Source organism: Luteolibacter sp. Y139, from assembly GCF_038066715.1.
In the GTDB taxonomy this organism is placed as follows: domain Bacteria; phylum Verrucomicrobiota; class Verrucomicrobiia; order Verrucomicrobiales; family Akkermansiaceae; genus Haloferula; species Haloferula soli.
The window spans coordinates 1-57,256 of record NZ_JBBUKT010000005.1 but is presented as its reverse complement, the minus strand read 5'-3'; the positions used below and the strand labels follow the sequence as shown (position 1 = coordinate 57,256).

The following is a 57,256-nucleotide window of genomic DNA, read 5'->3' as shown; positions in this document are numbered from 1 at the left end:
CGTCGACCAGGCCTCGATCACATCCTCCTTCTCATGCGCTAAAAAGTGCAGCTCCACCCCCATCCCACTCACCCCATCCTTCAGCCGGATATCCGTCCGCGTCACTCCCTCCGCCACCTTCACCACCTCCTTCGACTCATACCTCAGCGCCACATTCCGCAACCCATCCGCCCCCAGAACATCCAGCGTCGGCTCTAACAACGCCACATCCGCATTCCGATCGATGTAGTCCGGATACGCATACACCCCCGGCGCCCGCGTCGTGTCCGGCGAGCTCTTCAGACCAAACCTCCGCTGCTCCAGCTTCCCCGCCGCCACCGAGAACGTCCACTCCAGCGCCCCCGTCTCCACCGTGATCGCATTCGCATACCCCGCCAGCGCCTTCCCCGAATGCACCAGCTTCAGATCCACCCAATCCGCATGATCGTCCGAGCTCCCATCACCCCCATCATTCACCAGCAGCTTTAAAACCTTCACCCCATCCAGCCTCACCTTGAAAGGAACCGCCGCCTCACCCTTCCGCATCACCCCACTCTTCCACAGCTCCTTCCCATCCCCCTCGATCACGAACTGCAACGAAGCCTTCTCACTCACCTCATCATCCACCCCACACGCCCCGCTCACCTCACTCGCCTCCCCACCGATCGGCAAGCTCCACTCCGACTTCGCATGCGTCCCGATCCCCGACTCATAAACCTTCCCACCAACCTTCAAAGCATTCCCATTCACCGACCTCCCACTCTTCGCATCCGACCACCCCTGCGTGATACTGAACTCCGGCGAAGGCAATGACGCCAGATCCGTCACCTCCGCCCTAGCCACCATCGGCACAAGCAAAGCAGCACAGCAACCAACGCAAACACGGGAACGGGAACGCGAAATCAAAATCATGGGCTTGGGTACAACAAAGAACCATCGCCGCCCCCAAAGCAACCCCGCCAGTCGCCCAAACATGCGACCCTCTCCCAACGCCAAGCACCAGAATTCCCCAAAGACCCGAATCCCCCAAACGGCCCGAATTCTTTGTCCCAACGGGACTACACCCTGAAGCCCGGGGTTGCCGACGCAGGAGGCTACCCCGGGTCAACGCACACGAGTCACCTACGCCAACGGCGTTGCGGAAAGGCGTAACCTCCCCTCAACATCTCACACCGCATATCACACCGTTTCACCGAAACTTCACAGAAACACCTCAAGATCAGCGCGCAAATCCCCCATCCCCACCACGGACGCGAATGGCCGCCACACCCAACAGCCGCCAAATCCCCTCTTCAAAAAATCCCTGAATAGAATATCTCCCCAGATAGTCGCATCTTCCCTCCGACCCCTCAAAACCCAAAAGCCCATCCCACCCCGCGCACCATGGCCCTCCACTCCACCCTCCGCGGCTGCTCCCTCCCACTCGCCATCGCCCTCCTCGGCGTTCTGCCATCCACCGCACGCGCCCAGAACTTCCCCTCTCCCGGCAATCCCATCATCACCCGCGTCCAGTTCGTCTTCTCCCTCGTCACCCACTACAACAGCGTCTTCGACCGCATCGACTTCTACAACGACCACGGCTCCCCCTTGGGCAATGCCAACTATGCCGTCCCCTTCCTCGTCTACGAACCCACCGTCACCCTCTACAATCCCTACAATGTCCCGATGTCCCTGATCGATCCCATCGTCAAGATCTCGGACCCACCCATCGGCTTCACCTTCAAGAAAAACGGCGTCTTCCTCCGCGACGACTTCGCCGCCGGCAACTTCCTCGGCCTCGCCCGCTTCCAAGCCACCAACGAATCCAACCCCGCCGCCCGCAAGACCTTCACCCTCCGCCTCAGCGACCCGCCCACCAACCCGCAACCCGGCATCCGCGTCACCCTCCAACCCGGCGAGAGCAAGACCTTCGGCACCTGGATGGAGAACAATTGGACCTGGGGTCTGGAATTCGCCGGTGGCTACTCGCGCTCGTTCTTCGACTCGAATTTCTATTCGAACTTCACCAATGTCGACAACCGCACCCAGAACCAATTCGGCATCGAAGCCATCAGCTCCTCCGCCCCCTACAATCGTGCCGGCTTCCAGACCGATGGCCTCAGCCTCACCTCCGGCCGCCCACCTGCCACCCTCTACTCTTTCGAAACCGGCACCCTCTTCACCAGTCCCAACTGGGTCTCCATCAAGATGACCGATACCGTCAGCGTCCAGGCCAAGACCATGCGGACGAACCCCAATCCCCCCGAGACCGGCGCGGACTTCCAGGTCGACTTCATGAGGAAGCAGACCTCATCCCCACCCGCCACGCTCATCAAGTCATTCCCCATGAGCCTCACCGGCCTCATCCAGCACCCCGCACAGCCCGTCATCTCGCGCACCTATCAGGTGAGGGACCTCCTGCAGAAACCCACGGATCAAACCCTCGGCGGCAAGTCCCCCTTCGCCTCCCTCACCATGATCGCCAAGTCCAGGGCCCTGCGTGAGAAACGCTTCTACACCACCCCCGCCGTCCCCGCGAGCGACCTCTACGAGATGCACTTCTCCGAAGTCCAGGACTTCACCCTCGGCACCGGCATCCTCGCCAGCGACGCCCCTACCGGCGCCCCCCAGATCATCGCCTACACCCGCAGCGGCGATACCCTCTACATCGACTTCTCCGGCCGCGCCGACCTCTACGGCATCAACAACTGGAAAGTCCGCGGCAGCAACAATCTCCACGACGGCTTCCCCGACAACCTCGACAGCGTCACCACCGTCACCACCGGCCAATCCGCCAGCGGCATCTACAAGGCCGCCATCAACATCGCCGGCCACGGCGACCAATACTTCATCCGCATCGAAGAATAGCCCCATAAGGAGCAGCCAGCCATAAGGAGCAGCGACACCCGCCATAAGGAGCAGCGACATTCCTGTCGCTGGCACAGGATCTCAACGCCCCATCACCCTTCCCGACTCTTCGAGTCCCCAACGGCCGAAGACAACGCCGCCACTATCGCGATCCACATCACCACCCGTAGCCGCGTTCACCATCGCTCCTTACCCTTCGCCAAAGAAAGGTGAGAACGCGACGAACCCACTCTAACAGCCCGCTACCCCCGCAAACCCATGGCCCTCCACTCCTCCACCCTCCGCGCCGTCATTCTCCCCCTCGCCCTCCTCGGCGCCCTCCCATCCACCGCATCCGCCCAGGGCACCCCGCAGCCCGGCTACCCCGTGATTTCCAGGGTCGAGCTCCTCTTCTCCATGGTCTCTCACTACAATAGCATCAGCGACCGCATCAATTTCTACAACACTTACGGACAGCCCCAGGGCAGCACCAACTACGCCTCCCCTCATCTCGTCTACGAACCCATCGTCACCCTCTACAATCCCTACAATGAGACCCTGACGATGACCCGCGCCCGGGTCAAAATCTCCGACCCGCCCGTCGGCTTCTCCTTCAAGAAAAACGACGTCTACCTCCGCTCCGAATTTGCCAGCGGCAGCTTCCTCGGCCTCGCCCGCTTCCAGCTCGCGAACGAAAGCAATCCCGATGCCCGCAAGACCTTCACCCTCCTGCTTACCGAGCTGAAAGGCAACAGCACCCCCGGAGACCCCATCAAGCTTCTCCCCGGCGAGAGCAAAACCTTCTCCGCATGGGTGGAGCCCATCTGGACCTGGGGCTTGGAAACCGCCGCCGACTACATGCCCCGCTCCTTCTTCGACTGGAATGCGAGCAACGACTTCACCAATCGCGACAAACGCACCGCCAATCTCCTCGGCGTCGAAGCCGTTGCATCACGCTTCAATATCTTCGGTTCACCCAACGCCGGCTTCCAGACCGATGGCCTCTCCGCCCACATCGTCCGCCCGCCGGCCACCCTCTACAGCTTCGAGGCAGCCCACAACCATACCGATAGCTTCGTCCTCATCAAGCTGACCGACACCATCAACGTCCAGGCCAAGTCCATGCGCACCGCTCCGGTCATCACCGGCCCCACCGACTTCCAAGTGGACCTCCTCAAGGGCCAGACCCAGAACCCCACCACGGACCTTGTCAAAAGCTTCCCGATGTCCCTCGCCGGCATCATTCAGAATAACACGACACCCGTCATCTCCCGCACCTTCACCGCAGGCGATCTCCTGCAAAAGCCCGCCGACCAAACCTCCGGCGGCAAGATGCCCTTCGCCTCCCTCGTCATGATCGCCAAGTCCCGCGCCCTCCGCGAGAATCGCTTCTACACCACCCAGCCCCCAGGGCCCCCGCAGGACAACACCGGCAATGACTTCTACGAATTGCACTTCACCGAGGCCATCGACTTCACCGGCGCGCACGTCTTCGCCAGCGATGCCTCCTTGACCGCCGCCCCCCAGATCATCGGCTGCTCCCGCGTCGGCAATGTCCTCTACATCGACTTCTCCGGCCGCCCCGCCAACCCCGGCGAAATCACCTGGAAAGTCCGCGGCAGCAACAACCTCCACGACGGCTTCCCCGACAACCTCAACAGCGTCACCGGCATCTACACCGGCCAAGCCCCAAGCGGAATCTACAAGGCCGTCGTCAACATCACCGGCCACGGCGACCCCTACTTCGTCCGCATCGAGGAGTAGCACCCCCATCGTGGTCCGCACTCTCCGAGTGCGGTCGAAGCCGTTCTAAAAGCTCACCGCACCAAATGCCCCATAAGGAGCAGCGACACTCCTGTCGCTGGCACATGAGATCAGTGCTCTCATCACCCTTCCCGACTCCTCGAGCCCCCAACGGCCTAAGACACCGCCACCCATAACGCGGCCCGCCCACCCTCCGTAGGCGCATTCGTGAGAATGCGATCGAAGCCACCCCAGCGGCGTCCCACACCCTCCATCCACCTCTTCGTGCCAAAGGCACGGCTCATAAAAGCCCGGCACGCAGTGCCGGGTAGCATCATCCCCGGGCATCGTGTCCTGAAGGGACACCTCATGCGTCTTGCGGCCCGATGCTGGAAACTCCCGCCTCCCCCCACCTGTTAGCGCCCCTCCTTTACACCCACCCGGAAAAGTGTTCTCATGAACACATGATCCCGCCCGACCCCACCTGGCGAAAAGCCGAGCCCCGCCTGGGCCCGGCCCGGATCAATGACTACGTCGGCCGCCTCCGCCCCGGCATCGTCGTCAAGGTCTTGGAGCTCAAGGAAAACGACCTCGTCGCCCGCGTCGAATCCGACTGGGGCCTCGCCCGCCAGCTCTTCACGCACCACCTCGACTTCGGCTACGAATTCCGCACCAAGTCCGGCCACTGGATCCCCGAGCACGACCCCCGCGCCCTCCGCTGGCTCCGCCGCGTCCTCGATGAACTCCACGCCGGCAAACCCCAGCGCCACCTCAGCGACGACGGCCTCAAGCTCGACCTCCCCGTCATCGAAAAACTCCTCCGCCGCAACGGCCACCCCGCCCCCCCGCCCCCCAAACGCCGCAGATACTAGATACGCAGTAGTTCGCACCCCGCCTCTTCTTTCCTCGTAGCGGGACGACTGCGTCGTTCCGGCTGGGATAGGACCGCACCGCCAACCAAAGCCACGATCTCTGCCTGCCCTGACGAGCGGCGGCACTCCTGTCGCCCAGCCTCTTCCACGTTCGGCGCTCGCCTTCCACCAATCGCCCCTTCTCATTCCCTCCCTTCGCGCAGCGGCAGTCTGATTGCAGATTGGAAGATCCGTGATTGCTGATTCACTTCCCCCAATGCCCCGCCCCCTCCACCGCTGGAAGTCCCTCTGGTTCGGCCTCCTCATCCTCGCCTTCATCCTCTGGGCGTGGATCAGATCTACCACCCGCGACGACGAGCTCACACTCGCCCGCGGAACTACGGTGTTCATCGTAGAAAGCAAGCGCGGCTCGCTCACCTTCGACCGCTTCTCGCTCCCCGGCAACGCCATCACCCCCTGGGAGTTCCAGTCGGCACCTTCCGGCCCCGCCACCTTCAGCGACTATTTCCCCACGTCATTCTACCACATCTACGCTGGCGACGAGGGCAGCACCTCGCTCGCCTGGTGGCTCATCGCCCTCACCTTCCTCCTTCCCTGGACCACCTTCCTCACCTGGCGCCACCATCATCGCATCAAACGCCTCGCCACCATTCACCCCGTTTAAAACCACCACACCCAAACCCCCAATCCCACGCAACTCCCCACAACTCAATCCCCCACACCAAAAAGCACATCCACCCACACCACCCTCCTTCCTCAATTCTTCACATCTTATCTCTTCCCATTTCTCTTCCACTCATCTCCCCTCTGCGCGCGCCCGTTCACCCGTTCACCCACCGCGCATTCACGATGCCCATTCTCCGGCCCTTCCGCCTCACCCTCGCGCTCCTCACGCTGGCGTTCACGCTCCTCATCGCCCCATCGGCGACCGCGTTTGAGACCTTCCGCGCCGCGACACCCTTCACCGGCTCCGCCTCCACCCAGAAGCCCGTCGTCATCGGCCCCTACTGGGCCGCCTATGTCGAGAATACCGGTGACGCCGTCATCCCCGACCGGATCCGCGTCGTGAATACCGCCAATGGCGGCTCCCTCTTCACCTTCCCCCGCCCCGGCCCGCGCACCGTCCTCCCCGGCTCTCCCATTTGGCTCCGCACCATCAGCGGCACCTTCGCCGCGAAAATGGTCACCGATGGCACCTACATCGCCGTCCTCTCCCCCGTCCTCCTCGAGCGCTTCAATGGCAGCGCCTTCGTCGATCCGAAATCCATCTGGAGCATCCACGTCTGGAACGCCTCAAATGGCCAATTCATCGGCGCCGTGGACATCGATGTGTTCACCATCACCGAAGCCTTCTGCCTCGGCATCACCAATGGCCGCCTCCACTGCGCCATCTCCACTACCCGCTCCATTCGCCAGTGGGACATTGCCACCCTCGCCCCGCTGCCTGGCATCACCATCCCCGACGGCACCCCTCCCCTCTACGGCACCGTCGAATACGGCACCATTGCCATCGCGGGCAATGACCTCGTCTACAACGCGGAGAATACCGACCTCTACCACGTCAATCTCACCACCGGCTCCACCACTCACCTGATCAAGCCCCCCGGTTTCCCCAGCCGCAGCTTCCAGAGTCTCGCCGTCGGCGGCGGCCACCTCCTCGCCCCCTACGGGCACACTAACAACTCCCAGCCCTGCCTCATGCTCCACTACGACCTCGCCACCATGCAGGTCGTCGCACAAACGCCCATCCCTAACAACAAGGCCACCTACCCCTTCTTCGGGGCCGATGGCACCTCATGGCGCGCCGTCTCCGTCGGCTACTCGGGCGAGCCCTCCGAGCTCCGCTCTGGCTCCAGCATCACGGTCGCCGGTAGCGATGCCTTCGTGCTTCCCCCGGCACCCGCTCCCGTTCCCAGCCCCGTTTCCGGCGGCTTCAATCCCACCTGCCCCCGCCCCTTCGCCTTGGCGAATGGCTTCCTCTGGTTCGCCGGCGGTGGGGATTTCGATGGCACCATCGCCTACCGCATCGCCGCATCCACCCAGCCCGTCGCCACTCTAACAGGACGCTGCCTCCCCGCCCGCGAGTCGGATGGCAAGCTGCAGGCCCTCTTCACCCTCTCCCGCCCGCTCGATCACGATACCGTCTTCCACGTCACCAACCCCGAGGGCATCGGTTCCGCCAGTCGCTTCGACTCCAACCTCCTGAGCACCGACATCACCATCCCCGCGAATCAAACCCAGGCCACCGCGCAGATCACCCTCTATCAGGACAATGTCATCGAGGAGGATGAAACCGTCGTCTTCGAGATCACCAGTCAGCCCGCCGAGATTCTGGTCCCGGAAAAGCAGATCCACGGCATCATCACCGGCTCCTCCCTCCATCGCCTCCCACCCGTCGCCGCATGGCAGGATACCGTAGCTCCCGCCCGCGCCCGCCCCGCTCACATCACCATCGCCGGCGATCGCCTGATCCAGACCAATAGTCCGACCGACGCACCCGCCGGCAATGTCCCGCGCGTCCTCACCCGCCCGCTCGAGGGCGGCCAGTGGACTCCTTCCACCACCTTGGCCTCCATTCCCCTCGAGTGGATGTGGGTCTACTCGAATAACGCCGGCCGCACCCTCCTCACCAGCCGCTCGTCCGTCCGCGTCTACGATCCTGTCACGGACACCGTCCCCTTCCAGCGAGTGGAGGCTTCGGATTTCAATCCAGAGGTCTACCTCGGCGATACCCATTTCCTTTTCGACGATCGTCACTCCATTCTCGAGTATCCGTTCACCCCGCCCATCTCGGGCACTTCGCCTTTCGCGGACGGTCTCAGCGATCTCACCGGCCCCGCCGTCTACGCCCAGGGCGTGATCCTCGCCCACTTCCACGACGCTCCCTCCAAAGGCATCCGCAGGATCTCCGACACCGCCGGCACCGATGACGGCCCGCTCATCGCCGGCATGGACATCGTCCCGGGGCCCATCGCCGCGAATGGCAATCTCTACGCCTTCGCCCGCGACAACCGTGTCTGGTTCAGCCGCCTCGATCAATTCCCCACCCTCGGTCTCAAGCCCCTCCGCCCCGCGAATGGACCGCTGAAATACATCACCGATCTCCGCATCGTCGGCACTCGCATCTTCGTCAGCAACGGCGCCGCCAGCGAGCCAGCCCTCATCCACATCTTCGAGACTCCCTCCGGACTTGAAGTCGGAACCCTGTTCGCAGAGTCGGATGAGGCTCTCGCCGCCTACCTCCCCGAAGGCGCCACCGCACCCGCCCAGCCGGGCAATGGCTACCTCACGCTCTATGACCTCTCCACCGCCGACACCAATATCGCCGCCACGATCCGCTGGCAGGACCTCCGCCAGGACGACAGGGTCGCCGCCCGCTTCATCCAGGACACCAGCCTACCCGGCATCGTCGATCCAGCTCCAGTCCACGAGAACTTCGGTTCACTCGACTTCCATCTAACAGAAGCCGCCCCCTTCCCCATCACCGTCACCATCCGCCCCGTTCCCGCCCATCACAATGAGGCCGCCGACTGGACCGGCACCGAGGGCGGCCCCATCGTCATCCCCGCTGGCACCACCACCTTCCTGCACCCCGTGCGCCCGGTCGATGACCAGCTCCCCGAGGGCGACATCGCCGCCCCCTTCGAGATCACCCTCTCCGGCAATGGCATCACCCGCACCATCCGCACCGCGGTCCAGCTCATCGATGACGACCTGCTGCCACTCTCCGAAGTAACCCACACCCTCCAGGACTTCGGCCGCGACTTCGCCCCCGTCGCCAGCGGCTGGGCCCACCTCAGCCCACCCCTTGAGGAAAACCTCCTCGCATGGACCGGCAGCGCCGCCTTCACCCACGGCTCACTCTTCGGCTTCGAGGGCAGCAGCACCTTCGGCATCGCCATCGCCAGCACTGGCAATTGGCTCGCCGTCACCCAGGGCGCCTTCGGCCCCGCCAAGAAGCCGAAGCCCTCGCAGATCCAGATCTATCAGCCCGCTACGAACGGCAAGACTCCCGTCCGCATCCTCAAGGGAATGAAGGACGTCAACCACTTCGGCGACACCCTCTTCGCCCGCGACAATACCCTCTGGGTCGGCGCACCCGGATCTAACACCCTCTTGCCAAAGCCCAAGCTCACCGCCGGCCAAGTCCTCCAGTACGACCTCGCCACCGGCAAGAAGACCCGCACCTACAAGGCGCCCAAGACCCACGCCCTCGGCTTCGGCTCCGCCATTACCGCGAATAATACCTCCGTCTCGATCAGCTCCCCCGTCTCCGGCGGCGCCGTCTTCCAACACGACCGAGCCAAGGGCAAACTCGTCCGCACCCTCGTCAGCCCCACCGCGGACGAAGACGAAATCTTCGGCACCACCCTCGCCTCCACCGATACCGGCCTCCTCATCGCCAGCTCGCAGTATCCCGATCACCAGATCATCCACGCCTTCTCCGCAACCGGCAGCCTTCCCCTCTGGACCCTCAGCGCTCCCGCCGGCCACCGCTTCAATACCTTCACCCTCATCACCGCTGACATCCTCGCCACCGCCGGCGACTCCCTCACCTTCTACCGCCTCCCCTTCGATGACTCCGCCCCCGAGCTCATCGTCGAAATCCCCCTCCCCGCCGACGAGGCCTTCCACATCCGCAAGCTCCAGGCCGCAAACGGCCAGCTCGCCCTCCTCCGCGACTACGATGGCAATGCAGAGGACGATGTCATCCTCATCACCCTCTCTTCAATCGAGCAGCTGGACATCATCCTCCCCGCCACCGCCGCCCCTCTAGCAGAAGCACCTTCGCAAATCATCACCCCGCCAGCTTCACCGGTCTTAACCCTCACCCAATCCTCCACCGGCACCTGGCAACTCCACCTCCCCTCCGCCACCGAAGCCGCCGCCACCGCCACCACCCTCGAGTTCTCCACCGACCTCACCACCTGGCAAACCCTCGCCACCCCCGAGGCCAATGGCACCTGGCAACTCTCCGCCACACCCGAAAGCAGCAGCATCACCAGCGCCCTCCCCCTCAACGCCACCTCCCTGCAAGTCTCTCCAACCCTCCCCCGCCTCTTCTTCCGCCTCCGCACCCCGTGAGGCAATTCAACAGCATCATCCCGGCATAGTGGTCCGCACTCTCCGAGTGCGGACGAAGCCTCTCTAACAGCGCGCCCCACCACCGGCCCCGCTGGGTGCGCGTGCCTCCGGCTCGCCGAAGCACCTGACGATCCCGCTTCGTCTTCCGCCCCGCCCCAGCGGTCGCAGACCCGGACTGCGCGCAGCCCTGCTGCCACTCAATGCCAGCAGCCCTGCTGCGGCGAAGCTCCGGTAAAGCGTGAACAAAATCTCACGCCCCTAAGGAGGGACGACACGCCTGTCGTTCCGTCCCCCAAAACCCACGCAACAAAGACCCCATCCCCGCCCCCTTCGCAAAGCATCATCCTCCCAGCCACGCCCCCAGCAACATCCCCAACACCGCGCCGGGAAAGAACACCCCGAAGATCGTGACCAGGTTCCCGTACATCACCTTCCCCACCCTCTCCGACCATGCCCCCTCCGCCGAGACCGCCACCACCAGAAACGGCAAGATCATCTCCGGAGCGCAGAGCACCACAGCGCCCTCCACTCCGTTCACCTTCTGCAGGAACATCGCCGCCACTGTCCCCACGAATCCCACGAAGCACGCCACCCCATAAAGCCCCGGCTTCATCCCCACCCTCTCGCAGAATTTCCGATAGACGTTCATCGTCACACCCCATCCTGCCCCATCCCGCCGAGCCTCACCATTCGAATCCACCCTTCACAATGGAATCCCACGGCGCTCTCCCTCCCCCCAAAAAAATCTTCTTCATCCGCGGCCATCCGAGTCATCCGCGGTTCATTCCTCCCACAGCCCGGGGCTGCTTCTCCGCGCTCTCTCTGCGACCTCCGCGCCTCCGCGGTTCGTTCCTCCATCAGTCCGGGGCTGTTTCACCGATCACTGATCACCCGGCACTCCCTCCTTGCCATCATCCCCACCTTCCAACCTCACCCCAGCCTGATTGCAGATTGGAAGATCCGCCATTGCTGATTCACTTCCCCCAGTGCCCCGCCCCCTCATCCGCTGGAAGTCCCTCTGGTTCGGCATCCTCATCCTCGCCTTCATCGGCTGGGCATGGATCAGATCCACCACCCGTCAGGATGCGCTAACCTTCGACCACGGAAGTACGGTCCGCATCGTAGGAAGCATGGACGGCTCCCTCGCCTTCATCCGCTTCTCCTTCCCCGGCAAGGCCGTCGATAATTGGCATTTCGAGACCATCCTCTTCGACCCCGACGAACCCACCCATTACTTCCCCGCGCCGTTCATCCACAACCAGGACAGCACCAGCTCCAAGACCTACCTCGCCTGGTGGCTCATCGCCCTCACCTTCATCCTCCCCTGGACCGCCCTCCTCACCTGGCGCCACCACCGCATGAAACGCCTCGCCCTGAGGAGCGGCGACACTCCTGTCGCCCCAGCTTCGTAACGATCCAACTGCGTCCTTCCGGCAAGGCAAACTCCGCTTCACCCCTCCAACCGGAACTCTAACAGTCCGCGATCTCCCATTCCCCGGCTCCTCCTTGGCGTCTTGGCGGTTCATTTAATTCACCGGTCCGCGGCTGCTTCTCCGCGCTCTCTCTGCGACCTCCGCGCCTCCGCGGTTCGTTCCTCCATCAGTCCGGGGCTGTTTCACGGATCACTGATCACCCGGCACTCTGCCTTCCTCTCCCTCCACCATCGCCACCCCATCCACCCGCCCCACACCACCAGCCAACCGGCAAACACCACCCCATCCGGAATCCTCACAAATCGCACACCCGCTCCGCTCCCGGCATCTTTCCACAGCTTCTCCCAGGACAGCGCAGCGCGTGCCGTCATCACCATCGAACTCAAAGACCCGCGACGAATTTTCATCGCATCGCTTGGCCCCCTCGTCACCCCGGTCACCCCGTCCATCCTGAGGACGATCACCGCCTTCCCCCCGCGCTCCCACGCAAACCCCGGGCACCTCCGGTAGCTATCCCACCACCCCCACCCGAGGAAGCACGCCACGAACAGCCCCAGCCAAAACGAAACGCGTCGATACACCGGCCGCCGCGTCATCACATGATTCGCTCCTCCTCCTGCTTCCACCTCCATCTCAGCCAAGACAACCACAGCCCCAGGAAAGCGGGAATCAGAAACCAATGCGCAAACCGCGCATGAAAATGCGGCACCCGCGATGGGCCACTATCCATCATCATTGCCCTCACATCCCATGGACTAGGAAAGCAGCCCGCCTTGTCTTCCCGAAGCCTCTCGCCCCTCCAGACCCTCCAACGGTCGCGCCTCAGGTTCACCACAAATCCCGCCCTGCCCTCCACCTGGCCGATCCCGAGCGTCACCAACGGCGTATCAACCCCCAGCCATCGATCCCTCTCCACCGCCTGCACCCAAGCCCACCCCAAGAACCCCAGCACCAGCACCCCCAGCCAGAAACTCTTCCAGCGATAAACCGGCCGCCGCCTCACGCCCCCACCTCCCTCTCCACTTCTGTTAGACTCCTCTCCCTCCGCAACCGCCACGCCAGGAATGCCGCCCACCCCGCCAGCGCACCCGACGCCACGGTGATATCAGTCACACTCCCCACCCAATAGATATCCCTCCAATTTCTTACCAACTCGCCGATCGTTGCATTGTCGAGGGTGTTTTGGCCCCATCTCCCACGCCACGGGAAACCACCTTTCGCAATGACATAGGTATCCCCGCTCGCCCGCGCGAATGCCAGCGTCGGGCTCCCATCCCAGCCCATCACCACGCCCGTCACATGCGATTGCCAGTTCGCCCACCCCAGGAATCCCAGCACCAGGATCCCCAGCCAAAAGCTCTTCCACCGGTACATCGGCCGCCGCATCACGACCCCACCTCCCTCTCCAAATCTGTTAGACGCTTCATCCCTCTCCACCGCCACCCGAGAAACGCCGACCACCCCACCACCCCACCAGCACGCACGCACCCACCACCGCATCCGGCACGCGCCCCATCCACCATCGCGCTCCGTCGTCTCTCCATAAATTCCGGATCTGCCCGATCGTCTCCCCATTGAAGGATTCGTAAAATCCTCCGCTCCCCCCAGTACTGAGACCTTCTCCTGCTTGAACATAAGTGGCGCCCTCCCAGCGTGCGATTCCCACCAGGAATCTGCCGTGCCACCCCGCAGAGCGGCCCTGCACATGCGACCGCCAATTCGCCCACCCCAGGCAACCCAGCAGCAGGATCCCCAGCCAAAAACTCTTCCACCGGTAGATCGGTCGCAGGGTCATGCTCATCCCGCCTCTATCATGGCGAGTTGAACTTCATCAAGCATCCCTTCCTCCGCCGCCACCTCAGCACGGCGGATATCCTGGCACAGCGGACACCTCAGCCCTCTTTATCCCAAAGGGACCGCACACCAAAGCCCTGGGTTGCCGGCGCAAGGAGACTACCCCGGGAAATGCCAGTCTCTCGCTCCTACCTCGAAGAGGTTGCGGAAGCGCGCGTCCACACGCACCGGCGCCACTTCATCTCACGGCACCCTTCGTTCCTCTCGCCGCTCCCTCCCCCACCGCCACACCATCCACCCGCCCCACAAGATCATCCACGCCGCGAACACCATCGCATCCGGCACCACCATCATCCGCACAATCGGGTCCCCATCGCGCACATCCTCCGCAATGTTCCTCTCCCAATGGCTGGGAACAATTTCATACCGGTTGAACCAAACCTTATCCGTAGAGCGATCGAATCGCTCCGGGCCCCACATCACCAGCGATTCCCCCTTCATCTGCAGGATCCCCATCGCCCAATCCGCACCCTGCATTCCCGTCCCCGTCAGGTGCCATAGCGAATCCCACCACAGCCACTGCAGCGAGCACGCCACGAACAGCCCCAGCCAAAACGAAACACGACGATAAATCGGCCGCCGCTTCATATCATCACATCAGTTTCCTCTCCTCCTCACCCTTCCACTTCCACGCCAGCCACGCCGACCACAGCACCAGGAACACAAGCATCAGAAACCAGTGGGCAAAGCGGAAGTAGGCATGCGGAGTTTCCATCGCCCCGTTGGGCAAAGGTCTCCCCCTCGACACCTCGACATCCCACGGCCCGACAAACCACACCGCCGGCGAATCACGCGGATAGGACCCTGCACTCATCCCCCACCTCCGCAGGCCGACATGCACGAAGAAACTCGCCCGGCCCTCGTAGTTCATGATTCCGGCTTGATACCCAAGGCAAGTTACCTCCGCACCCCCATTACCCTTCATCGCCCGCCTCCATCCCCACCCCAGGCACACCAGCACGAAGATCCCGAGCCAAAAGCTCTTCCATCGGTAAAACGGCCGCGCCCTCATCATCACAGCGTTCGCCACTCCGTTCATCCCTACGGCTTCGCGCCCCCATCTCCCGCCGCCTCCGCCGACGGATCCTCCTTCCAATAAACCCGGACGCTGACTGGCACCCTCGAATTGTTGATCAGCACGAACTCCGACTCCCCACTCGCCTCCGGATCGACCTGCGCCGAAGCCGAATGGTAAGACCCGATCCCGAAGTCATCCGTTCGCCTCCCGAGGTAAATCGCCGACTTATGGGGAACGTCGACCTCTTCCGTCCTCGCATCCAGACGATCCTGCTCCTCCCGCGGCACCTCACCCTCGAACCCGATGATCATCCGCCGGCTGAACTTGTGAAAGAAGGTCTCCCTCGAATACGCCCCCATCTTGTACACCCTGATCTCATGCCCGGTCGCTGCCGCAGTTGGAGCCGCAGGTGAAGCTGGAGCCGCAGCCGCGTCTGTTCCCGCAGCCTCCTGCTTTTTAGAGCAGGCCATCAGCATCATCGCAGCCGTCGTCAGCAGCACCTTCTTCATCTTCATCATAGGGATCATCACCGGCGAATTTCCCTCTGCTTCCTAACACGCCAGAAAAGGAATCCAAGCCAAGCCGCCAGAAAGAGCAGGATGAGAAACCAATAGGCCGTCTCCGCCCAATAGTGACCGCCACCCATGTCAGTGATTTCCACCGCCTCTTGAAACCACGTCCCGCCATCACGCTCCCGGGATCTCGTCACGAAGGCAGGCCAGATCGCACCCGTCACTGGCAATTCCTCCCAGGATAACGTGCACGATCCCGCCCTGCTTCCCAGCGTCAACTCGCGCTGCACGCTCGTGAAAAACAAGCTCACCTCGTCGCGATGATGCACCGACCTCACCCACGCCGAACTGAAGAACACCAGCACGAAGACCCCGAGCCAAAAGCTCTTCCATCGATAAAACGGCCGCTCCTTCATCATCACAGCGTCCACCACTCCATTCATCCCTACGGCTTCGCGCCACCACCTTCCGCCGCCTGCACCGAAGCATCCTCCTTCCAATACACCCGGATTCTCACCTCCACGTTCGAATTGTTCCGCAGCTCGAACGTCGACTCCCCACTCGGCTCCGGATCGATCTGCATCGAAGACCCATGGTGCCCTCCGATCCCGAAGGCATCCGATGGCCTCTCCAGATAAAGCGCCAGCCTCTGGCGAACCTCCACATCCTTGGCCGCCGCAATCGCATCCAGCCGCTTCTGCTCCTCCCACGGCACATCCCCCTCCAGCCCGATGATCATCGGCCGGCTGAACTTGTGCACGAAGCTCGTCTTCGCCCCACCCGCCACCTTGAACACCCCGATCTCATGCTCCACTTCGGCCCCGGCTCCACCCGCTCCCGTCCCTCCGCCTCCCTTTTTTCCAGAGCAAGCCGCCAGCCCGATCACACCCATCATTATCAGCAAATACTTCATCATCTCGCACTCGTTTCCCTCCGCTTCCTAACACACCCGGAAAGCAATCCAAGCCACGCCTCCCACCGCCCTCCATCGAGCCTTCACACTATCGTCTTCAAGTCTTCTTTCTTCCTCTCAAATCGTCACCCACACCCTCCCGTTTTTGCTTTCCATCCACCCCGCACCCGATAGTCAGGCGCAAGATCTGTAATACACCCGAAAAACACACAACATCTCCCTCATCATGAAAATTAAACTCAAGTTAATCGCCCTCGCCACCCTCTTCACCGCCGCCCTCTCCGGCACCTCCAGCGCCGTCAACGTCACCATCACGGGCGTCGCCAATACCTTGCTCGGCCAGATCAAGTCGACGGATGGCACCGTCCTCTCCGGCCGCGCCATTTTCATTTCCTCCACCGGCACCGCCGTGGCCGATGGCGCTGCCGCTGCCTTGGCCCCCTTCCTCGGTGGCGCCTCCTGGACCTCCGCCCAATTCGACCAAGCGCTCGCCACCCTCGTCGGCACCCCCACCGCTGGCAGCCCCGGCATCGTGAGGACCGCGACTTTCGTCAATGGATCCCTGACCTCCTCCGGCGCCGCCGAACTCGGCGACGTCGGAAATAACACCTACCTCTTCCTCGTTGCCGAGTCCGCCGGCATGGTCACCGCCGTCGGCGCATTCACCGGCAACGCCGTGCCCTCCCTCGGCGCGGTTACCATCAATCCCAACACCGCCGGAGACTCCCCCGGCGTCGGCACCTCGCCCTTCATCTCTTCGAGCAACCCGGGCAATGGCTTCTACCTCGTCCCCGAGCCCTCCACCGCCCTCCTCGGACTCGCCGGCCTCACCCTCGCCTTCCGCCGCCGCCGCTGCTGACCCCCGCGAGCGCCATCCCTCACCTCCATCTGCCAAAGGCCACCCTGCCACCCGCACGGGTGGCCTTTCTTTTTCAGCACCGATCCCCCGTCACATCTCCACCTCATCCACCTTCCGTGTGTTCCGTGTATTCCGTGGTTCTCCCCTACCATCCCTCAAACTCCGTGCCTCTCTCCGCGACCTCTGCGCCTCAGCGGTTCGTTCCTCCACCAGTCCGAGTCCGTTCCTAAAAACTGAAAACTGAACACTAGCAAACTCACCTCCGGCACGCCCCTTGCTATTTCCCAAGCGTCCCATGAAAGAGACCCTCCAATTCCGCCTCATGGCCATGCTCCTCGCCACCGCCCTCGCCGAAGCCAACGAAGACGAAAGGCAAAGCGAAAGCCACGACCCCGAAGCCCCTCCCGCCCCCTGACCCACCCCCATTCCCGTCCTCCGCCTCATCCGGGTAACTACGAACGTCCACCACTCCACTAAACCAATCCCCCCATGCAGGTCGTTCTACCTGCATGAATGCGCCTGCCGCGACCACGTACTGCATCCGCTGCCTCCGGCGCACCTGCGATGACTGTCGTGTCGGCGATGCCGTCGAAGCCTCCCGCATTCCCGAGTGGGACTCCACCTCGGAAACCCGCTTCCACCACCCCACCGGCACAGTCACCGGCACCAGCGCCCCCTCCAAGCCCTGGAAATTCCGCCGCACCTCCATCGCCGGCCTCCACCACGGCACCACCGACTCCGTCTGGGTCCGCGTGCAGTGAATGTGAATAAGTGAAGCACCCGGCATCACCGCCGCGCAGCCCATCGTGGTCCGCACTCTCCGAGTGCGGTCGGAGCACCTGACGAGAGCCACCCACTTCCCGGCTGAAACAATTCCGCAGGCGCCTCCTCTGCCGCCTCGCAAAGCCTCGGGACCATCCCCATCATTCCGGTCATGCAACCGAAGTCCCGCGTCCTCTGCGGGAAGTGCCTCATGCCCCTCACCGATTGGCTGGATCCCGTCCCCGCCGGATTTGTCGTGAACTGGGGCGACTACGAAGAAAACATCATCCCTCCGTCCCACTACTGGATCGCGGACGATGATATGAACCGCGTGGCCGGCCATGTCGTGATCCATCTCGATGACCGTCGCGGCATGCACCCCCATCCTGATGGCCTGCGCTTCACCGGCTGCTGCGGCCCTTCTGGCGACGCCGTGAATCAGCTCTGCGAATGCGGCGCCGAAGTCGCCACCGAAGTCTCCGACTGCTGGACGGGCCACTACGCTCACTTCCAGCCGGACACCACCATACTCGAGTCCAAGGAAAGCTCGCCCCACACATAACCACCACCCCGCAAACACGGTCCCTCCCTCCTCTTGGATTTCAGATTTCGCGCATGTTCGCGTTATTTCGCGGTTCAATCAAAACGTCGAAACCGCCGGGAAAGCTGACGCCCCCTCAAACGTCACTCTTCCTTCCGCCTATTCCGTGGTTTCCCATTCAGAGTTCGACGTTCGTTGTTCGCAGTTCAGACTTCGCCTTGATGCTCCCGCGATCCCTCTACCGCTGGAAATCCTTCTGGTTCGGGCTCCTCATCATCCTCTTTCTCGCCTGGGCCTGGTCGGACTCCCATCGCCACTACACCGCCGTCACCTGCGTCGGAAAGGGCATCCTCTGGAGCGGCGGCGGCCGCATCGGCTTCAGCCACATCCTCCAGCCCGCACCCTTCGAGCTCCACGCCGCCCGCATGCCCCTCGCCAGCATCTACCTCGAAGGCCTCTTCACCAAATTCAAAACCCACACCCTCCCCCACTGGCTCCTCTTCGAATCCTCCCTCCTCCTCTGGTTCCTCTTCCTCGCCTGGCGCACCCGCCGCCACCGCCGCATCCAGCAGCGTCTCACGGACACCAATCAAGAGCACCCCGCCCCCTGATCCGCCCACGGATCATCCCTGCCCCCCAGTCGACGACGCAGTCGTAGGCGCGTTGGTGACAACGCGTGCACAGCCCCGACGCCTTTCCACCGATCACCGATCGCTGATCACCCTCACTTCTTCTCCGCGCTTCCTCCGCGACCTCTGCGTCTCAGCGGTTCGTTCCCTCCATCAGTCCGGGGCTGTTCCACTGATCACTGCTCACTCGGAACTCAGCCCTCTTCCTGAACACTGAAAACTGAACACTAGCAAACTCCCCTCTAATAAACCCTCCTCCAAATCGAATGCGCCCCCGCATCCGAAGCCCTCGGTGAAAGACACCGCCGGAACTCCCAGATCGGCCGCGAAAAATCGAACCGCGTCTCATCAAACGGGCTCCTTCCCCGCTCCCCGAAGCCCAGCGGCTGATACCGCTGCACCCCATCCCGCAGGCTCCATTCCCGCACGAAGCGGGCATCCTCCCAATCTCCCACACGGCATTCGTGGAGCTCCATGCATCGGGGTGGCAGCGCGATCATGAGTTCATTTGAACATCATTCCCGCCGCCTGTCAAACCTCCGGAAAAAAATTCCCCGAAAAACCTAAACCGCCCCCGCCCGCCCGACATCCTCTCCATGTCATGAGCCGCCCCGTCAGGGGCTTCCGCCAACTCAACGCAGCGGGTCTGCCCTCCCTCTCCTGCTGCGCTGCCGGGTGGATTCCGGCCGTTCCGGCAACCCTCTCCGCCGGAACGGCCGCCGACGGGCACCAAGGTAAAGTGTGCTCCGCAAGGTGGTCCGCACACGCCGTGTGCGCTTCCAAGAAGCACCGCCTCCGTCCAACTCCACCCCACGCGCGCTCAAATCGGTCCCCCATGTAGCGGCGCGTCTATGACCGCCGCACTTCCGCGGCATCAGCCGCATCCCTGTGGCTCCCATATTCACACGGCAGCCTCCCCGGGACTACCAAGATTGGCGAAGGCTTGTAGCCAATCTGGACCGACCACAGGTCGGGGCCGCAGGCCCGAGGGGGCTGGCGGAGCCCCCGAGTCAACCTCCAGGCCGGCCGAATGGTCCCTCACTGCCCGCCCTCAACATCGGCCCCACTGGGAGCGCGGAATTCATTCCGCCCGAACGGTCCTCCAACTGCCCGTCACCACCAAGTGCCTCCACAGACCCCACCTGTAACCCCCACCCCTTGCCCCACGTAGTTATTCAAGATAACAAACACCCCCATCATCCCATCAGGCCCCCGCCACCCTCGCATCACTCCCACATGATCCTCGACGCCATCGTCTCCCTCTTCGCCTCGATCTTCCTCGTCATCGTCGAGGGCCTCGCCGCCGCCTTCGTCCCCCTCGTCAATCTCCTCGCCGCCGGCCTCGAAATCATCATCAGCCTCTTCATCTCCGGCTTCCAACTCGGCCGCCTCCACCGCCGCGAAAAGGACCAGCAAGGGAACTCCCCAGGCTCCCGCGCATCCTCATCTCCCTCACCCCTCTCCGGCATCCTCGCCCTGCTCCTCCTCCTCGGCACCGTCAGCCTCCTCGTCATCCCCTGGATCACCCATCGCAAGATCACTCTCCTTGCTGAAGACGGCCACAGCCTCCCCTTCGCCGCCCTCGTCATCCACACCCACGATGGCGATCAACACCAGCGCACCGACTCCGCCGGAAACATCCGCATCCCCCGCTTCACCACCACCGCCGTCACCGTGAAGGACCCGCGCTACGTCCCCCAGACCTGGCAAAAATCCGCCATCGGCTCCCAGCTCACCGTCTCCCGCACCGTCCTCGGCTCCAGCCTCGACATCGTCGCCGATCGCCTCCTCAAGCCCGCCAAAGACAAACCCTCCAACGACTGACCAAGCCCGGCTCTCCCGTTCATCGTTCATCGCTCGACGTTCACCTCCCCACTTCCTCCCTCCGCCCCGCGGCACTCCAATAGATGATTGGAAGATCGCTGATTGGTGATTTCCTCCCAAATGCCCCGCCCCCTCCACCGCTGGAAATCCTTCTGGTTCGGCATCCTCACCCTCGCCTTCCTCAGCTGGGCGTGGATCGACTCCACCTTTCACTTCACCTTGCTCCAGGCGGTGATCTCCCGCACCGCCATTCAATCCGGCCAGCAAGCCGGCAGGATCAGCCTCGGCTGGACCTTCGACTTCCCCGTCTCCGCCTTCGATTTCTCCTGGCAAAGGACCGCCACCCCGCCACACGAGCAATCCCCATGGCCTCCCCAAGTGGCCACCTACGAGCACCACGGCTCCGGCGGCGCAGCCACCATCGCCCACTGGTACCTCCTCCTCAATTTCTCCATCCTCTGGGCCGTCTTCCTCGCTTGGCGCCGGCAACTCCATCGCATGCGCCAGGAGCCCCTCGAACCCACCGCCACGGATACCACCCTGCGCGTCTTCATCTCCTCCCAGGCAGTCGATCGGTCGCCCGCTTCCGCACTCATCAGCAGCCTGCGCCACCTCGGCCTGCAGGTGGAACACTCCCCGTCCAATCCTCTCCACGCCGATGATCCCCGCTGGGATACCTGGTATGAGCACGGTCTGCGGGACACCGTGGACCGCTGCCACATCTTCATCATCGTCCTCGATCACACCTGGGATTCCTCCACCTGGATGACCACCGAAGCGGAAACCGGCCTCGCCACCGGCCAGCCCTATTCGCGATACGCCTTTCTCTGGAATCCCCTCGACCTCGACGCCAGCGCCTGCGCCACCGGCACGCTTCCCTATCTCGAGCAATGCTCCGTGCTCCCCCGCGATCCCCGGCTAGCCGCCAGCCGCTTTCGCGGATTCTCGGTCGCATCATCACCCCGACCCCACGCGATCACGTAATATCTCCCCATCAGCATTCCTGCCATCATGCCATCGTCAGACCACCCGGTTTTCCCCGGGGATTTTTAACCAGGTCTGGCCTCACTCCATTGGTGCAAGCCCCTTCCGGACCTCTCACCGGAAGGGGCTTACTTTTTCCCTCCATGATCACCGGAGTCGAAAGCGTTCCCCTCCACCGGCTCACTCCACCCCCGGCAGCACCACCTTCCGAGCGAATCCCCCGGTCTGGTTCATGAATACATACAAGCGCGACTTCCGCATCATCTCGGCCCTCTCCATCCCTGCATTACCGCCGACTCCAGTGCTGATCGTGAAGCTCTCGCAGCGTCCCAGCATGACCCTCCTCGAGGACGGCGCGCTGAACTCTCCGATCAGATACGCGTGCTTTCCCGCCTCATCGATAGCCACGATCGCGATACTGACCTCCGATCGATTCAGCCCCTCATCCGCGCCAAACCACGGCCCGCGCGCCTGCCACAGCTCCTCGCGGTAGTGGCGGATCCTGAGATCCCCATTCCCATCCGCTTCCTGTTTAAGCGGGAGCACCTTCAGCATTCTCCCCGTTTCCAGCCGGAAGGATGTTCCCTCCGTGGCTGCGCAGGATCCCAGCAGTTTCCACGAGCAGGGATTCATGATCGCTACCGTCCACGGCATCGCGCGAAAGCTCGTCGGATTGACCCGCTTGTAAAAGTCCAGGGGAGCGAAGTAAGTCGTATCCGTCGGGAAGTCGGCCCGGGTGAGAGAGGGATCGGCGGGATTACGGACCACCGGCGGCGACGGCGGCACATTCTGCCATTCCTGCGAGTACTCGAAGCTCTCCACCGGCGGGAGCAGCTTCCGCAGGCTTTGATCCACCGCCCCTTTTCCCCACACGATCTTCCCGCCTTGCTTCGAGACAAACGCACCTACGCGGGTCGGATACCTGAAATGGGAGAATCGATTGTCCCGGAGCTCATAGACTCCGAAGTTCTCCTGCATTTGCCGATCGCGCGTCCTGCTGGATTGGGACCCGTAGGCCTGCGGCACTCCCCGGTTCGGATCGTTTCCAAACTCGACACTCAGCGCCACGCACGTGTGCTCACCCTCCGCCAGCCCGTCGATCTCGATCAAGTCTTCCACCGGGATCCATGTCTTGTCGCTCCCCGCGAATGGCTTCCGCGATAGCGTCAGCTTCTCCGCAGCTTCAGACGCGGGAGGATCCAGCGGCACATCCATCTCACGCACCTTCACGAAGTCCCCGCGCAGCACCAGCCACGGCAGCAGCGCACTCGTCGCACCACCCAGCACCAGCCCCAGGGTCCTGCGTTTGCGGGCCGCCACCAGCCACCACACCAGTGGATAGAGCGTCGCCCCCGTCAGCACCGTCGTCCGCTCCGGCGTGAAATAAACGTAGTCCCAGCCGCTCGGATCCACTCCCCGGTTCAGCCACTGGAGCAGCCCCGTCGAGAACACCGGCGTCGCGAAGATCGCGAACCACGCCGCCGACTTCCGATGCTGCTGCGAACTCCCCGCGCTGCTGGCGATCCCCACCGCGGACATGAGCACCCACGCGGGAACCGTCAGCATCACCACACCCCAGGATGCGGCTCTCCAGGAAAAATTCCACATCCCGCAATACACCAGCACCCCAAGCGCCACCGCACCCAGGACTAACAGATGGATCCAGATCGTCCGGAGAAATTCCCGGCCCGGCCCCGGAGGCAAGCACCGGTGAAACGCCCGGTCATCCAGCGGCGGCGAATTCTTCACCACGCTCCACGTGAACATCATCACCAGGATCACCACCGCGCCGCTACCATAGGCCGCCCACTGCAGCGCACGATCATCCGGCCAGAACAGCGCCACCGCCGTCAGCACCACCAGCGCCCAAGCGAGGAATCGGGTAAAGGGTGTGTGAGGCATAAGCGTGATCTCCCGATTGGATTGTTAGACTGTTAGATTCTCACGAGCCCGACACCTTCATCATCTCCGGATACGCACCCCACTGCGACGCGAAGACATACACCCGCCCCTTCCGCACCATCTCGATCCTCTGCAGGCTCTCCGGCGTGTCGCCCGCGCCAGCATCGAAGATCCTCCGGTCATAGCGCCCCAGCAGCAGCTTCCCATCTCCCCCGAAATCCAGCTCATCGCTCAGATAGGCGTGCTTCCCCGTCTCATCGATGATGACCATGAGCACATCCATCCCCGACCACGTCTGGACCGTATCCTTGCCAAACCAAGGCCCGTCCGCCACCCACAGATCCTCATAGGAGCAGCGCAGCTCGATCCCGTGGTTGCTGCCCGCCGGTGAAGGCGACTTCGCCTGCGCCGGCCACCTCGGCCCCGCATCCGCCATCACCGAAAGCGGGACTACCTCCAGCCTCCCTCCATGCTCCAACCGGACGGACGCCCCTTCGCTCACCGCACACGAGACTAACAACTTCCACGCCGAGCGCGTCGACACCCACGCCGACCACGGCTTCGTCCGGAAGGCCTCCGCCGTGACATACCGGTACGAAAAAGGCCGCCTCTCCTCGTCCTTCGATGCCGGCTGGAAATCGGCAACCGCGGGATTCGCAATCACCGGCTGCGGGAAAGCCTGGTTCAGCCGACCGTCCCAATACTCGAAAGTCTCCACCGGCGGCAATTGCGCCCGGATCCCCTCATTCCGCGGCCCTGCTCCCCACACCACCTTCCCTCCACGATTCAGCGCGATCGCCTCCACATAGCGGACGCCTCTCTCCTTCGCACGCGTCTCATCCCGCACCTCCCAGGTATACAAGCGCTCCCGCTCCTTGCTGCTCTCTTCGCCGATCGAGAGCATCACGCCCACCTGCTCGCCCTCCGCCATTCCCTTCACCTCCACCAGATCCTCCATCGGGATCCACCGCTCGGCACGCTCTTGAAATGGCTTCCGCGTCACCGTGATCCGCCCGTCCGCCAGTAGCGGCCTCGGCCCGTCGCTCAAGAAGACCACCTCTTCCGCCCCAGGCTTCTTCTCCTCCACCGGCACCTTCGCGAAGTCCCCGTAAATCCACAGCCACGGCAGCAGCGCACCCGTCGCACCACCCAGCACCAGCCCCAGCCTCCTCCGCTTCCGCGCCGCCACCAGCCACCAGACCAGCGGATACAGCGTCGCCCCTGTTAGAACCAGCGTCCGCACCGGCGGGAAATACACCTCCTCCGGCACATACTTCTCCACCCCGTCATTCAGCACATACAGCAGCCCCCACGAAAACAGCGGCATCGCGAAGATCGCGAACCACGCCGCCGACTTCCACGCCTGCCGCGAGCTGCTCGCACTGCTCGCCACCCCCATCGCCGACATCAGCGCCCACACCGGCAGCGTCAACATCGCCACCCCATACGAAGCCGCCCGCCAGCTGAAGTTCCAGACCCCGCAATACACCAGCACCACCACCGCCACTCCCGCCAGCACCAGCAGATGAATCCACACCGTCCGGAAGAAAGCCCGGCTCACTCCCTCCGGCAGACATTGGTGAAACGCCTGGTCATCCAGCGGCGGCGAATTCCTCACCGCACTCCACGTGAAGACCATCAGCAGGATCGCCACCGCACCGGTGCCGTATGCAGCCCACTGCAGCGTCCGGTCATCCGGCCACAGCAGCGCCAGTGCCGCCAGCACCACCAGCACGCAGCCCAGAAAACGAGTGAAAGGTGAATAAGGCATATAAAGGTCCTCTGCTTCTCAATGATTCATTCCAAACCCGGCAGCTCCACCCGCCTGTTAGGTCCCGCCCCCTGCGTCGCGAACACATACAGCCGGCTCTTCCTCAGCATCTCCACCCGCTTCCACGCCGCCGCCCCCTCCGCCGGATCGACCGCATCGGACTGGAAGAACAGGGTCGAATATTTTCCCAGCATCACCTTCTCCATCTCCCGGCTCATGTCGAAGTCATCGATCAGGAACGCGTGCTTCCCCGTCTCATCGATCGCCACCAGCGCGATATCCAACGCCGACCGCCTCGCCGCCGTCTCCCATCCGAACCACGGACCCGCCTGCCACAACTCCTCGAAGTAGTATCGCACGATGATGCAATCGTCCCCCGTCGATTTCTCCCGCAACGGCAGCACCTTGATCATCCCGCCCTGATCGAGCCGGAAGGAATTCCCCTCCACCGCCTGACAAGATCCTAACAAAGTCCACGACCCCGGATCCGCCACCCACGCCGTCCACGGCTTGGTCCGGAAAGTCTCCGGAGTCACCCGTGGATCGTAGGTGGGCATGGGGTACTGCAAGACTCCCCTTTCCCGCAGCTTCTCCATGTCGGGATTAAGAACCACCGGCACCAGGGGGAGCCGAACTGAGCTCCACGGCTCGAAGCTCTCGGTCGCGGGAAGAAGCTTCCGGATCCCCGCGTTTCCCGGCTGCGCTCCCCACACGATCTTGCCCCCTTCATTCGTAGCGGTGGCGGGGACGTAGCGGAACGTCTCTTCCCCGGCATGGATCTCGTTGCGGAATTCGAAGGTCCCCAAGCCCTCCCAATTGTGGAAGGTGGCCAAGCTCGGCTGACCGGCCTCTCCAAACCGGATCGACATCACCACCCGCGCACTCTCGCTCTCCGCCAGCCCTTGGATGTCGATCAGATCTCCCACTGGGATCAATGTCTCGTCGCTCTCCGAAAATGGCTTCCGCGAAAGCGTCAGACGCTCGATCGCAGCGGATGGCTTGCGCGAATCCAGAATCAGCTCGCGCGACACCTTCATGAAGTCGCCATGGATCGCCAGCCACGGCAGCAGCGCACTCGTCGCGCCGCCCAGCACCAGCCCCAGCGTCCTCCGCTTGCGGGCCGCCACCAGCCACCAGATCAGCGGATACAGCGTCGCCGCCGTCAGCGCCGTGGTCTTCAGCCTCGAGAAATACACCAGCTCCAGAGCCGGACGATCCACTCCCCGGTTCAAGAAATACAGCAGCACCGCCGAGAGCACCGGCGTCCCGAAGATCGCGAACCACGCCGTCAATTTCCTCCCCTGCTGCGAACTCCCCGCGCTGCTGGCGACCCCCACCGCGGTCATGAGCGCCCACGCGGGGATCGTCAGCATCACCACACCCCACGATGCAGTGCGCCAGGAAAAATTCCAGATCCAGCAATACACCAGCACCGCCAGCGCGATCCCCGCCAGCACCAGCAGATGGATCCACATCGTCCGGAGAAAGGCCCGGCTCAGCCCCTCCGGCAGACATTGGTGAAACGCCCGGTCATCCAGCGGCGGCGCGTTCTTCACCACGCTCCACGTGAAGACTATCGCCAGCACCGCGATCGTGCCAGTCCCGTAGATCGCCCACTGGAAGGCACGATCATCCGGCCACATCAATCCGAACGCCACCAGCGCAACCAGCACCACGGCGAAAAATCGGGTAAAAGGTGAGTAAGGCATACACGTCCTCCATTTCTCAAATCACACCGCCTGCGCCCGGTAGCTCCGCGCCAGCACCACGAAGATCTCCCGCAGCGTCATCCGCCGCACCTCCTGCCGCCGGCTGTCCGGAAAGAACCTCGCCAGCATCGCCCGGCTACTAGCTTCATCGTAGTTCGTGTCACTGAAGACGACCGTCCGCCCGTTCACCTGCGGATTCAGCCACGTCTCCGGCAGCGTCCCCTTGAGCGGCAGCACCGGCTCCTCGTCGAACCACAGCTCCACGCTCCGGAACCTCTCCCGCAGCGTCTCCACATCCTCCTGCAGGTCGATCCGCCCCGCATTGATGATCGCCACCCGGTCCGCGAACCGCTCCACCTCCTCGATATCGTGCGAGGAAATCAGCACCGTCCACCCCTCCGCATCCGTCAGTTCTAACAGACCTGTCAGGAACTCATCCCGCACCAGCGGATCCAGCCCCGAGAACGGCTCATCCAGCACCACCAGCTGCGGCCGATACGCCAGCGCGCTCAGCAGCGCCGCCTTCATCCGCTGCCCGCGCGACATCGCACTCAGCGTCGTCTTCAGCGGCAGCTCGAAGGACTTCGTCATCTTCTTCTCGAAGTCCGCATCCCAGTGGCTCCCGTACATCGGCCGCAGGAATTTCATCAGCTTCGGCACCGTCATCCACCCCGGCAGCTGCCGGTTCTCGGACACGTAGCCGATCCGCTGCCACTGCTCCTTCCCCAGCTCCCGCGCATCCTTCCCCATCACCGTCACCTCGCCGCCATCCCGGTAGATCAGGTTCATCGCGCACTTGATCGTCGTCGTCTTCCCCGCCCCGTTCGGCCCCAGGAAAGCCGTCACCTGGCCTTCAGGCACCGTCAAGTTGACGCCCCGCAAGGCATCCTCCCGGTTGAACCGCTTGTAGAGATCAGTAATGGTGATCATGGCTTCGCTTCGCTTTGCTTTGCTTGGGTGACTCGTTCGATCGGCCGCGAGGCCGCTGTTCGATTGATGATTGAAAGATTGATGATGGGTGATTCGCCGCAGGCGGCTTTGGTCAGTCAGATCGCGGGATATCCATGCTCCGCAGCAGCGCCTCGAAGTCATCGACGGAAAGGTGCAGTGACCGCGCCTCCTCCATGAACCGCCGCGCCGCCGGCTCTAACAGCTCCAGCCGCTGCGCCATGTTCGGCAGGGATGGCTTCTGGATCACCATCCCGATCCCCGGCCGGCTCGTCAGGAAGCCCAGCTCCCGCAGCTGCGCCACCACCTTGTTCGCCGTCGTCGGAGAGATCCTCAGCTGCTGCGCCAGCGCCCGCGTCGAGGGAAAGAGCTCCCCCTCCTTCAGCTCCCCACTCGCCAGCGCATGATGCGCCGCCCGGACAATCTGGTCCGACACCGGCTCATCATCGCGAAGATGGAAAACAAACGGAAGCATGAGGCGAGACAGGTGATACACCCCACCTGTATCACCTGCAAGCGATTTCCGATTAGGCCGCGAATTTCCCCCGACCGCTGCGGTCCGCACCAGCGAAGCAAAGTGGTCCGCACTCTCCGAGTGCGGCAACCGAAGCACCTCGCCACTCGCCCATCACCACCCAAGCACGCCCACCCTCCGTAGGCGCGTTGGTGACAACGCGTGCCCATCCCCGATGTCTTTCCCTCTTCGTAGCTGAATGGCTGCGCCATTCAGGCAGTGCGAGCCCACAACCCAAATCGCCACTCCGTTTCGTCACGCACTCTCCCCCAACCCTCGTTAGCCGCGTTGGTAACAGTGCGTCCCCAGCCTCGACGCCTCTCCACCATCGATCACCCGGCAATTCTTCTCCGCGATCTCCTCTGCGACCTCCGCGCCTCCGCGTTTCGATCCTCCATCCGTGCGACTTCTTCCACTAATCACCGACCGCTCGCCACTTCTCGAAAAATTTCCTGTCCGCATCCCCATCCCACCCGGTGTATCCCGGGAAAACATGGCTGTTTCCGACCCCGCCGCAGATCTCGACCTCCTCTCCGCCTTCGTCCGCGATCGCGATGAGGCCGCCTTCCGCGCCCTCGCGTCCCGCTACCTCGGCCTCGTCTTCCACGCCGCCCTCCGCCGCACCGGCAATCGCCCGCTCTCCGAAGAGATCACCCAGAATGTCCTCTGCGCCCTCGCCGCCAAGGCCGTCTCCCTCGCCAAGCACCCCGACCGCCTCCCCGCCTGGCTCCACCGCGCCACCCTCTACGAATCCACCAAGGCCATGCGCTCGGAAGCCTCCCGCCGCCGCCGCGAACAACGCGCACATGCACAAGCCGACATCCACTCCACCCCCGCACCCGATAGCGAATCCCAGTGGATCGATGCCCTCCCTCACCTCGATCTCGCCCTCGATCGCCTCGGCGATTCCGATCGCTCCTTGCTCCTCCTCCACTTCTACGAAAGCCGCAGCTTCCCCAGCATCGCCGCCCTGTTAGGCAAATCCACCTCCGCCGTACAAAAGCAATCCCAACGCGCCCTCGAGAAGCTTGCCCGCATCCTCCGCGGCAGAGGTGTCACCCTCTCCATCACCGTCATCATCGCCGGCCTCAGCTCCGAGTTCGCAAAGGCCGCACCACTCACCGTCCTCCACACCACCACCGCGGCGGCGATGAAGGGCGCTGCGGGAATAACCGGCAAACTCCCTTGGCTCATGACCACGCCATCGAAGGCACTCATTCCCGCAGCTCTCCTCATCGCCGCCGTCCCACTCATCCTTCAGGAGAATGCCATCTCCAAGCTCACCGCACAGATCCAGTCCACCACACCACCCCACGCCTCCACCATACCCGCCACCCGCAGCACCTCCGCCAATACCCCCCGCTCCGTCCTCTCCACCAGCACCCGACTCGTCACCTTGCTGAAGGAACAGGAAGACGTCGATCACGCCGGCGAGCCTCTGGAAAGCGCCTTCATCGCCAAGCTCGCCGCCTTGGATCGCAGCCAATGGACCGATCTCGTGAAGCAGGCCGCCGAAAGCCGTGCCGTCTTCAACAACAAGGCGCACCTGCTGAAGTCGCTCCTCGACGCCATGACCTTGACCGACCCCAAGTATGCGCTCACCACGGTCTTTGATGCCTTCACCCGACAGGGCGGAGACTACGATGGATGGATGCTTCGCTTGGAGCTGCCCCGGTCATTCTCGAAGTGGGCGGACACAGATCCCGCCGGTGCCCTCGCATGGATGCAAGACCAGCAGGCATCAGGAAAACTCAGACACACCTCCGACCCCGGTGCTCCCGAGGACCTCATCGCACAGGGAGAAGAAAGCCTCTTGTGGGAAATGCTTACCCATCAGTCTCCGGAGAGCGACCAATTCATCAGGAGCATGGAGCCAGAGCATCTGAGGAACCGGCTGGAGCAAGCTGCCTACGTCCATTCCGACTTGCCCGGCGAGAACCACACCGCCGACCTCTCATGGGCGAAGAAATTCGTGCAAGCCGTGCGTGACTACCTCCCCGCGTCCGAGCAGGCCGCAGGATTGGCTGACCTGACCTCAGTGGTGGAGATGCAGTGCATCAATCTCGATCGCGACTTCCAGCTCTCCGAGCTGACACCAGTCCTCCGCGCCGCCGGCCTCACGCCGCAGGAACTGGAGACCTTGGCCCGCTCCCAGGCACTCGCACACATGACCCATGCCGGCTCCGGCAAGCACTCGCCGGATCCTGCCACCGCTCGCCAGCAGACCGAAGCATGGCTCCACGAGATCATCCCCGGAAAGGCCGGCCAAATCATGCGCGAGATTCTATCGGAGACGGGAAAAACCAAGCAGCAGCAGGAGGCCCCCGCGAAATGAAGCTTCCGATCCTCATCCTCATCGCGGCCTCGGTCATCGGACTCATCCGTCACCGTGAGCTCACCGCACTGCAGTCGCAAAACGAGCACCTGTTAGAAGCAAGCTCACCCTCCTCCTCGCTTCCCCCATCCCGCACCTCGCGGGACTCTGCTTCAGCACTGCTCTCCGAGCCACCCGACGGCCTCGCATCCCAAGTGTGGGTTTCCTTCGAGCTCTGCTTGAAATCGGAAGCTGCCGGGAAGCTGGATACTTCATTGCACGAGCTCGATACCACCCTTGCCCGCCTCGATCACCACGCCGTAGCCGCGCTCCTCCGGCAGCTTCTCGCCGCTCATCCCATGGATGAGGAGCAGCAGCGCTCGCTGCAATACTTCGTCGCCATCCGCCACTTCGCGATCATGAATCCACAGGAGGCGATGCACCTGTTGGCCTCCTCGCCGGACTCATCCTTCCTCGCCGAACACGCCCGCTCGGTCTTCCGCCTCTGGACCATCAAGCACCCGGCCGAAGCCATCCGCTGGCTCGATTCACTGACAGGGCACGATCGTGAACGCTTCGCCACCGAGGACATCACGTCGGATGCGACATACACCCAGCTCAGGTTCGATCCCACGGGTGCCCTCAACCGATTCCTGACCTTTGAAGCCGAAGGCCTCTACGATCATGCAGAGGACTATGATGGCTTTGGAGCTTGGGTGGAAATGACCCTGCGAGGCACCAGCGAGCATCTCGCCTTCCTGACCGCATTCGCCGCTGCGGAGTCGCGCGCGCCGCACTCCCGCGTCATCGGCGGCATCCGCAAGGGCTACATGCACTACATGATCGGCCGCCTCGGCGAGGAGTGGCCCTTCGAAGACGCCACCGATCTGCTCGACCATGGCTTCAACCCCGCGGAGCGGAAAGACATCGCCACCCAACTCGCCACCCACAAGAACCTCAGCGACCCGTTGCGCTGGGGCACCTGGATCGCCGCCCAAGGCGTGACAACGAAGTCCGCCGACCCGCTCGCGCGTTTTGCACAGGAGTGGCACACCAGCGAATCCCCCGGCCGCACCGAGGATGCCCCGGTTCCGCCTTGAAGCGATCCCCTCCTTCCGCGAGCATCCACACCAGTTCCCGCGGAAGGTTTGTAGATGATCCCGATCGTTTGGAAGATCCCGGTACTCGCTGCCGGTTGCCTGCTCCTCGGCATCGCGGATTCACGCGCCGAGATCCTCACCTTCGACGAACTCGAGCTCAACTACGGCAACCTCTTCCCCGGGCTCTACGGCTTCGACTTCGAAAACATCGGCTACGTCTCCCCCGTCGAGTATACCCCCGAGGGCTACACCCACGGCCACTGGAATGTCATCTACAATGGCTTTGGCCTTCCCGCCCACATCACCCGCTCGCAGCACCCCTTCACCATCACCCGCCTCCTCCTCGGCTCCGCCTTCAGGGAAAACCTCCACGTCGTCTTCACCGGCACCCGCGCCAATGGCGAGGAAGTCACCAAGGCCTTCGATGTCGAAAACACCGGCGGCAAGCGCGTCCAGCTCGACTTCACCGACATCATCGCCCTCCGCATCTCCTCCACCGATGGCGTCGGCCCCCATCCCGAGGAAGGCCTCTACCAATGCTGGATGGATGAAATCGAGTACACCGCCTCCGACCGCCTCGCCGTGCGCACCGCGCAGTGGAGCCCGGACCTCGGCGGCGCCATCGCCACCATCACCACCGGCAATTCCCCACTCCCCGCAGACAAAACCCTCCAGGCCTGCTGGGCCGGCGATGAAGGCCTCATCCCCTCACCCGTCATCGCCCAGTGGAGTCTAACAGCTGGCCTCACCGGCGAGCACACCGTCCACCTTCCCGGGCCCGCCATCGGCCCGCCACCCGCCGGAGCCAATCGCATCTGCTTCAGGATCACCGAAGCTGAGAACCCGTATTTCCTCCACGATCCCGTCCTCACCATCCCGCCGGAAAAAGCTGCCTCCGTCAGCGCGTATTCACGCGCCATCATCATCGCCGCCCTCCGCCGCGCCGGCGAAGACACCGCCGAGATCACCGCCACCTCCCGCACGCCCCACCAGCAGGCACAGGCGATCTTCGACCTCATCACCGGCCCCTTCGACCCCATCACCATGGCCAAGGCCGGCGCCACCACCATCATCGACTACGCCCGCCACCTCTACGACGCGAACGGCGATCAACTCATAGACGTCTACCTCGCCGGCATCGAAGCCGGCAAATCCGCCACCACCATCATTGCGGACATCGAAGCAAGGATCACCACCCTCAAGGTCGCCGACCCCACCGCCTTCCGCCACACCTCCGATCCCACCCAGCTCCAGCTCATCGATATCGCCTACACCGGCATCGCCAATCCCCTCCGCCTTCACGCCGCCACCTCCACCCTCGCCGACCCCCGCATCACCCATCGCCTCGACCGCAGCACCCAGCCCATCGAGCGCACCTTCCATCTGGAAATCCCCCAGCCCGGCAGCACCCCGCCGCCATCCATCATCGCACCATCAGCTAGCGCGCCACCGACAGCAGTTCCATCTAACAGCACCCCGCCCGCGCTAACTCCCGCCACACTCCTCATCCCCGGAAACGGCATCGACTTCGCCCTCGCCACCGGCACCGTCTCCACCGGCCACATCATCCACGCCATCGATCTCCTCCGCCCCGGAGTCCTCTCCGCCGGCCTCACCGCGACCTCAGTCCACACCGGCACCGGCGACACCGTCCTCCATCTCTTCGACTCAGCCGGCACCCTGTTAGAGACAAACGACGACACCGATCCCTTCTCCTCCACCTTCCACTCCGAGCTCACCGCCATCCCGCTCTCACACCCCGGCCGCTACTACCTCGCCGTCACCACCTTCGGAAATCAACCGCTCCTCAACGCGCAAAACCAGATCACCACTTGGCAAGACGACGGCACCAGCGACATCGACTTCGAGCTCATCGCCAAGCTCACCCCCATCGATCCCGCCATCACCTCCACCAACGGCCAAGCCATCATCGAATGGCACCACCCCGGCGAATTCCAGGAGTCCACCGACCTCCAGAACTGGACTCCCATCCCCGCCGCCCGCTCTCCCTTCATCATCGATCCCCAGGGCCAGCACTTCTACCGCCTCTCCGACTAGCCCATCCCCCGCTGCCATAGTTTCCCCTCGCCCGCACCATGACGTCCCCTTAAGTCATAGTCATGGCAAAAGCGCTCCTCCTCGCGGGCAGTCATCTCCTCTGCATCGTCGCCGGCGGCTACGCCCTCAATGCAGCGACCAGTCCCCGGACTCCGCACGACTCCGGCATGGCCCCCACCAAGAGCAGCAACCGCTCCGGCCACGAATTCTCCTCCGCCTCCGCGGCACACACTCTCGCCACCGAGGCCATCACCGCCTCCCACGCTCCCTTGTTCGACGTGGAAGAAGCCCAGCGCGCCGCCAAGATCTTCGCCAAGGGCGAAGGCGAAAAGCGCGTCCGCGAACTCACCGCCGATGGCAAGCAACAGCCCACCGACCCCGCCGAGTTCGCCGCCGCCATGCTCGCATGGTTCCGCGATGACCTGAAGGCCGCCTTCGACTTCATGCAGGCCGCAGGCGCAGGCACCCTCTACGATGCCGTCCTCGTCCAGGCGCTCAAGTCGGCCTCGCTGGAAGATCACCTGAAGCTCGCGAAGACCTTGCTCGAATCGCCCGCCATCTTCCGCGTCGGCGAAATCATGGGCATGCGCCTCGCCGAAATGAACCCCGCCGAGGCCGCCGCCTTCTTCAAGCAGTCCGGCATCATGCAGGAGCGGGCACTCCTGCAAACGATGATCCGCGGCTGGCCCGAGGATCAAGTACCCCGCTTCCTTGACATGGCCATGGCCGTGAATGACCCCGCGCTTTTCCAGGCATTCCTCAAGTCCACGAATCCGCGGAAACAAGCCGCCCTGCTCTTTCTATTGGACTCGCGCGCGGACTCCGCCCAGGCCTTCCCATGGCTCGCGGAACTCCCTGCCGAACTCCGCGGCCACCTCTACCGCTACGCCGATCCTTCCGTCCCCCTCGACGAACGCATCGCCCAGATGAAGAACCTCGCATGGCTCAAGGACGCCACCCCGGAAGCCCTCCGCGAGGGTGCCCTCAAGCAGATCTCCACCGTCGACATCCACGAGCTCATGAAGAGCGGCCCCGACTACCGCTACGCCTTCCGCCACGGCGCGATGACTGCGGATGAAATCCTCACCGCGGTAAAAGAGCAGTTCCCCGAACTCGCCGCCGCCTCCGAATACGAGACCCGCGTCCGCGTCTTCAATGAACTCGCCTCGGAAGATGCCCAGGGAGCCTTCTCCCTCATCTCCAATCTCCCCGAGGAACAACGGAACCTCGCCGTCATCCACCAGTCCCGCTGGAGCTTCCGCGACAATACCCCCGAGGCCTTCTATTCCATGATCGATCTCGCCCCCGGCCCCGATAGCGCCGAAGCCGCGCCCGCCCGTGCCGACGCATGGAATAGCTACGGCCAGCGCGCCTATCGCGAATACGGCAGCGACTACATCGACTGGGTCCGCGAACTCCCCGCCGGCGTCAATCGCGATGCCGCCCGCGCCAGCCTCGCAGCCCTCTTGAAGAGAAACAACCAGGCCGACCTCGCCAAGGAATTCGAAGCACCCTGATCGATCCGATGAAGACTCCTCTCCTGATCGTCTCCCACGTCGCGGCCGTCCTGTTAGGCCTGCTCCTGTTCCGTTCCTTCCAGCCCGCCGGGCCCACACCGGACGAACTCGCCGCCACCTCCTCGGCAAAGCCCGCACCCCAGGAAGCCACCGCACCAGAATCTTCCCCACCCGCGAAAGGCACCACCAAGTCTAACAACCGGACCGGACAACAAGCCCCCAAGGCCAGCGTCCATCTCCTCGCCTGGAAAGCCCTCGCCTCCGAGAACCTCACCCGCCCCGAGCGAATGAAGGCCAGCCGCCAGCTCCTCCAGAAGTGGATCAAGGAAGACTGGCACGCCGCGCTCGATACCGTCATGAAGGAAACCCCGGACGACTTCGCCCTGTTAGACGAGTTCGCCGAAACCTTCACTCGCGAGCCCGCCGCCATCTGGCAGATCATCGAGCAAAAGCCCTACGGCATCGCCACCCACGCACTGCTCGGCCGCTGGCAATCCTCCCTCGTGAATTGCGACGAAGCCACCGTCCGCAAGCTCGCCGACACCCTCCCCGAGCGCGGCAAACAAGCCGCCCTCGAAACCCTCAACCGCGCCAAGGACAACGAACCCTACTCCGGCGGCGGCTGAACCATCCACTCCCCTGGGAGCGCCGGTCTCCAGACCGGCCGAATGGTCCCTTACTGCCCGCCACCCAGCGTACGTAGTCCCGCCTTCAGGCGGACTCGAAGCATCCAACGCCTCCGCTTCACTCCACCAAGCCCGCATCGCCCACCAAAGTGGTCCACACTCTCCGAGTGCGGTCGAAGCACCCAACACCTCCGCTTCCTCCACCAAGCCCGCATCGCCCCCCAAAAGTGGTCCGCACTCTCCGAGTGCGGTCGAAGCACCTAACACCTCCGCTCCATCCTCCACACCCGCATCATCCACTCCATCTCTTCACGCACTCCGATTGAAGATTGGATCATTGGAAGATCGATGACTGCTGCTTCCCTCCCTCATGCCCCGCCCTTTCCACCGCTCCATCACCTTCTGGTCCGGCATCCTCGTCATCGCCTTCATCGGCTGGGCATGGTGGTCATCCACCCGCGTCTCCACCTTCTGCCAGTATCAATGCTTCGAGCTGAGCAACACCCACGGCGGCACCGAGATCAATAGCATCTACTCCAGCGGCGGATTCTACATGTCGACCAGCCGCACCCTCACCGGCCTCCCCTCGCCAGCCCTCCCCGCTCCCTTCATCCTCCGCGGCACCGGCTCGCCCACCACTCCCATCCCCGATCGCAAGGCGGTCTCCTATCGCGACCACCTCGAGCTCCTCATGCATCGCAGGTCCCCCGAAGCATGGATCGCCTTCATCCCCCATTGGCTCACCCTCCTCGCCTTCACCGCCCTCTGGACCACCCTTCTCCACCGCCGCTCAAAGCGCATCGCGAAGTCCACCGCCATCGCATGATCTCGTAGCCGAGCGACCGCATTCGCAGCCGGACGACTGCATTCGTAGCCGGACGACTGCATTCGTAGCCGGACGACTGCATTCGTAGCGGAAGGACTGCATTCGTAGCGGAAGGACTGCATTCGTAGCGGAAGGACTGCATTCGTAGCGGAAGGACTGCATTCGTAGCGGAAGGACTGCGTCCTTCCGGCTGGGCGCGCCCTCTAACAAAACCGCCACTCCGCTCACCCTCCCGGCAACCTCTTCAGCCCCAAAGGGGCGGCCAGCCCTCAGCCCAGGGCATCGCCCTGGGTCCCAGTCTAACAACCCAAGGCGCCCTGAAGGGGCGCGAGACGATCGAGTCCGCATCTCGATCCTCCGCCAGTCCGATGCCTTTCCACTGATCACTGATCACCGATCACTCGGCACTTCCCCTCACCACCGGAATCTTCACCGGCTTGTAATTCATACTCTCAAACCACGGATCCTCCGGCACCCGGATCGTCCCCGCCTCCTCATCCACGATGAACGGCTTCCCCGTGAAAGGCTCCACCGGCATCTCCCCACCCGTCGCCGCCAACAGCGCCGCCTGATAAATCGCCGCATCCGTCTGCGCCCTCGTCCATCCCTTCGACCACGCCGTCGCCCCCACGAAAAGCTCATCGAGCAGCGCACCACCGGCAGGCGAGACCCCGCTCTTGTCCGGCGGATTCGCCGAGAGCCCCGGAATCTCTCCCAACTCGGACGCCTTCATCTGCGCCATCAGCCCGGAGAAATACTTCAGGTGAGCCTCCACCACCGAATCCGGATCACGGATCTCGCCACCTGCTCCCGCCGCTTCCTTGGAACTATCCACCAACATCGGCAGGATCTCCTGATCCCCCAGCAACCCCGGCAGGAGAAAGCTCCGCGTCGTATTGTGCCACTCACCCAGGAAGATCCTCGCCAGATCCGCCGGCGTCTCCGGATCCCCCGCCAGCAAATCCTGCCACGCTGTTAGATCCCGATCCGTCCCACCTCCCGCTCCCAGAATCTCGCTCAAGATCGCCTTCCGCGCCCCCTGCCGCAGCAGCACCGACACCGTCTCGGAAAGCAGCGACGGCAGCTCCATCCGATCCATGTGATCCGCCAGCCCGAATACCGCCCGCGCACTCTGCAAGGCCCCCGCCTCATCCCCGCGCTCCATCGCCAGCCGCGCACTCGCCAGCAGCAGCTTCGAGCACTCGTTCGGCACCTTTGCGCTGAAAAAATTCGTCCGGTCCATGTCGATCCCCTTCGCCGACCGCTCGTCTAGCAAGCCGATCTTCACGATCTCGTCCATCAGCCCGCGGTTCTCCTCCACCCACTTCCCCATCACCGCCGCATCCCACGGCGCATGGCCACTGATCATCTCGCTGATGTTCTCCGGAATCGGCAGCCCATCCTTCGCGTAGCGATCCATGAAGTTCAGCAGCTGCAGGAATCCATTCCGCTCATCCGGCACTTCCTTGAAAGTCACCTTCATCTCCGGATGCTTCTCCAGGATCTCCTGATACCACCGGTCCGCCATCCGCTGCAGATCCTCCCGCGACCGCTTCGGCTTGTTACTACGATCTTCATCGTACTTCCCGCCCACCGCCTTCGGCACCGCCCGCTCCGTCTCCGGCTTCGCGAATAGCCCCCGCAAGCTCCCGCTTTCCTTCAAAGCCACCAACGCCCCCAGCACCAGCAGCGCCACAAAGCCACTGCCTCGCATCATCGGTCGTTTGGAAGCCCTGATTTCCACGGATTCCGAAATATGCCCTAACAAGATCAACCACACAAGTCACATCCCCCAACCCCGCCCTCTTCGCCCCAAAGGGACCGCACAACAAAGCCCTGGGTTGCCGACCCAGTCGGCTACCCAGGGAAATACCGCCCCCATTCACCTACCTCGAAGAGCTTGCGGAAACGAAGCCTCCACACCGCCCCTCACTTCACCCCCTTCACCTCCCCAGATCCGCCAAAAGCCTCTCAATCGTCGCCTTCGTATCCGCCTTCCCTCCATACACCCGCCTCAGCAGCAGCGCCTCCGCCGAATCATCCCGCGCCAGATCCCGCTCCCACTTCTCCCGCAGCGCCTTCATCCCCGCATCATCCGGCAGCGCCTCGATCTCCTTCAGCCGCGCGTTGAAATACTTCGCCATGTCCGCCTTGTACATCGCCGCATCGAAGCTCCCATAGGCATCCAGATACCGGCTGAATTCCGCCAGCATCAGGATCGATGCCGGATGCGAGAAACCCCGCCCTCCCGCGCCCAGCGCCTCGATCTCCTTCGTCCGCCGCACCAGCTCCGCCTTCGTCGCCGCATCCGCCCCGCCCGCACCCGTCTCCACCGCCTTCCGTCCCTGCTCTAACAGCGCCTTGTGAATCTCCGCCACCGGCCGCGGCTCCAGCGGACGCTCCGCTGCCGGCCGCCCCTCCTCCCGTTCCCCTCGCTCCACACGCCCCGGCGCCGGCACCACCGCCGGCACCGAAGCCTCCGCAGCTGGACTAGCAGCCCTCCCCGCATCCGCACTTCCTTCCGCCGCCTTGTCTCCACCACGCGGCCAAGCCCGCCAGCACAGCGCGATCAAGACAGCCAGCGCGACACAAGAATACGGCGAGCGAAAGAAGCGGGGAAGAGCCATGGGAATTCGGGAAAGCGGGAGGGCGATCTGATAGAGCGAGGATAGACTCACCTCCTACGCCACCACCCCGCCCGATAATTCACCCGCATTGCCCCCACCTGCGTAGTTTCCCGCCCTGCCCCCGATTTGCGTTTCACCCCGACTTCGGGAACATTGGCACATGACATGCGGACAAGATCCCATGCAGCGCCGGACAATCCCCACAGCCACCCCGGCGCACCCCACAGTCTTCAAGGAACGTAGTGACATCATGGTATCGGCGACCGCGGCGTACTGTCCCGCCGCGGTCGCTCGACCTTCCGGCATCTCCCTTTGACCTCACCCCTATGATTGACATCGAACACATCTACTTGGAAGACGGTCCCGAAGACGGACGAGTCCTCACCGCGGATTTCCTCAAGTCGCTCATTTCGGAAAAGGCCAATCACGTCAAGGAGATCAGCCTCTACATGGATCCCGTTCCCTCCGAGGTCCGCAATACCCCGCACCTCCTCGGCAGCTATCGCCTGCTAAAGGTCCGCGGCAGCACCGCCTCCTTCCGCTGGCAACCAGCCTGAGCCCCGCAACCAGCCTGAGCCTCACCGCGCAGCCTTCTTGTAGCGGCACGCTACCCTGAGGAGTGTCGACGTTCCGTCGACACAGCCCCATCGCAACCCCATTCCAAACCGCAGCCGGAACGACCGTGTCGTCCCGGCTGCGCGCGTTTTGTTAGAGGCCGCCGTTTCCAGATTCCCCACCACTTCCCGACCTCCCATCGCTCCGCGCGACCAGCCACCACCCCCGGCTTCCGCCCCGAATCAGATTGACCTTCTCCCTCCCTCTGCATGATCGCCCCGGTATGCCGATGAAATGGCCGTGGCTCCTCGCAGGTTCCGTCGTGGCGGGCATCGCCATCGGCTGGAGTACCGGCCATGGCCCGCCATCACCCGCAGGCACCTCCGCCCAAAAGTCAGCCCGCGACGCCCCGCATCAACCATGGACCAAGGAGGACTTCCTCAAGTCCGCCAACAAACAGGCAAGCGCCGCGCTCGAAGGAACCACCAATCCCTATCGCGAATTCCTCGCCACCTGGACCACCGAGGAAATCCGCGCCGCCCTCGATACCAGCCTCACCCAGCCCGATTGCGTCCTCCCCAGCGGCTCCTCCTCCGCACTCCCCGGCCGCATCCTCGGCGAATGGCTCCACCGCGATCTCAAGTCCGCACTCGCATGGTTCGACGCACTCGCCTCCACTACCGCGAAGCAACGCCTCGCCCCCGCGCTCTGCCAGCAGTGGCCCGATGACAAGACCGCCGAAGGCCTCGCCTTCCTGCAAGCCCATCGCGACCTCTATCGCGCCGGCACCGGTCTCGCCTTCGTCGAAAAAAGCTTCGATCAAGCCGCCGCCACCAGCCCCGCAGACGTCGCCCAGCTCCTCCTCCTCTGCCACCAGGAGCAGCTTCACGGGGGCCGCAATGTCTCAATCGAATTCCCCAAGCGCTTCGACTTCACCCTGCTTCTCGCCACCGATGAATGGCAGCAGCTCGGCGATGACCCACTCGCCAACTCCGTCATCAGCGCCTGGCAAGCGCGCGATCCCGACCTCGCCTTCGATTGGATGCTCGGCCAGCATGGCGCCAAGTCCCTCGTTCAGCTCGCGGACAATGCCATCGCCTCCGGCGGCGACGGCCCGAAGTGGCTGGCCGAAAAGATCGAGGACCTCCCGGACACAGATCAGCGCGCGTTTCTCGATGCCGCCCGCCAGGATTGGATCGGCACCCCATCCCGGCTCGCCGCGCTTTCGCTCGGCCTGCACGATCCACTTCTGTTAGATGAGATCGCCTCCTGGGCAGCCCAGTCGATGTTCCGCGATATCGAGGGCGCCCTTCCCGTGATCGAGCAGATCCCCGGCATCGAGCGCCGCATTGAGCTGTTGGAATCCGCCGAGCCGGATGAAGCCGCCATCCGCACCCCCGGCCTCCGCAGCTTCGACGCCTACGATGAAGCGCTGCTCCGCAAGACCCTCGCCTCCTGGGACGTCGCCGAGCCCCACATCGAGGCCATCATCTCCCGCTACCGGCCATGAAGCGCGCGCCCGCCATCATCCTCTGCCTCGCCGGCATGGCCACCGGCATCGTCGCCGGCCGCATGCTCGCGCACCCTTCTGCATCCGCGGAAAAGGAAACCGCATCCTCCACTCCCCGCGAATCCACCGGGCCAATCAAGCAGCAGAAGCACGATCTCAATACCCTCATCAAGTGGCAGTCCCGCCTCGCCGACTCGCCGAACCCCGATGCACAGCGCGAGCTCGAGCGGATGAATGCCCCGGCCCTCCGCGACCTCATCACCCGCATGACCGCGGTCTTCAGCGATAGCCGGAATCCCGACTGGCAGGCAGCGCGACAGGTCATCGTCATGGCATCCGTGGAACTCTTCCGCCGCGATGGCGAAGCCGCATTGGAATGGGCCGCCTCCATCGACGGCGATCGCGAGCTGATGCTCGCCTCGATGCTCGAGGACGCGGCCTTCGATTCACCCGATCTCGCCAAGCACTGGATCGAGCGCATGTCCGGCGCCGATCAGTTCCACAAGAGCTGGGCAGGAGGCGTCGTCTCCCGTGCCATCGCCGGCGCCACCTCACGCGGCGCGGATGACCTCCTCCGGCTGCGCGCATCCTATGGCGACCTGTTAGGCGACATCGCCTTCGCCCCCGGCCCCTTCCCTCCCGGCTTCGAGTTCCAGAAACTCTTCACCTCGCTCGGCAATGAAATCCAGCTGACCGCCATGGTCCAATACTGGACCGCCACCGACCGCGAGGCCGCATGGAAGTCCGTGAAGGAAAGCATCGACTCCGGCGGCAAGGGCATCCGCTACTTGAATGGCCTCTTCACCGGCGTCGCCGCACTCGAAGGCAGCGACAGCGCCACAAAATGGCTCATCCCCAGGATCCAGGCGCTGCCCGAAAACATCAGGCCCGAAGCCATCACCACCCTGTCCCAATACGGCATCCTCTCCGCCGAAAGCGTCAGCTCCGTCATGGCCTCGCTCACGCAGGAAGAAGACCGCATCGCCTTCGCCAAGCAACTCGTCACCATCAACAACACCAGCACCGGCCAGGACCTCGCCGCCCTCCGCGGCCTCTCCTCGGATGCCGCCCGCTCCGTCGTCCTCCTCGCCGCCGCCGGCACCTTCAGCGAAGCCATGGCCACCGCCCAACCCCGCCACGCCAAAGCCTTCCGCACCTACTTCCGCAAAACCATGGAAGCCCTCGACCTCCCCAAGGACTCCCAAGCCGAAGTCATGAAGGTCCTCGAATCCCAAGGCACCACCCGCTAACCGCCTCCGCGTTTCAATCCTCCCACCGTAGGCGCGTTGGTGACAACGCGTCCACAGCCCCGATGCCTTTCCCCCGCTGGGTACGCGGGGCGTTGCCCCGCTTGGACAGTCCGATGCCTTTGGCTGCTCCACCTCCCACCCGCACTTCTTCCTTCGCGCTCTTCTCCGCGACCTTCGCGTCTTCGCGGTTCGTTCATCCCTCCGTAGGCGCGTTGGTGACAACGCGTGCACAGCCCCGATTCTTCCACTGATCACTGCTAACTGATCACTCGGCACTCAGCCCTCTTCCTGAAAACTGAACACTGAACACTAGCAAACTCCCTCACCTCCCCCGCCACTCCGCCGCCGCCTTCGCATCCTGCTGCGACCACACATAGTTCAGCCGCTCCACCGCCGACTGCTTCATCGTCGCATCACTGATCTCCCCGACCCTCTTCGCCGCCTCCTGGAACTTCCCGTTGCCCGTGTAGGTAATCGCCGCCGCCGCACTCATCGCATCCCGCTGTGGCGACTCCGGCTGCTCCGCGAACCACTGCTCCATCTCCGCCGGCCGCTGGTGAATCCAGTACCCGATCGCCTCCCGCATCCGCTGCGGCGTCTCCGTGCTCTGCGAATAGCGACTCATCCACCACTCCATCGCCTGCCCCGTGTACTCCCGATAAATCGCCGCATTCACCGCGCTCGCATCCACCTCCTGCCGCTTCTCCGCCGGCACCGCATCGGACTCCAGATAGTCCTTCAGCCCCTGCAGATACTCCAGCATCCCCAGCGGATCCTCCTGCTTCCACTCCCGCAGCAGCGCATCATTCAGCCGCGCATAGTCATCCGGTTTCCCCGTCGACTTCGCGAATTCCACCAGCTGGTCCCGCATCCCTGGATCATCCAGATACATCGAGCCCCAATACCTCAGCACGCTCGCACGGCTACCACTCTGCCAGCCCTGCTTCTCATCCCCCATCTTGAGGAACTCCGCCTTCGCCACGTCGAAATCCCGCTCCGCCAGATTGAAGAGCGCCGAACTCCGCAGCTCATCCTTCATCTTCTCCAGACTCGCCGGGAAATCCTCACCATTCAGCCACGCGAAGGCCGCCTCGGGTGCATCCGCCGCCCACTCCCCGAAGATATTAGAAGAATAGTCCCCGCCCATGGCCGTGGACTTCCCCGCCGCCGCCGTCATCGCCGCCGTCGGATCCAGCACCACCCACGCCACGCCCACCTTCAGGATCAGCGCCCGCATGTTGTAGTCCCGGCGCGCCGCCCCGGAATCCAGCCCGTCAAACACCGCCGCCAGCTCACCCGCCGAAAGCTTCGCCAGGATCGCATCGATCTGCGCCCCCGCCTCGAAGTCGATCAGCAGGTTCGGGCTCCCCTTCGCGATCGCCTGCAACCGCCGCACCACCGACGCCACATCCGCCGCCTTCACCGGCGCCGATGCCGTTCGCTCCGGCGCCGCTTGCAAGCCACGCGCCACCTTCCCGCGCACCGTCTCCCCCTGAAACCATCCCCCGCGCGCCATGTAGTGCCCCGCACGACTTCCCACCCACGCCAATCCCGCCAGCACCACGATGCCAGCGCAGCGGAAGATCACCGTCTTGGTCTTACTTCGTGCCATTGTTAGAAAGGGGTGCGTTGAAAACCTCCTGCATCTCCGTCGGCAGCGTCCCGAGCCACGCCTCGGCCGCCTCCGGCTGATGCTCACGCCATGCATTGAATTGCCGGTGCGTCGTATTCTCCCACCTCCCCCGCGAATCATCCGTGGGCACCCATCCCGCACGGATCTGCGAGTAGGTCATCTTCTTCACCGTCTCCGCCAGGAAGTCGATCTTGTCATGCTCCGCCGCCCACGCGATCGCCTCCTCCGGCTTGCTCTGCACCCAATTCGTATACGCACCCACCTGCGCATCCGTCGACGCCTTCGACTCCGCGCTCATCATCCACTCCATCCGCTCCTGGGGTTTCTCCCGCATCACCTGATAGGACACCTCCCTGCGGAAAATCTCCACCTGCTCCGGAAAAAGCCCCGACTCCTCCATCTCCTTCACCGCCGCCAGCGCCTGCTCCTGGTCGCCCTCATCGTAAGACCACCTCAATTCATACAAACAGCGCCTCTTGATTTGCGGATCATCAAGACCCGCCAGAATCCCGAAAAGCTTCTGCCGGGATTCCTTGCTGCCGCTCATCTGCTCCGTCAGCTCCGTCAGCTCCAGCAGCACCGCATTCACCGCCTCGGGAAACTCCGCCTTCGCCCGCGCCAGCGCATTCTCCGGATCCTGCTTCGCCAGCATCCGCCCCACCTCATTCCCGATGATCATCTTCTCGGAGTCCGACCCATTCGCCTTCGCCCACCGCATCGCACCCTCCATGTCACGCTCCACCCACGGCACCACCACCATGTAGGGCATCGTCCGGCTCGTCGCATACGGCGGCTGCATCCCCGCACTCATCGCCCCCTCCGGATCCATCTGCGCCCAGCGGTAAAAGAGCATCGAGACCAGCGCGCTATTCGCCGGACGGTTCAGCCCATCCGGAATCTCCGCCAGATACGCCTGCACATCCTCCACCGTGAAGCCACGGATGATCTCCCAGCACTGCTGCATCTCCCGCGGCGTCGGCTCTGAACGCCCCGCCACATGCCGCAGCGCATTCAGTTTATCGATCGACTCCGTCCGCGACTTCGGCGCCATCACACGCCGCACCACCGAGCGAATCGTCGTCGCCGGCTTCCCCGCCGCATCCATCGTCCGCCGCTCCGATCGATAGCCCGCCCAAGTCGCCACACCCATCACGGCGGCCACGATCGCGAGTTTCAATTTCCAACGGAGCATGATGGAGAAAGGGAGCCGGGAAGGAAGAGACGGGTTGATCTAACGAAAACACGAGCACCCCGAATCCCGGGACATCATTCAAAAGACCGCCGCCTCCGCAAGTTGTCCCTTCCACTCCTTCAATTTATCCTTCCGCTTCGTGCATCTCATGAAGAGAGTGAGAATCAAACCCATGTCAAAACCCACCCCTCACTCGGTCACCTTCTGGGCTGGCATCATCGTCCTCGTCTCGCTGGCCGCCCTCGCGGTGGACTCCTTCTTCTTCAGCACGAACTTTCGCATCCCCCGCAGCGGCACCAATCCTCCCGCCTTCGCCTATCTGGAAGGCGGCGTGATCCACCTCGATTGGGAAACCACCCCCGCCCCCTACACGGAGCGCACCTTCAAGTTCCTCCGGACCCGCATTCAGGATTCCCCCAGCCCCGTCTCCTCGGACCACCTCCTCCCGAAGTATCAGAAGAGCAACACCTACAAATACGAAGGCGCCACCCCCGCCGACCGCAAGGCAGCCCAAGCCGCCGGCATCAGAACCCCGAAGATCAAGTATACCCTCTCCCTTCCCATCTGGATGATCATCACCCTCACCGTCATCCTCTGGTTCTTCCTCTACAAGAAACGCGCCCGCCGTCTCGCGAAGGAAGAATGGGAACTCGCCCAAAAGGAAGCCGCCGCATCATGAGATCGGACACGTTCGCCGCCGCGCCTGTCGCCAGCCAGCTTGACAAGCGAACCGCCTTTGACAGCGTGGACCTGATATCAAATCCCCAACCCCGTCCCGCATGAAAGCCAACCCCAAGCGCATCCTCTTCGCCGCAGTATCGGCCCTGCTCGCCCTCTGCTCCCCCTTGGCGCGCGCCGGCACCGTCATGCTCGATCCCGGCCACGGCGGCCGCGACTCCGGAGCCACCGTCGACCAGGCGAAGGAATCCGAAATCATGCTCTCCTTCGCCAAGGTGCTGGATGCCGAGCTGAAGCGAAAGGGCTACGTCACCAATCTCACCCGCGACACCGACGAACTCGTCCCGCTGAACAGCAAGCGACAGACGATCGCCGATGTGAAACCCATCATCGTCCTCGGCCTTCACCTCTCCTCCAGCAAGGACCCGAACGAGCGTGGCATCCGCATCTTCCGCAGCCCCAAGACCGAAGACGAAAAGCTCCTCCTCGAAGAACGCGAGCTTCCCGATCACCTCGTCAAAGCCCTCTCCGCCATCGAGCCCAAGCAGACGGTCACCACCCACCGCCTCGGCCTCCCCTACCTCAATACCCCCAAGGCCATCCTCCTCGAACTCGGCTTCCTCACCAACGCCGAAGACCGCAAGCTCATCACCGACCCCGCCTACCAGCAGAAGCTCGCCACCGTCCTCGCCGAGGCCATCAACGAGCTCTACTAGTAAAGGCATGGGGACGCCGAACCAGACCACGCCATCCAGTCCGGCATGAAGCGACGTGCCATCCTGATTCTCGCCGCGTGCTTGATCCTGATCCCGGCAGCGCTCCTCTCTTCAAGGGACAATCGTTCATCCGCTGGAAACTCGAAGACCTCGGCTTCACCAAAAGCCTCCACCGGCCAAGATGCCCCATTTCAAGACGGTTCACCGCCGGCAAGAAAGACCCGGCCGGCCGTTTCCGATCTGCTGCCACCCGGTTACCAGCTTGAAGAAACCAGCAACGGCGGATGCATGCTGACCATCCCCGGGGTCGGCGTCTACGCCGCCACTGACGTCTCCGTCGCCGCCCGGGGGCTCGTCTTCAAAGGGCCGATCACCTTCGCAGCCACAAAGGATGGCCCGTGGATCGGCTACGCCGGTGAAGGCGCCTCCATACACCTGGCGAAGGACGGCACCACCAAGCTGTCGGGAGACAGTGCCATCATCAGGGAAAACCTCCCACCAACCGATTTTCCTGACGACCGTCCCCCCAACCGGTAACAAGAGGAATAGGTCCGCACGTGATTGAGCAGTAGGTGCTGGCATCCACCGCACGTTGGGTCCGCTTCATCTCCGGGTGCTTCTTCAGGAAATCCTGATACCACTTTTCGGAAAGACGTTGGATACTGCCCTCGCGCTCGACCACCTGCCCGGCGGGAAGTAGAACCAGAAATTCATGAGCGAACTGACCAAACTTGCAGCCCTCATCCAGCGTGACCGCGATTCGATCGTCGCGCGATGGCGCCAGCAAGTGCGGGAACTCCCGTCCGCACGCACGCTGGACGTTGCGGCGCTCGACGATCACATCCCGGGACTACTCGATGAGTTGGCTGCAGCACTCAGGGCAAGGTCTGACCAGACCATCCCTGAAGCACTCGCCGAGGGCAGCCCTCCCATCCATGGCCTGCAGCGCCTCATGGACGCGTTCGATATCGAAGAGGTGGTGGCGGAGTACAATGTGCTGCGCGGCTGCATCCACGATCTGGCCGACGCCCATGACCTGAAGCTGCAAGGGCAGCCTTTCCATGTGATCAACCGCGTCTTCGACCACGCGATCGGACTTGCCTTGCAGACCTTTGCCACCGGGCGGGCCTTGGAAGTGCAGCGGCGCCGGGAAGAGTATCTCGCCTTTGTGGCCCACGATCTCCGGACGCCGCTGAGTGCGATTTCCCTGGCGGAGAGAGTCTTGAATCTGACCCTTGCGAAGGAAGGTCTCAGCGTGGAATCAGCCCGGATGTTAAGTGCGCTGCGTCGGAACGTGAAGCAACTCGAGCACCTCGTCGCCAAGGTGCTCGAAGAAAACACCAATCTCCAGACGGAGATCGGGATGAAGCTGGAGCGCCGCGAGTTCGATTTGTGGCCTCTCGTCGAGTCCCTGACTCACGACCTCCATCCCGTGGCGGGCACCTCCAGCACTCAGCTCATCAATGAGGTGCCGGAAGAACTGATCGTCTATGCGGATGCCAGCCTGTTGAGGCGGCTCTTTCAAAACCTCATCGCCAACGCCATCAAATACACCCCGCGCGGAAGCATCGTCATCGGAGCCCGAGAACTCAGTGAGGAAGGGGTAGTCGAGTGCTGGATCAGCGACAATGGCACGGGCATTCCCGAAGAGTTCCTGGAAAAAATCTTCGCGAAGGGAGAAACCGATCCGAACGATGTGGACGGAACGGGGTTAGGTCTCGCCATCGTGAAGACGGTCGCTGAGGCCCACGGTGGAAAGGTGACGGTGGAAAGCGAGGAAGGAATCGGCTCCACCTTCCGCGTTTCACTGCCGACCAAGGCCAATTGCGGCAATGCCTGACCCACCGCGATAACGTGAACGGGTCAGTGAGCGGGGGCCACCAGATTGCACCACGGATCCATACGATTCGCGAATGATCACTCGGCAGACAATCAGTCGATAGGGCCGATCCGCTGACCTGTTGTCCGCATCCCAGCCTACCCACCTGCCCCACTGCGCGCCTTGATCTCCCCCGTCACTTGATTCCGCATCGCCTCCGGCAGATTCACCTTCTCCATCAGCTTCTCGAGCTCGCCACTGAACCGGTCCCGCGACGCAGGCGGCATCTTCTCGTAACCGAAGGTCCGCACATGATTGAGCAGTACCTCCGTGCGCTGCTCATCAGACGCCAGTGCCGTCAAGGCCGCCACCCCTGCCTTCGATCCACCCGCACTGGCCACCACTGCCCGCTGCGCCAGCGTCATCCGGTCGGAATCGGACTCTAACAGCGGCATGATCGCCGTCACCATCTGGGTCTCCAGTGGCCCCATCATGCCAAAGGCACCCAGCGCCCTCGCCCGCTGTTCATCGGGCAATTCCGCCAGCTTCGGAGCCAGCCACTCCGCCGCCTTCGCCGGCCCCGCTACCGAGGCCACCCCATCGAACAACGCAGGAAAGTAAGAATTCGTTCCCGGAGCACCACCCTTGGTCACTTCCTTGAACCCGCTCCACGCCGCCTCCCTGTCCTTCGCCACCCAATACAGGAAAGTATTCCGCATGCTGTCGTTGGAGGACGCCGGCAGGCCGGTGAAAAAGCGGTGGAAGTCAAAGTCCTCCGGCAAGGTGCCCACCGGCACCATGTATTGCTTCAAGGCATCACCGTAAGCCTCCTGCAGCTTGATCATGTCCTCAGCGCCCCGCTCGGTCGCGCCACCGATCATCGGATAGATGAAGGCACTCGCCGCCGGCCCGCCATACTCCTTCTTGTATGCTTCGAACCTGTCCTTGTAGGCGATCGGATCCGATACCAGCGCCGCCTCCAGGATCCGCGGATACACCGCCTTGCGGATCCCCTCATCCAGTCCCGCCACCCAGTCAAAGGCCGCCGCTCCCTCCCGCTTGAAAAGCTCCTTCGCCGCTACTCCTGCCGTCGAGGCCGAGACCTGCGGATCCGCTTGCCCATCCCCCGCCAAGTCCACCAGCAGCGCCCGCAGCTCGCCCTTGTCCAGACGCTCTATCTCACGCTCCACCCGAGAGCCGGAAATCTCCTGCTGCCGGCACCACTTCAGCAGCGAGGCCAGGTCGTGCTTCGCAGGTCCAGCATCCGGATCAACTGCTTGCGGCGAGACCCGCGCCGCGTCCGCCACCTTCGCCGATGCAGCAGGCAGCGCAGGAGCGTTCTCGCTGGCACTCTTCGCACGCATCCCCAGATAGCCCGCCAGCACTCCCGCCAGCGCCACGCTCGTGAATGAAATCGCAGCCTTCATTTCACTTCATTTCTTGAGTTGGTCCACGATCGCTTGGATGCGCGCCTCATCCGCATTCCACGAGGCGAGCTTGCTGCGGATGAAAGCCTCATTCTCCGGACTCAGTGGACGATGCCGCCCGGCAAAGACCTCACCCGGAGTCGCCTCCTCCAGCGCCCGCAGCCGCTCCTCCGGCTCCCCCAGCGCTTCCAGCGAGTTCAGCGAGCTGCGCGCATTGCCCACATAGATCTGCTGCACCATCGCCGTGCGCAGCAGCTCCCGCATCGCCGGCGTGCGCACCTCCTTGGCAAAGCTCGCCACAAAGGCATCCGGGATCCTCATCCATTCCCCCTGCATCGCTTTGAAAAACTCCGCCTGCTGCCCCGCATCCAGCGCTTCGATCTTCTTGCCCAGCCACGCCATCCGCTCGGGACCGGAATCACCACCATACCACCCGGTCAACCCGATTCCCGCCACCCCCTGCTTCTCTAACAGCCACTCGAACGCCCGCTCAGGATCCTCCTGGCGGAATGCCCGCACCATCGAATCGCGCACCCCGCCCTTGTCCAGTCCCTGCCACACCTCTCCCTCTAACAAACCCCTGTAATCGAACCCCGCCGGAAAATGGAGTTCGTTCTGAAAGTCCAGGCCGAACCCCTCCTCCTTGAGCGTCTTCAACATCGCCTCAACCCCCGCCGGCCCCTGGCCAGCCGACGCCTGAATGTTCTTCGCCACGATCGCCCAACTCGTGCCGCCCGGAAAATCCGAACGGTGGCTGCGCAAGAAATCGAGCCCCGCCGCCGCCCGAGCCTCCGGCCACGCGTAGGGAAGCGTGTAAATGAACCGCTTCTTTGCACCTTGGTAGGCGATCCCGTCAAACCACGCCACCACCGCATCCGTGTCGCGCTTCAGCAGCTCCCTGATCAGCGAGTCCATCACCCCCGCGCCACTTCCATTCGGCGTCAGGCACTCCGGATCGACCACCCCCGCGTCCAGCGCCGCCCGGATCTCCGCATCCGTCCACGTCGCCCACAGCTTCCCGTAGCGATCATAGCTTCCCGCCTTGATCGCCGCATTCTCTTCCGTCGCAGCCCTTTGGAAATCCTCCTTCCTCCACTTCGCCGCCACCTCACGCCGCGAAACCTTCCCCACATCCACCTCCGCCTGCGAATGCGCCGAGTCTCCCGACGCCGCCGGCCCCGAAGTCCGGCCAAGCAAGCCGCCACCGATCGCACACAGCACGAAGACCAGAAGATATCTCCACATCGCATCCCTCTTCAACCGCTGCCGAGACCGCGCGTCAATGCCATTGAAGCACGGCCTCAGCCGACCTCGTCACATCTCCCGCTTGCCAACCCGCCGGGAAGAAATCCTAGAGTCATCATCCAATCCCCTCCGGTCTCATGCCACCCTCCACACGACCCGCCGCCAGGAACCAGACCGCCCGATGAATGCGACCCGCCCCGGCTTCACGCGCCTCCTCTCCTTCTGGCTCGGCCTGCCCCTGCTCCTCTTCCTCTTCTGGGCCTGGTGGGATTCCACCCGCTTCCTCTCCCTGATCGAATGCCAGCGACCGTCCGACAAATTCGAGTTCTCCAGTTTCATGGGTCGCATCCAAGTCGGCCACTACCCAACCGACCCTTATGGCTCCACCAAGTGGGACTTCGATCACATGCCCCTCTCCAAGCTCAGGTTCGACAGGGATATGGAAGCGGCATTCCCCCGCTATCTCACCCTCCGTGCCAATAGCCTTGCGATCGCCCACTGGTTCCTCATCTCGCTCTATGCAGCAGCTTGGCTCGGCTCCTCCTTCCTCTGGCATCGCCGCAAGCTCCGCCTCATGACGGCGGCATCCGCCCCACCGCCATGACCCCGCGCCCGCTCTACCGCTGGAAATCCTTCTGGTTCGGACTCCTCGTGCTCGCCTTCCTCGCTTGGGCCTGGGCGCACTCGACCCGGCAGGGAGCTGCGTTTGTTCCGACTCGGAAGTCTCCCGTGGTATTTCTCCAGGATGCCGGCCGGATCAGGATCGCCTGGTTCCGCCGGAGCTCTCCGTTTCCCCAGGGACTGCAGCATTTCCCGCCCGGCGACGGCAGCGGCAGGCTCTGGTTCGCCCCCATGGTTGAAGTGATTCGCCTGCAGAACCAATTCTACATCCACCTCGCCCACTGGTTCCTGATCCTGCTCTTCGCACTGCCATGGAGCAGCTTCCTGATAGTCCGCTCGCGGCGCATGAAGCGCCTAACAGCACCCCCGCCATGATCCGCCCCTTCCATCGCTGGAAATCCCTCTGGCTCGGCCTCCTCGTCCTCATCTTCCTCGCATGGAGTTGGCATCGATCCATCCACCACTACGACGCCGTCATATGGGGCGATGCCTCCGGACAACGCGGCATCAGCCTCAACCAACACGACTCCAAGATCTTCTTCACTTGGGTCTCGGCCAAAACCCCCGTCTGGTTCGAGCCCGGCATTCACCCGTCCAGCACCCCGATCACAAGCAACGACAAGCCACTGTTCCCCTCCCTCTCTTCCATTCGTGCCCTTCGCCAACAACTTCCGCCTTCCGTCCATGCCATCTGCCTCCCGCACTGGCTTCTCACGTCCCTCTTCCTCGCCCCTTGGTCCGCCCTCCTCGTCTGGCGCTGGCGAAGGCTGAAGCGTCTAACAGCACTCCAGCCATGACCCCGCGCCCACTCCACCGCTGGAAATCCCTCTGGCTCGGCATCCTCGTCCTCATCTTCCTCGCATGGAACTGGCAGCGCTCCATCCGCTACTACGACTCCGCCTCATGGGCCGAAGCCTCCGGCGCTCGCGGGATCAGCCTCAGCCAACGCGACTCCGTGGTTTTCGTCACTTGGGCTCCGGCCAAAGACCCCGACACATTCTCGCCCGGCTTTCACATCTTCCGCGCCAGGATGAGTAAGCGCCACTACCCCACCTTCCCCGCGCTCTTCTCCGGCGATCCCATGGGCCCCAACCACCCTCCACCTCCCTTCCGCGCAATCTATATCCCCCACTGGTTCCTCATCCTCCTCTTCCTTACCCCTTGGTCCGTCTTCCTCGCGTGGCGCTGGCGGCGCATCAAGCGCCTGACAACTCCACCGCCCGGCCCGGAGACAATTTCCCACAGCGGCGCACTTGCGGACTAGATGACCCCGCCTCCCTTGCTCCGCACCAAGTCATTCTGGCTCGGCCTCATCATCCTACTCGGCATCGCCGGTGCCTGGCTCGATACCGCCTTCCACGAAACCACCCTGACCTACGCCGGCCCCACCCGCGCCTGGCAGATCAATCGTCTGGATAGCGCCACACTTCTCGTCAGCGGCTCCTCCGCCAAGATTGCAGCCGTCCCTGGATGGGAATTCGTCCGCGGCGCGAACACCAGCGACCGGAAAGACTGGGAAGGGTTCCAAACTTTGGTCGGCTCCAGCCACCTCACCATCCACGACGCCGCTGTCTTCTTCCTGCTCCTCGTAGCATGGCTCGGCTGGCTTTCCTGGAGAGCACGGAAACGATCGCCCGCAGGCGCAACCTCTCTCTAGCAGCCTCGCCCATCACCCGTTCCTGACGAGGCACCGCACTCCCGTTTTTGCCATCATTTTGCGAACCCCACATTGCCAAACCCACCCGACTTCACATCATCTTCACATAGGCGTGCCACCGTCACCCACTCCCGCGCCCCATGATGAAACCCAGCCATCTCCTCCTCGTCGGCAGCCACCTCGCCGTGCTGGGCCTCGTCTACGGCATCGCCCGAAGCAACGCCAACACCGGCACCACGGAAGACACCACTTCCCGCCACCCCACCAAGGTCTCCGACCGCAGCACCACCGCCTCCACCTCCACCGGCGATGGCCCCGCCCTCCTCGCCAGCTTCATCGAAGCAAACGCCCACAAGACCTACACCTCCCCCTACGATTCCCTCAAGGCCACCCTCCCCGTCGCCACCGATCCCGAAGCCGCCGCCAGGGAAGCCATCGCCGCATTCGCCTCCCACCCGTGGCCGGACCTGCGCGATTGGGAAGCCTCCATCCGCCGCCTCACCGAGGCCCAAGTCCGCGTCCTCCACTGGCTCCGCCAATCCAACGACCCCGCCAAAGTGCTGGAGTTCCTCTTCACCGGCGAACACGCCACGAAGAACCCAAATCTCGGCAATCCGTGGGAACCCGCCATCTTCGATGTCGCCACCCAGCAAGGCATCCTCAAGTCCTGGCCATGGCTCCTCAAGTCAGGCGCCCATGAAACCATCGCCAGCGCCGCCCTGAAGGAAATGAAGTCCGGCGGCGGACTCCGCCTCATCCTCAGCCTCGAGTCAGCCATGGCGGGCGACCCGCAAGGCGCCTCCTTCAACATGCTCATGTCGGGCAGGGGATCCGGATCCTTCTACCAGGCCGTCGGCAAGGAAGCCGGCTTCGATTCACGCGAGTCCATCTACGGCATGGCCATGGGCCAGCAGGATCCTAACAGCCGCGCCGAGCTCCTGTTAGGCTTCGCCCGCAGCAGCGAAGAGGCCGCCACGTGGCTCCTCCAGCAGCCAAAACTCGATCCAGAACTCGCCAAGCGCATAAACCAGGAGAAGAACCAATGGATCATCGATGACAGATCTCAGGACTACGAACATCGCCTCGAAGCATTCCAGGAAAGGAACGGCGAAAAAGGGGACCGCCAGGGCCAGTTGGACGACCTGGTCCGCACCGATCTGAACAAGGTCCTCACCGAAGGCCGTGACTGGCGCTACGAATTCCGCCACGGCACCGCCACCCTCGATGAAGTCGTCGCCGCCACCCGCGCCGCCATGCCGGCCATCCCTCCCGATGGCGAGCAAGCCCTCACCGTCTCTCTCTACCGCCACCTCGCCGAGGAAAACCCCGCGAAAGCCCTCCCACTCCTCGATGCTCTCCCTGAGGAAGAACGCCGCAACGTCCTCTTCGACTCCACCTGGCAGAGCATGGTGAACGTCAATCCAGACGACTTCCTCACCTTCACCTCATCGCTTCCCGAGCCCGTCACCGCGACTGAAAAAGACCTCCGCACCAAGGGCTGGAACTGGAAAGCCCGCGGCTTCCTCCAGCGCTACGGCGATGACTACGTCGAGTGGGTCCAGCAGATGCCAGAGGGCATCGACAAGGACACCGCCATGAATTCCCTCATCTGGGCCACCCGCGAACAAAACCCCGCCGCAGCCCGCAAGCTCAACGAACAACTCTTCCCTCCGCAGACCGATGAGAAGAAATAAGCTCATCATTCTCGTCGCCACCCACCTCGCCATGGTGGCCATCGCCCTCCTCCTCGCCCGCCCCGGCCAAGGCAACGAATCATCCAACCAGGACGGAAACACCGCATCTAACAGCACCGGCACCACCGCATCTAACAGCGACAAGGGCACCTCCCGCCAAGCCAGCCGCTTCAAGCCCTCCACCTCATGGAAAGGCGGCGAATTCGCCCGCGCCTGGAAGGCCCTCCCCACCGCCAAGCTCACCACCGGCGAACGCATCCAGACCCAGCGCGAACTCCTCAAACAATGGGCCGAGGTCGATCTCGCCGCCGCCATCGATGCCGCCCTCGCCGAAGCATGGGACAGCGACAACGGGAACTACTACGACCCCACCGGCCCCTTGCTCCAATCACTCGCCGAGGCCCTCGCCAAGGACCCCGCCTACTCCTGGGACATGCTCCACGGCCGCCAATTCGACCTCGGCACCGGCATGCTTCGCTTCGTCTGGATCAGAGCCGTCGGACAAAAGGACCCGATCTTCCTCGCTTCGAAGATGGGCGAGCTCTCCTGGCGCGATCGCGAGAAGGCCATCAACGCCTGCCGCATGAACCTTCAAGCCGGTTCGGAAACCGCCACGAAACTCTTCGAGACCCTCTCCCGCCTTCCCGAAGACGTCGTCAGCGCGGAAGACCTGCTCACCTTCAGCGATGGAGTCACCTCGCCACTCAGCCCGGAGGAATTCCAGCAGACCATCCTCAGCCTCGCCGGCCAGAACGACCGCATGGCAAAGCTCCGCGCCATCCAATGGGGACAGATGCTCTCCTCGAAGGATCCCAGCGAGATCAATGCCCAGCTATCCGCCATCCCGCAGGCCCTGCGTTGGGAAGTCGAGTGGGCCGCCTTCACCACACCGGACGTGACGGGCGCGGGAAAGAACACGAACACCCTCGCCCTCGCTGGCCTCCTCGTTCAGGACGGAGCATGGGACAAGCTGGAAAGTCGCACCACGGTCAGTCAGCTCCAGTCCCTCGCCTCCAATGGCGCCGCCAAGGAAGTCGCCGACTTCGCCACCACGCTCCCCGTCCGCAAGGAAACCACCGAACTCTTCCACCGCAGCGTCGATCACTACCTCCGTGAAAACATGGACACCGCCCGCGACTGGATGGCCGGCCTCCCCGCCGGCGAATGGCGCGACCGCGCCTACGCCGAATACTCCCAGCAAGCCCTCAACGCCCACAACAACCCCGAAGCCTCCCGCTGGGCCCTCGACCAAATCGGCAACCCCACCTTCAAGGGCGAAGCCGAAAGCTGGCGCTCCCAATGGGAAAAACGCACCGGCTGGAAGCAGCAGTAAAATGCCTTTCCCGTAGGCGCACTGGTGACAGTGCGGAGCGGTCCCCAACTGCCGCACACTCCCACAAGCAGCGCACCGCCCACCCGCTGGGTGCGCGGGCCTGTATAGACCGGGTACATCGTTAACAGGTGTTCGGGGACATGGTTTACACCTCCGGAGAGGAGCAAGCCATGCCTTGGA

At 63.4% G+C, this 57,256-nt stretch carries 52 protein-coding genes (1 of these 52 cut by a window edge); 32 read left to right on the top strand and 20 right to left on the bottom strand.

The features are described from left to right. Positions 1-825, bottom strand: partial view of an alpha-galactosidase gene (locus WKV53_RS13905; RefSeq protein ID WP_341405242.1) — the beginning only. Its footprint begins 1,731 nt before the window's first position; the window shows 825 of its 2,556 coding nt (coding positions 1-825); the start codon lies at positions 823-825; the stop codon falls past the left edge of the window. Positions 826-1,362: 537 nt separating this feature from the next. Between WKV53_RS13905 and WKV53_RS13900 the strand changes: the two genes are divergently transcribed. From WKV53_RS13900 to WKV53_RS13880, 5 genes are all read left to right on the top strand, one after another. After that, on the top strand, positions 1,363-2,826 hold the full coding sequence (locus WKV53_RS13900; RefSeq protein ID WP_341405241.1) for a hypothetical protein: 1,464 nt from the start codon (positions 1,363-1,365) through the stop codon (positions 2,824-2,826). Positions 2,827-3,084: 258 nt separating this feature from the next. Beyond that, on the top strand, positions 3,085-4,569 hold the full coding sequence (locus WKV53_RS13895) for a hypothetical protein (protein WP_341405240.1): 1,485 nt from the start codon (positions 3,085-3,087) through the stop codon (positions 4,567-4,569). Positions 4,570-5,012: 443 nt separating this feature from the next. Beyond that, entirely contained in the window at positions 5,013-5,420 is a 408-nt protein-coding gene (locus tag WKV53_RS13890) for a hypothetical protein (RefSeq protein ID WP_341405238.1), read from the top strand. A 256-nt stretch (positions 5,421-5,676) separates the two neighbouring features. Beyond that, positions 5,677-6,084, top strand: coding sequence for a hypothetical protein (locus WKV53_RS13885; RefSeq protein WP_341405236.1), 408 nt, complete (start codon positions 5,677-5,679; stop codon positions 6,082-6,084). A 185-nt stretch (positions 6,085-6,269) separates the two neighbouring features. Then, entirely contained in the window at positions 6,270-10,505 is a 4,236-nt protein-coding gene (locus WKV53_RS13880; RefSeq protein ID WP_341405235.1) for a hypothetical protein, read from the top strand. Positions 10,506-10,845: 340 nt separating this feature from the next. On the opposite strand, the gene WKV53_RS13875 is transcribed toward WKV53_RS13880, so the two are convergent. Next, on the bottom strand, positions 10,846-11,118 hold the full coding sequence (locus WKV53_RS13875) for a hypothetical protein (RefSeq protein WP_341405234.1): 273 nt from the start codon (positions 11,116-11,118) through the stop codon (positions 10,846-10,848). Between the two features lie 373 nt (positions 11,119-11,491). On the opposite strand from WKV53_RS13875, the gene WKV53_RS13870 reads away from it, so the two are divergent. Continuing rightward, positions 11,492-11,917 (top strand): hypothetical protein, encoded by a 426-nt coding sequence (locus WKV53_RS13870; protein WP_341405233.1) that lies wholly within the window; start codon positions 11,492-11,494, stop codon positions 11,915-11,917. 203 nt (positions 11,918-12,120) lie between these two features. On the opposite strand, the gene WKV53_RS13865 is transcribed toward WKV53_RS13870, so the two are convergent. The 7 genes from WKV53_RS13865 to WKV53_RS13835 form a co-directional block, all read right to left on the bottom strand. Then, positions 12,121-12,570 (bottom strand): hypothetical protein, encoded by a 450-nt coding sequence (locus tag WKV53_RS13865; RefSeq protein WP_341405232.1) that lies wholly within the window; start codon positions 12,568-12,570, stop codon positions 12,121-12,123. A gap of 367 nt (positions 12,571-12,937) precedes the next feature. Further along, positions 12,938-13,438 carry a hypothetical protein gene (locus WKV53_RS13860; RefSeq protein WP_341405230.1) on the bottom strand — a complete coding sequence of 167 codons (501 nt, stop codon included), beginning with the start codon at positions 13,436-13,438 and terminating at the stop codon, positions 12,938-12,940. 537 nt (positions 13,439-13,975) lie between these two features. Further along, positions 13,976-14,380 (bottom strand): hypothetical protein, encoded by a 405-nt coding sequence (locus WKV53_RS13855; RefSeq protein WP_341405229.1) that lies wholly within the window; start codon positions 14,378-14,380, stop codon positions 13,976-13,978. 4 nt (positions 14,381-14,384) lie between these two features. Beyond that, positions 14,385-14,663: a hypothetical protein gene (locus WKV53_RS13850; RefSeq protein ID WP_341405227.1), complete on the bottom strand. Its 279-nt coding sequence runs from the start codon at positions 14,661-14,663 to the stop codon at positions 14,385-14,387. A 170-nt stretch (positions 14,664-14,833) separates the two neighbouring features. Continuing rightward, the gene (locus WKV53_RS13845; protein ID WP_341405226.1) at positions 14,834-15,337 is read right to left on the bottom strand and encodes a hypothetical protein; all 504 of its coding nucleotides are present in this window, start codon (positions 15,335-15,337) and stop codon (positions 14,834-14,836) included. Beyond that, the gene (locus WKV53_RS13840) at positions 15,337-15,765 is read right to left on the bottom strand and encodes a hypothetical protein (RefSeq protein ID WP_341405225.1); all 429 of its coding nucleotides are present in this window, start codon (positions 15,763-15,765) and stop codon (positions 15,337-15,339) included. The genes WKV53_RS13845 and WKV53_RS13840 overlap by 1 nt, the downstream gene beginning before the upstream one ends. Positions 15,766-15,767: 2 nt before the next feature. Next, positions 15,768-16,238 carry a hypothetical protein gene (locus tag WKV53_RS13835; protein ID WP_341405223.1) on the bottom strand — a complete coding sequence of 157 codons (471 nt, stop codon included), beginning with the start codon at positions 16,236-16,238 and terminating at the stop codon, positions 15,768-15,770. A gap of 223 nt (positions 16,239-16,461) precedes the next feature. On the opposite strand from WKV53_RS13835, the gene WKV53_RS13830 reads away from it, so the two are divergent. From WKV53_RS13830 to WKV53_RS13805, 6 genes are all read left to right on the top strand, one after another. Beyond that, the gene (locus WKV53_RS13830; protein WP_341405222.1) at positions 16,462-17,094 is read left to right on the top strand and encodes a PEP-CTERM sorting domain-containing protein; all 633 of its coding nucleotides are present in this window, start codon (positions 16,462-16,464) and stop codon (positions 17,092-17,094) included. Positions 17,095-17,603: 509 nt separating this feature from the next. Continuing rightward, positions 17,604-17,855, top strand: coding sequence for a hypothetical protein (locus tag WKV53_RS13825; protein WP_341405221.1), 252 nt, complete (start codon positions 17,604-17,606; stop codon positions 17,853-17,855). Positions 17,856-18,028: 173 nt separating this feature from the next. Then, positions 18,029-18,418 carry a hypothetical protein gene (locus WKV53_RS13820; RefSeq protein WP_341405219.1) on the top strand — a complete coding sequence of 130 codons (390 nt, stop codon included), beginning with the start codon at positions 18,029-18,031 and terminating at the stop codon, positions 18,416-18,418. Between the two features lie 200 nt (positions 18,419-18,618). Further along, positions 18,619-19,008: a hypothetical protein gene (locus WKV53_RS13815; protein ID WP_341405217.1), complete on the top strand. Its 390-nt coding sequence runs from the start codon at positions 18,619-18,621 to the stop codon at positions 19,006-19,008. A 1,254-nt stretch (positions 19,009-20,262) separates the two neighbouring features. Beyond that, positions 20,263-20,850, top strand: coding sequence for a hypothetical protein (locus tag WKV53_RS13810; protein ID WP_341405215.1), 588 nt, complete (start codon positions 20,263-20,265; stop codon positions 20,848-20,850). Positions 20,851-20,970: 120 nt separating this feature from the next. After that, the gene (locus tag WKV53_RS13805) at positions 20,971-21,834 is read left to right on the top strand and encodes a toll/interleukin-1 receptor domain-containing protein (protein ID WP_341405214.1); all 864 of its coding nucleotides are present in this window, start codon (positions 20,971-20,973) and stop codon (positions 21,832-21,834) included. Between the two features lie 180 nt (positions 21,835-22,014). Here WKV53_RS13805 and WKV53_RS13800 read toward each other — a convergent pair whose 3' ends face one another. The 5 genes from WKV53_RS13800 to WKV53_RS13780 form a co-directional block, all read right to left on the bottom strand. After that, positions 22,015-23,736 carry a hypothetical protein gene (locus WKV53_RS13800; RefSeq protein WP_341405213.1) on the bottom strand — a complete coding sequence of 574 codons (1,722 nt, stop codon included), beginning with the start codon at positions 23,734-23,736 and terminating at the stop codon, positions 22,015-22,017. 40 nt (positions 23,737-23,776) lie between these two features. Continuing rightward, positions 23,777-25,507: a hypothetical protein gene (locus WKV53_RS13795; protein ID WP_341405212.1), complete on the bottom strand. Its 1,731-nt coding sequence runs from the start codon at positions 25,505-25,507 to the stop codon at positions 23,777-23,779. A 26-nt stretch (positions 25,508-25,533) separates the two neighbouring features. Continuing rightward, a complete protein-coding gene (locus WKV53_RS13790; protein ID WP_341405211.1) occupies positions 25,534-27,216 on the bottom strand; it encodes a hypothetical protein in 1,683 nt (560 codons plus the stop codon). A gap of 21 nt (positions 27,217-27,237) precedes the next feature. Beyond that, positions 27,238-28,146, bottom strand: coding sequence for an ABC transporter ATP-binding protein (locus tag WKV53_RS13785; RefSeq protein ID WP_341405209.1), 909 nt, complete (start codon positions 28,144-28,146; stop codon positions 27,238-27,240). Positions 28,147-28,258: 112 nt separating this feature from the next. After that, the gene (locus WKV53_RS13780; RefSeq protein ID WP_341405208.1) at positions 28,259-28,639 is read right to left on the bottom strand and encodes a GntR family transcriptional regulator; all 381 of its coding nucleotides are present in this window, start codon (positions 28,637-28,639) and stop codon (positions 28,259-28,261) included. Positions 28,640-29,171: 532 nt separating this feature from the next. On the opposite strand from WKV53_RS13780, the gene WKV53_RS13775 reads away from it, so the two are divergent. The 6 genes from WKV53_RS13775 (at position 29,172) to WKV53_RS13750 (ending at position 37,119) form a co-directional block, all read left to right on the top strand. Next, positions 29,172-31,013 carry a sigma-70 family RNA polymerase sigma factor gene (locus tag WKV53_RS13775; protein ID WP_341405207.1) on the top strand — a complete coding sequence of 614 codons (1,842 nt, stop codon included), beginning with the start codon at positions 29,172-29,174 and terminating at the stop codon, positions 31,011-31,013. Next, on the top strand, positions 31,010-32,092 hold the full coding sequence (locus WKV53_RS13770) for a hypothetical protein (RefSeq protein WP_341405205.1): 1,083 nt from the start codon (positions 31,010-31,012) through the stop codon (positions 32,090-32,092). Before WKV53_RS13775 ends, WKV53_RS13770 begins: the two co-directional genes overlap by 4 nt. Before the next feature lie 54 nt (positions 32,093-32,146). Further along, positions 32,147-34,150, top strand: a complete 2,004-nt coding sequence (locus WKV53_RS13765; protein ID WP_341405203.1) for a DVUA0089 family protein — start codon at positions 32,147-32,149, stop codon at positions 34,148-34,150. 62 nt (positions 34,151-34,212) lie between these two features. Beyond that, entirely contained in the window at positions 34,213-35,667 is a 1,455-nt protein-coding gene (locus WKV53_RS13760) for a hypothetical protein (protein WP_341405202.1), read from the top strand. An 8-nt stretch (positions 35,668-35,675) separates the two neighbouring features. Next, a complete protein-coding gene (locus tag WKV53_RS13755; RefSeq protein ID WP_341405201.1) occupies positions 35,676-36,293 on the top strand; it encodes a hypothetical protein in 618 nt (205 codons plus the stop codon). Between the two features lie 370 nt (positions 36,294-36,663). Then, complete coding sequence (locus WKV53_RS13750) at positions 36,664-37,119, top strand: hypothetical protein (protein WP_341405200.1); 456 nt, start codon at positions 36,664-36,666, stop codon at positions 37,117-37,119. Positions 37,120-37,516: 397 nt separating this feature from the next. Here WKV53_RS13750 and WKV53_RS13745 read toward each other — a convergent pair whose 3' ends face one another. Beyond that, complete coding sequence (locus WKV53_RS13745; protein WP_341405199.1) at positions 37,517-38,836, bottom strand: hypothetical protein; 1,320 nt, start codon at positions 38,834-38,836, stop codon at positions 37,517-37,519. Positions 38,837-39,062: 226 nt separating this feature from the next. After that, the gene (locus tag WKV53_RS13740) at positions 39,063-39,746 is read right to left on the bottom strand and encodes a hypothetical protein (protein ID WP_341405198.1); all 684 of its coding nucleotides are present in this window, start codon (positions 39,744-39,746) and stop codon (positions 39,063-39,065) included. A 326-nt stretch (positions 39,747-40,072) separates the two neighbouring features. On the opposite strand from WKV53_RS13740, the gene WKV53_RS13735 reads away from it, so the two are divergent. The 3 genes from WKV53_RS13735 (at position 40,073) to WKV53_RS13725 (ending at position 43,061) form a co-directional block, all read left to right on the top strand. Further along, positions 40,073-40,303 carry a hypothetical protein gene (locus WKV53_RS13735; RefSeq protein WP_341405197.1) on the top strand — a complete coding sequence of 77 codons (231 nt, stop codon included), beginning with the start codon at positions 40,073-40,075 and terminating at the stop codon, positions 40,301-40,303. A gap of 287 nt (positions 40,304-40,590) precedes the next feature. After that, positions 40,591-41,811, top strand: coding sequence for a hypothetical protein (locus tag WKV53_RS13730; protein ID WP_341405195.1), 1,221 nt, complete (start codon positions 40,591-40,593; stop codon positions 41,809-41,811). Next, complete coding sequence (locus WKV53_RS13725; protein ID WP_341405194.1) at positions 41,808-43,061, top strand: hypothetical protein; 1,254 nt, start codon at positions 41,808-41,810, stop codon at positions 43,059-43,061. The genes WKV53_RS13730 and WKV53_RS13725 overlap by 4 nt, the downstream gene beginning before the upstream one ends. 322 nt (positions 43,062-43,383) lie before the next feature. Here the strand turns inward: WKV53_RS13725 and WKV53_RS13720 are convergent, their stop codons facing one another. Continuing rightward, positions 43,384-44,673: a hypothetical protein gene (locus WKV53_RS13720; RefSeq protein ID WP_341405192.1), complete on the bottom strand. Its 1,290-nt coding sequence runs from the start codon at positions 44,671-44,673 to the stop codon at positions 43,384-43,386. Continuing rightward, positions 44,660-45,886 carry a hypothetical protein gene (locus WKV53_RS13715; RefSeq protein ID WP_341405191.1) on the bottom strand — a complete coding sequence of 409 codons (1,227 nt, stop codon included), beginning with the start codon at positions 45,884-45,886 and terminating at the stop codon, positions 44,660-44,662. The genes WKV53_RS13720 and WKV53_RS13715 overlap by 14 nt, the downstream gene beginning before the upstream one ends. 172 nt (positions 45,887-46,058) lie before the next feature. Here WKV53_RS13715 and WKV53_RS13710 point away from each other — a divergent pair, with 172 nt between their 5' ends. The 4 genes from WKV53_RS13710 (at position 46,059) to WKV53_RS13695 (ending at position 49,120) form a co-directional block, all read left to right on the top strand. Then, positions 46,059-46,565 carry a hypothetical protein gene (locus tag WKV53_RS13710; RefSeq protein WP_341405189.1) on the top strand — a complete coding sequence of 169 codons (507 nt, stop codon included), beginning with the start codon at positions 46,059-46,061 and terminating at the stop codon, positions 46,563-46,565. Positions 46,566-46,665: 100 nt separating this feature from the next. Further along, positions 46,666-47,280: an N-acetylmuramoyl-L-alanine amidase family protein gene (locus tag WKV53_RS13705; RefSeq protein ID WP_341405187.1), complete on the top strand. Its 615-nt coding sequence runs from the start codon at positions 46,666-46,668 to the stop codon at positions 47,278-47,280. Between the two features lie 45 nt (positions 47,281-47,325). Next, complete coding sequence (locus WKV53_RS13700) at positions 47,326-47,817, top strand: hypothetical protein (protein ID WP_341405185.1); 492 nt, start codon at positions 47,326-47,328, stop codon at positions 47,815-47,817. Positions 47,818-47,992: 175 nt separating this feature from the next. Then, complete coding sequence (locus WKV53_RS13695; protein ID WP_341405184.1) at positions 47,993-49,120, top strand: ATP-binding protein; 1,128 nt, start codon at positions 47,993-47,995, stop codon at positions 49,118-49,120. A gap of 137 nt (positions 49,121-49,257) precedes the next feature. On the opposite strand, the gene WKV53_RS13690 is transcribed toward WKV53_RS13695, so the two are convergent. Together WKV53_RS13690 and WKV53_RS13685 are read right to left on the bottom strand one after the other, a co-directional pair. Beyond that, complete coding sequence (locus WKV53_RS13690; RefSeq protein ID WP_341405183.1) at positions 49,258-50,526, bottom strand: hypothetical protein; 1,269 nt, start codon at positions 50,524-50,526, stop codon at positions 49,258-49,260. Positions 50,527-50,532: 6 nt separating this feature from the next. Further along, positions 50,533-51,771, bottom strand: a complete 1,239-nt coding sequence (locus WKV53_RS13685; RefSeq protein ID WP_341405182.1) for a hypothetical protein — start codon at positions 51,769-51,771, stop codon at positions 50,533-50,535. A 181-nt stretch (positions 51,772-51,952) separates the two neighbouring features. Here WKV53_RS13685 and WKV53_RS13680 point away from each other — a divergent pair, with 181 nt between their 5' ends. The 7 genes from WKV53_RS13680 (at position 51,953) to WKV53_RS13650 (ending at position 57,076) form a co-directional block, all read left to right on the top strand. Beyond that, positions 51,953-52,375, top strand: a complete 423-nt coding sequence (locus tag WKV53_RS13680) for a hypothetical protein (protein ID WP_341405180.1) — start codon at positions 51,953-51,955, stop codon at positions 52,373-52,375. Further along, on the top strand, positions 52,372-52,767 hold the full coding sequence (locus tag WKV53_RS13675; RefSeq protein ID WP_341405179.1) for a hypothetical protein: 396 nt from the start codon (positions 52,372-52,374) through the stop codon (positions 52,765-52,767). The genes WKV53_RS13680 and WKV53_RS13675 overlap by 4 nt, the downstream gene beginning before the upstream one ends. Then, positions 52,704-53,189 carry a hypothetical protein gene (locus WKV53_RS13670; protein ID WP_341405177.1) on the top strand — a complete coding sequence of 162 codons (486 nt, stop codon included), beginning with the start codon at positions 52,704-52,706 and terminating at the stop codon, positions 53,187-53,189. Before WKV53_RS13675 ends, WKV53_RS13670 begins: the two co-directional genes overlap by 64 nt. Continuing rightward, positions 53,186-53,656 (top strand): hypothetical protein, encoded by a 471-nt coding sequence (locus tag WKV53_RS13665; RefSeq protein WP_341405176.1) that lies wholly within the window; start codon positions 53,186-53,188, stop codon positions 53,654-53,656. The genes WKV53_RS13670 and WKV53_RS13665 overlap by 4 nt, the downstream gene beginning before the upstream one ends. Further along, on the top strand, positions 53,657-54,049 hold the full coding sequence (locus tag WKV53_RS13660) for a hypothetical protein (RefSeq protein ID WP_341405175.1): 393 nt from the start codon (positions 53,657-53,659) through the stop codon (positions 54,047-54,049). Positions 54,050-54,189: 140 nt separating this feature from the next. Continuing rightward, positions 54,190-55,743: a hypothetical protein gene (locus WKV53_RS13655; protein ID WP_341405174.1), complete on the top strand. Its 1,554-nt coding sequence runs from the start codon at positions 54,190-54,192 to the stop codon at positions 55,741-55,743. Further along, positions 55,730-57,076 carry a hypothetical protein gene (locus WKV53_RS13650; RefSeq protein ID WP_341405173.1) on the top strand — a complete coding sequence of 449 codons (1,347 nt, stop codon included), beginning with the start codon at positions 55,730-55,732 and terminating at the stop codon, positions 57,074-57,076. The genes WKV53_RS13655 and WKV53_RS13650 overlap by 14 nt, the downstream gene beginning before the upstream one ends. The last annotated feature ends 180 nt before the right edge of the window (positions 57,077-57,256 follow it).

What these genes read in the sequence shown, in the direction of transcription:
- WKV53_RS13900 (WP_341405241.1), top strand. Translation starts at nt 1,363, where the DNA reads ATGGCCCTCCACTCCACCCTCCGCGGCTGCTCCCTCCCACTCGCCATC.
- WKV53_RS13895 (WP_341405240.1), top strand. Translation starts at nt 3,085, where the DNA reads ATGGCCCTCCACTCCTCCACCCTCCGCGCCGTCATTCTCCCCCTCGCC.
- WKV53_RS13890 (WP_341405238.1), top strand. Translation starts at nt 5,013, where the DNA reads ATGATCCCGCCCGACCCCACCTGGCGAAAAGCCGAGCCCCGCCTGGGC.
- WKV53_RS13885 (WP_341405236.1), top strand. Translation starts at nt 5,677, where the DNA reads ATGCCCCGCCCCCTCCACCGCTGGAAGTCCCTCTGGTTCGGCCTCCTC.
- WKV53_RS13880 (WP_341405235.1), top strand. Translation starts at nt 6,270, where the DNA reads ATGCCCATTCTCCGGCCCTTCCGCCTCACCCTCGCGCTCCTCACGCTG.
- WKV53_RS13875 (WP_341405234.1), bottom strand. Translation starts at nt 11,118, where the DNA reads ATGAAGCCGGGGCTTTATGGGGTGGCGTGCTTCGTGGGATTCGTGGGG.
- WKV53_RS13865 (WP_341405232.1), bottom strand. Translation starts at nt 12,570, where the DNA reads ATGGAGGTGGAAGCAGGAGGAGGAGCGAATCATGTGATGACGCGGCGG.
- WKV53_RS13860 (WP_341405230.1), bottom strand. Translation starts at nt 13,438, where the DNA reads ATGCGGTGGTGGGTGCGTGCGTGCTGGTGGGGTGGTGGGGTGGTCGGC.
- WKV53_RS13855 (WP_341405229.1), bottom strand. Translation starts at nt 14,380, where the DNA reads ATGAAGCGGCGGCCGATTTATCGTCGTGTTTCGTTTTGGCTGGGGCTG.
- WKV53_RS13850 (WP_341405227.1), bottom strand. Translation starts at nt 14,663, where the DNA reads ATGAACTACGAGGGCCGGGCGAGTTTCTTCGTGCATGTCGGCCTGCGG.
- WKV53_RS13845 (WP_341405226.1), bottom strand. Translation starts at nt 15,337, where the DNA reads ATGATCCCTATGATGAAGATGAAGAAGGTGCTGCTGACGACGGCTGCG.
- WKV53_RS13840 (WP_341405225.1), bottom strand. Translation starts at nt 15,765, where the DNA reads ATGAATGGAGTGGTGGACGCTGTGATGATGAAGGAGCGGCCGTTTTAT.
- WKV53_RS13835 (WP_341405223.1), bottom strand. Translation starts at nt 16,238, where the DNA reads ATGATGAAGTATTTGCTGATAATGATGGGTGTGATCGGGCTGGCGGCT.
- WKV53_RS13830 (WP_341405222.1), top strand. Translation starts at nt 16,462, where the DNA reads ATGAAAATTAAACTCAAGTTAATCGCCCTCGCCACCCTCTTCACCGCC.
- WKV53_RS13825 (WP_341405221.1), top strand. Translation starts at nt 17,604, where the DNA reads ATGAATGCGCCTGCCGCGACCACGTACTGCATCCGCTGCCTCCGGCGC.
- WKV53_RS13820 (WP_341405219.1), top strand. Translation starts at nt 18,029, where the DNA reads ATGCAACCGAAGTCCCGCGTCCTCTGCGGGAAGTGCCTCATGCCCCTC.
- WKV53_RS13815 (WP_341405217.1), top strand. Translation starts at nt 18,619, where the DNA reads ATGCTCCCGCGATCCCTCTACCGCTGGAAATCCTTCTGGTTCGGGCTC.
- WKV53_RS13810 (WP_341405215.1), top strand. Translation starts at nt 20,263, where the DNA reads ATGATCCTCGACGCCATCGTCTCCCTCTTCGCCTCGATCTTCCTCGTC.
- WKV53_RS13805 (WP_341405214.1), top strand. Translation starts at nt 20,971, where the DNA reads ATGCCCCGCCCCCTCCACCGCTGGAAATCCTTCTGGTTCGGCATCCTC.
- WKV53_RS13800 (WP_341405213.1), bottom strand. Translation starts at nt 23,736, where the DNA reads ATGCCTCACACACCCTTTACCCGATTCCTCGCTTGGGCGCTGGTGGTG.
- WKV53_RS13795 (WP_341405212.1), bottom strand. Translation starts at nt 25,507, where the DNA reads ATGCCTTATTCACCTTTCACTCGTTTTCTGGGCTGCGTGCTGGTGGTG.
- WKV53_RS13790 (WP_341405211.1), bottom strand. Translation starts at nt 27,216, where the DNA reads ATGCCTTACTCACCTTTTACCCGATTTTTCGCCGTGGTGCTGGTTGCG.
- WKV53_RS13785 (WP_341405209.1), bottom strand. Translation starts at nt 28,146, where the DNA reads ATGATCACCATTACTGATCTCTACAAGCGGTTCAACCGGGAGGATGCC.
- WKV53_RS13780 (WP_341405208.1), bottom strand. Translation starts at nt 28,639, where the DNA reads ATGCTTCCGTTTGTTTTCCATCTTCGCGATGATGAGCCGGTGTCGGAC.
- WKV53_RS13775 (WP_341405207.1), top strand. Translation starts at nt 29,172, where the DNA reads ATGGCTGTTTCCGACCCCGCCGCAGATCTCGACCTCCTCTCCGCCTTC.
- WKV53_RS13770 (WP_341405205.1), top strand. Translation starts at nt 31,010, where the DNA reads ATGAAGCTTCCGATCCTCATCCTCATCGCGGCCTCGGTCATCGGACTC.
- WKV53_RS13765 (WP_341405203.1), top strand. Translation starts at nt 32,147, where the DNA reads ATGATCCCGATCGTTTGGAAGATCCCGGTACTCGCTGCCGGTTGCCTG.
- WKV53_RS13760 (WP_341405202.1), top strand. Translation starts at nt 34,213, where the DNA reads ATGGCAAAAGCGCTCCTCCTCGCGGGCAGTCATCTCCTCTGCATCGTC.
- WKV53_RS13755 (WP_341405201.1), top strand. Translation starts at nt 35,676, where the DNA reads ATGAAGACTCCTCTCCTGATCGTCTCCCACGTCGCGGCCGTCCTGTTA.
- WKV53_RS13750 (WP_341405200.1), top strand. Translation starts at nt 36,664, where the DNA reads ATGCCCCGCCCTTTCCACCGCTCCATCACCTTCTGGTCCGGCATCCTC.
- WKV53_RS13745 (WP_341405199.1), bottom strand. Translation starts at nt 38,836, where the DNA reads ATGATGCGAGGCAGTGGCTTTGTGGCGCTGCTGGTGCTGGGGGCGTTG.
- WKV53_RS13740 (WP_341405198.1), bottom strand. Translation starts at nt 39,746, where the DNA reads ATGGCTCTTCCCCGCTTCTTTCGCTCGCCGTATTCTTGTGTCGCGCTG.
- WKV53_RS13735 (WP_341405197.1), top strand. Translation starts at nt 40,073, where the DNA reads ATGATTGACATCGAACACATCTACTTGGAAGACGGTCCCGAAGACGGA.
- WKV53_RS13730 (WP_341405195.1), top strand. Translation starts at nt 40,591, where the DNA reads ATGAAATGGCCGTGGCTCCTCGCAGGTTCCGTCGTGGCGGGCATCGCC.
- WKV53_RS13725 (WP_341405194.1), top strand. Translation starts at nt 41,808, where the DNA reads ATGAAGCGCGCGCCCGCCATCATCCTCTGCCTCGCCGGCATGGCCACC.
- WKV53_RS13720 (WP_341405192.1), bottom strand. Translation starts at nt 44,673, where the DNA reads ATGGCACGAAGTAAGACCAAGACGGTGATCTTCCGCTGCGCTGGCATC.
- WKV53_RS13715 (WP_341405191.1), bottom strand. Translation starts at nt 45,886, where the DNA reads ATGCTCCGTTGGAAATTGAAACTCGCGATCGTGGCCGCCGTGATGGGT.
- WKV53_RS13710 (WP_341405189.1), top strand. Translation starts at nt 46,059, where the DNA reads ATGTCAAAACCCACCCCTCACTCGGTCACCTTCTGGGCTGGCATCATC.
- WKV53_RS13705 (WP_341405187.1), top strand. Translation starts at nt 46,666, where the DNA reads ATGAAAGCCAACCCCAAGCGCATCCTCTTCGCCGCAGTATCGGCCCTG.
- WKV53_RS13700 (WP_341405185.1), top strand. Translation starts at nt 47,326, where the DNA reads ATGAAGCGACGTGCCATCCTGATTCTCGCCGCGTGCTTGATCCTGATC.
- WKV53_RS13695 (WP_341405184.1), top strand. Translation starts at nt 47,993, where the DNA reads ATGAGCGAACTGACCAAACTTGCAGCCCTCATCCAGCGTGACCGCGAT.
- WKV53_RS13690 (WP_341405183.1), bottom strand. Translation starts at nt 50,526, where the DNA reads ATGAAGGCTGCGATTTCATTCACGAGCGTGGCGCTGGCGGGAGTGCTG.
- WKV53_RS13685 (WP_341405182.1), bottom strand. Translation starts at nt 51,771, where the DNA reads ATGTGGAGATATCTTCTGGTCTTCGTGCTGTGTGCGATCGGTGGCGGC.
- WKV53_RS13680 (WP_341405180.1), top strand. Translation starts at nt 51,953, where the DNA reads ATGAATGCGACCCGCCCCGGCTTCACGCGCCTCCTCTCCTTCTGGCTC.
- WKV53_RS13675 (WP_341405179.1), top strand. Translation starts at nt 52,372, where the DNA reads ATGACCCCGCGCCCGCTCTACCGCTGGAAATCCTTCTGGTTCGGACTC.
- WKV53_RS13670 (WP_341405177.1), top strand. Translation starts at nt 52,704, where the DNA reads ATGGAGCAGCTTCCTGATAGTCCGCTCGCGGCGCATGAAGCGCCTAAC.
- WKV53_RS13665 (WP_341405176.1), top strand. Translation starts at nt 53,186, where the DNA reads ATGACCCCGCGCCCACTCCACCGCTGGAAATCCCTCTGGCTCGGCATC.
- WKV53_RS13660 (WP_341405175.1), top strand. Translation starts at nt 53,657, where the DNA reads ATGACCCCGCCTCCCTTGCTCCGCACCAAGTCATTCTGGCTCGGCCTC.
- WKV53_RS13655 (WP_341405174.1), top strand. Translation starts at nt 54,190, where the DNA reads ATGATGAAACCCAGCCATCTCCTCCTCGTCGGCAGCCACCTCGCCGTG.
- WKV53_RS13650 (WP_341405173.1), top strand. Translation starts at nt 55,730, where the DNA reads ATGAGAAGAAATAAGCTCATCATTCTCGTCGCCACCCACCTCGCCATG.